Source organism: Micromonospora sp. NPDC049047 (assembly GCF_040649135.1).
Taxonomy (GTDB): Bacteria; Actinomycetota; Actinomycetes; order Mycobacteriales; family Micromonosporaceae; genus Micromonospora.
Map to the genome: position 1 here is coordinate 1 of NZ_JBEZEY010000031.1, position 56,663 is coordinate 56,663.

General features: G+C 72.1%; 53 protein-coding genes, 1 pseudogene and 1 riboswitch (1 of these 55 running past the window's edge). Of the genes and pseudogenes, 26 read left to right on the top strand and 28 right to left on the bottom strand.

Translation table 11 applies throughout. The features are described 5' to 3' along the window. The first annotated feature begins 116 nt into the window (after positions 1 to 116). Entirely contained in the window at positions 117 to 536 is a 420-nt protein-coding gene (locus AB0B86_RS31225) for a protein-tyrosine phosphatase family protein (RefSeq protein WP_357420317.1), read from the top strand. A 48-nt stretch (positions 537 to 584) separates the two neighbouring features. Here the strand turns inward: AB0B86_RS31225 and AB0B86_RS31230 are convergent, their stop codons facing one another. Further along, positions 585 to 2,867, bottom strand: coding sequence for an excinuclease ABC subunit UvrA (locus tag AB0B86_RS31230; RefSeq protein WP_357413559.1), 2,283 nt, complete (start codon positions 2,865 to 2,867; stop codon positions 585 to 587). A gap of 165 nt (positions 2,868 to 3,032) precedes the next feature. Between AB0B86_RS31230 and AB0B86_RS31235 the strand changes: the two genes are divergently transcribed. From AB0B86_RS31235 to AB0B86_RS31245, 3 genes are all read left to right on the top strand, one after another. Continuing rightward, positions 3,033 to 3,761 carry a MerR family DNA-binding transcriptional regulator gene (locus AB0B86_RS31235; protein ID WP_357413557.1) on the top strand — a complete coding sequence of 243 codons (729 nt, stop codon included), beginning with the start codon at positions 3,033 to 3,035 and terminating at the stop codon, positions 3,759 to 3,761. Positions 3,762 to 3,815: 54 nt separating this feature from the next. Continuing rightward, positions 3,816 to 5,024, top strand: coding sequence for a D-alanyl-D-alanine carboxypeptidase (locus tag AB0B86_RS31240; RefSeq protein WP_357413555.1), 1,209 nt, complete (start codon positions 3,816 to 3,818; stop codon positions 5,022 to 5,024). A gap of 70 nt (positions 5,025 to 5,094) precedes the next feature. Further along, entirely contained in the window at positions 5,095 to 5,934 is an 840-nt protein-coding gene (locus AB0B86_RS31245; protein WP_357413553.1) for a peptidylprolyl isomerase, read from the top strand. 125 nt (positions 5,935 to 6,059) lie between these two features. On the opposite strand, the gene AB0B86_RS31250 is transcribed toward AB0B86_RS31245, so the two are convergent. After that, on the bottom strand, positions 6,060 to 7,094 hold the full coding sequence (locus AB0B86_RS31250) for a LacI family DNA-binding transcriptional regulator (protein WP_357413551.1): 1,035 nt from the start codon (positions 7,092 to 7,094) through the stop codon (positions 6,060 to 6,062). Positions 7,095 to 7,277: 183 nt separating this feature from the next. On the opposite strand from AB0B86_RS31250, the gene AB0B86_RS31255 reads away from it, so the two are divergent. Further along, positions 7,278 to 8,246, top strand: a complete 969-nt coding sequence (locus tag AB0B86_RS31255; RefSeq protein ID WP_357413549.1) for an acetylxylan esterase — start codon at positions 7,278 to 7,280, stop codon at positions 8,244 to 8,246. Positions 8,247 to 8,326: 80 nt separating this feature from the next. Next, a complete protein-coding gene (locus tag AB0B86_RS31260) occupies positions 8,327 to 9,163 on the top strand; it encodes a M15 family metallopeptidase (protein WP_357420320.1) in 837 nt (278 codons plus the stop codon). An 11-nt stretch (positions 9,164 to 9,174) separates the two neighbouring features. Here the strand turns inward: AB0B86_RS31260 and AB0B86_RS31265 are convergent, their stop codons facing one another. Next, positions 9,175 to 10,362 (bottom strand): spore photoproduct lyase family protein, encoded by a 1,188-nt coding sequence (locus AB0B86_RS31265; RefSeq protein ID WP_357420322.1) that lies wholly within the window; start codon positions 10,360 to 10,362, stop codon positions 9,175 to 9,177. A 158-nt stretch (positions 10,363 to 10,520) separates the two neighbouring features. Between AB0B86_RS31265 and AB0B86_RS31270 the strand changes: the two genes are divergently transcribed. Then, a complete protein-coding gene (locus tag AB0B86_RS31270) occupies positions 10,521 to 11,831 on the top strand; it encodes an RICIN domain-containing protein (protein ID WP_357420325.1) in 1,311 nt (436 codons plus the stop codon). A gap of 195 nt (positions 11,832 to 12,026) precedes the next feature. Here the strand turns inward: AB0B86_RS31270 and AB0B86_RS31275 are convergent, their stop codons facing one another. Further along, positions 12,027 to 13,475 (bottom strand): glycosyltransferase family 39 protein, encoded by a 1,449-nt coding sequence (locus tag AB0B86_RS31275; protein WP_357406099.1) that lies wholly within the window; start codon positions 13,473 to 13,475, stop codon positions 12,027 to 12,029. A 304-nt stretch (positions 13,476 to 13,779) separates the two neighbouring features. On the opposite strand from AB0B86_RS31275, the gene AB0B86_RS31280 reads away from it, so the two are divergent. The 3 genes from AB0B86_RS31280 (at position 13,780) to AB0B86_RS31290 (ending at position 17,306) form a co-directional block, all read left to right on the top strand. After that, positions 13,780 to 15,777, top strand: a complete 1,998-nt coding sequence (locus AB0B86_RS31280) for a translation factor GTPase family protein (protein WP_357406101.1) — start codon at positions 13,780 to 13,782, stop codon at positions 15,775 to 15,777. A gap of 85 nt (positions 15,778 to 15,862) precedes the next feature. After that, entirely contained in the window at positions 15,863 to 15,988 is a 126-nt protein-coding gene (locus AB0B86_RS31285; RefSeq protein WP_357406103.1) for a hypothetical protein, read from the top strand. Between the two features lie 118 nt (positions 15,989 to 16,106). Next, positions 16,107 to 17,306, top strand: coding sequence for an RtcB family protein (locus AB0B86_RS31290; RefSeq protein ID WP_357406105.1), 1,200 nt, complete (start codon positions 16,107 to 16,109; stop codon positions 17,304 to 17,306). Positions 17,307 to 17,348: 42 nt separating this feature from the next. Here the strand turns inward: AB0B86_RS31290 and AB0B86_RS31295 are convergent, their stop codons facing one another. The 6 genes from AB0B86_RS31295 to AB0B86_RS31320 all read right to left on the bottom strand — a co-directional run bounded on the left by AB0B86_RS31295 (position 17,349) and on the right by AB0B86_RS31320 (position 23,603). Continuing rightward, complete coding sequence (locus tag AB0B86_RS31295) at positions 17,349 to 18,140, bottom strand: maleylpyruvate isomerase family mycothiol-dependent enzyme (RefSeq protein ID WP_357406107.1); 792 nt, start codon at positions 18,138 to 18,140, stop codon at positions 17,349 to 17,351. 108 nt (positions 18,141 to 18,248) lie between these two features. Continuing rightward, entirely contained in the window at positions 18,249 to 19,742 is a 1,494-nt protein-coding gene (locus AB0B86_RS31300) for a DHA2 family efflux MFS transporter permease subunit (RefSeq protein ID WP_357406109.1), read from the bottom strand. A 34-nt stretch (positions 19,743 to 19,776) separates the two neighbouring features. Next, positions 19,777 to 20,406, bottom strand: coding sequence for a TetR/AcrR family transcriptional regulator (locus AB0B86_RS31305; protein WP_357406111.1), 630 nt, complete (start codon positions 20,404 to 20,406; stop codon positions 19,777 to 19,779). A 138-nt stretch (positions 20,407 to 20,544) separates the two neighbouring features. Continuing rightward, a complete protein-coding gene (locus tag AB0B86_RS31310) occupies positions 20,545 to 21,444 on the bottom strand; it encodes a Gmad2 immunoglobulin-like domain-containing protein (protein WP_357406113.1) in 900 nt (299 codons plus the stop codon). Continuing rightward, complete coding sequence (locus AB0B86_RS31315; protein WP_357406115.1) at positions 21,441 to 22,910, bottom strand: HAMP domain-containing sensor histidine kinase; 1,470 nt, start codon at positions 22,908 to 22,910, stop codon at positions 21,441 to 21,443. The genes AB0B86_RS31310 and AB0B86_RS31315 overlap by 4 nt, the downstream gene beginning before the upstream one ends. A gap of 12 nt (positions 22,911 to 22,922) precedes the next feature. Continuing rightward, the gene (locus AB0B86_RS31320; protein WP_357406117.1) at positions 22,923 to 23,603 is read right to left on the bottom strand and encodes a response regulator transcription factor; all 681 of its coding nucleotides are present in this window, start codon (positions 23,601 to 23,603) and stop codon (positions 22,923 to 22,925) included. Positions 23,604 to 23,770: 167 nt separating this feature from the next. Between AB0B86_RS31320 and AB0B86_RS31325 the strand changes: the two genes are divergently transcribed. The 5 genes from AB0B86_RS31325 (at position 23,771) to AB0B86_RS31345 (ending at position 27,004) form a co-directional block, all read left to right on the top strand. Then, positions 23,771 to 24,085: an L-rhamnose mutarotase gene (locus AB0B86_RS31325; protein ID WP_357406119.1), complete on the top strand. Its 315-nt coding sequence runs from the start codon at positions 23,771 to 23,773 to the stop codon at positions 24,083 to 24,085. Between the two features lie 255 nt (positions 24,086 to 24,340). Beyond that, positions 24,341 to 24,730, top strand: coding sequence for a hypothetical protein (locus tag AB0B86_RS31330; RefSeq protein ID WP_357406121.1), 390 nt, complete (start codon positions 24,341 to 24,343; stop codon positions 24,728 to 24,730). A gap of 122 nt (positions 24,731 to 24,852) precedes the next feature. Beyond that, the gene (locus tag AB0B86_RS31335; protein ID WP_357406123.1) at positions 24,853 to 25,206 is read left to right on the top strand and encodes a YciI family protein; all 354 of its coding nucleotides are present in this window, start codon (positions 24,853 to 24,855) and stop codon (positions 25,204 to 25,206) included. Between the two features lie 20 nt (positions 25,207 to 25,226). Then, positions 25,227 to 26,429, top strand: coding sequence for an RNA polymerase sigma factor (locus AB0B86_RS31340; protein WP_357406125.1), 1,203 nt, complete (start codon positions 25,227 to 25,229; stop codon positions 26,427 to 26,429). Further along, on the top strand, positions 26,426 to 27,004 hold the full coding sequence (locus AB0B86_RS31345; protein ID WP_357420329.1) for a dihydrofolate reductase family protein: 579 nt from the start codon (positions 26,426 to 26,428) through the stop codon (positions 27,002 to 27,004). The genes AB0B86_RS31340 and AB0B86_RS31345 overlap by 4 nt, the downstream gene beginning before the upstream one ends. 27 nt (positions 27,005 to 27,031) lie before the next feature. On the opposite strand, the gene AB0B86_RS31350 is transcribed toward AB0B86_RS31345, so the two are convergent. Then, the gene (locus tag AB0B86_RS31350; protein ID WP_357406129.1) at positions 27,032 to 27,595 is read right to left on the bottom strand and encodes a hypothetical protein; all 564 of its coding nucleotides are present in this window, start codon (positions 27,593 to 27,595) and stop codon (positions 27,032 to 27,034) included. Between the two features lie 130 nt (positions 27,596 to 27,725). Then, on the bottom strand, positions 27,726 to 28,988 hold the full coding sequence (locus tag AB0B86_RS31355) for an MFS transporter (protein WP_357420331.1): 1,263 nt from the start codon (positions 28,986 to 28,988) through the stop codon (positions 27,726 to 27,728). A 108-nt stretch (positions 28,989 to 29,096) separates the two neighbouring features. Between AB0B86_RS31355 and AB0B86_RS31360 the strand changes: the two genes are divergently transcribed. Continuing rightward, a complete protein-coding gene (locus tag AB0B86_RS31360; RefSeq protein WP_357406133.1) occupies positions 29,097 to 30,044 on the top strand; it encodes a DUF5937 family protein in 948 nt (315 codons plus the stop codon). A 53-nt stretch (positions 30,045 to 30,097) separates the two neighbouring features. Further along, positions 30,098 to 30,355: pseudogene (locus tag AB0B86_RS31365) on the top strand (trypsin-like serine protease); the annotation flags it as partial. Between the two features lie 65 nt (positions 30,356 to 30,420). Here AB0B86_RS31365 and AB0B86_RS31370 read toward each other — a convergent pair. Both AB0B86_RS31370 and AB0B86_RS31375 read right to left on the bottom strand, forming a co-directional pair. Next, positions 30,421 to 31,047, bottom strand: coding sequence for a hypothetical protein (locus tag AB0B86_RS31370; protein ID WP_357420333.1), 627 nt, complete (start codon positions 31,045 to 31,047; stop codon positions 30,421 to 30,423). 210 nt (positions 31,048 to 31,257) lie between these two features. Then, positions 31,258 to 32,094, bottom strand: a complete 837-nt coding sequence (locus tag AB0B86_RS31375) for a DUF3152 domain-containing protein (RefSeq protein WP_357406137.1) — start codon at positions 32,092 to 32,094, stop codon at positions 31,258 to 31,260. A 140-nt stretch (positions 32,095 to 32,234) separates the two neighbouring features. On the opposite strand from AB0B86_RS31375, the gene AB0B86_RS31380 reads away from it, so the two are divergent. Both AB0B86_RS31380 and AB0B86_RS31385 read left to right on the top strand, forming a co-directional pair. Then, entirely contained in the window at positions 32,235 to 32,735 is a 501-nt protein-coding gene (locus AB0B86_RS31380; protein ID WP_357406139.1) for a SigE family RNA polymerase sigma factor, read from the top strand. Further along, positions 32,732 to 33,475 (top strand): hypothetical protein, encoded by a 744-nt coding sequence (locus AB0B86_RS31385; protein WP_357406141.1) that lies wholly within the window; start codon positions 32,732 to 32,734, stop codon positions 33,473 to 33,475. The genes AB0B86_RS31380 and AB0B86_RS31385 overlap by 4 nt, the downstream gene beginning before the upstream one ends. A 16-nt stretch (positions 33,476 to 33,491) precedes the next feature. On the opposite strand, the gene AB0B86_RS31390 is transcribed toward AB0B86_RS31385, so the two are convergent. After that, complete coding sequence (locus AB0B86_RS31390) at positions 33,492 to 36,263, bottom strand: ATP-binding protein (protein ID WP_357420336.1); 2,772 nt, start codon at positions 36,261 to 36,263, stop codon at positions 33,492 to 33,494. Between the two features lie 204 nt (positions 36,264 to 36,467). On the opposite strand from AB0B86_RS31390, the gene AB0B86_RS31395 reads away from it, so the two are divergent. Further along, positions 36,468 to 37,916, top strand: coding sequence for a M28 family peptidase (locus AB0B86_RS31395; protein ID WP_357406145.1), 1,449 nt, complete (start codon positions 36,468 to 36,470; stop codon positions 37,914 to 37,916). Positions 37,917 to 37,988: 72 nt separating this feature from the next. On the opposite strand, the gene AB0B86_RS31400 is transcribed toward AB0B86_RS31395, so the two are convergent. After that, complete coding sequence (locus AB0B86_RS31400) at positions 37,989 to 38,687, bottom strand: SDR family oxidoreductase (RefSeq protein WP_357406147.1); 699 nt, start codon at positions 38,685 to 38,687, stop codon at positions 37,989 to 37,991. Between the two features lie 162 nt (positions 38,688 to 38,849). On the opposite strand from AB0B86_RS31400, the gene htpG reads away from it, so the two are divergent. After that, positions 38,850 to 40,766 (top strand): molecular chaperone HtpG, encoded by a 1,917-nt coding sequence (gene htpG, locus AB0B86_RS31405; protein WP_357420339.1) that lies wholly within the window; start codon positions 38,850 to 38,852, stop codon positions 40,764 to 40,766. A gap of 106 nt (positions 40,767 to 40,872) precedes the next feature. On the opposite strand, the gene AB0B86_RS31410 is transcribed toward htpG, so the two are convergent. Continuing rightward, on the bottom strand, positions 40,873 to 41,526 hold the full coding sequence (locus AB0B86_RS31410) for a response regulator transcription factor (RefSeq protein ID WP_357420341.1): 654 nt from the start codon (positions 41,524 to 41,526) through the stop codon (positions 40,873 to 40,875). Further along, positions 41,526 to 42,653, bottom strand: coding sequence for a histidine kinase (locus AB0B86_RS31415; protein ID WP_357420344.1), 1,128 nt, complete (start codon positions 42,651 to 42,653; stop codon positions 41,526 to 41,528). Before AB0B86_RS31415 ends, AB0B86_RS31410 begins: the two co-directional genes overlap by 1 nt. Before the next feature lie 110 nt (positions 42,654 to 42,763). Between AB0B86_RS31415 and AB0B86_RS31420 the strand changes: the two genes are divergently transcribed. Beyond that, the gene (locus tag AB0B86_RS31420; RefSeq protein WP_357420346.1) at positions 42,764 to 44,218 is read left to right on the top strand and encodes a nitrilase-related carbon-nitrogen hydrolase; all 1,455 of its coding nucleotides are present in this window, start codon (positions 42,764 to 42,766) and stop codon (positions 44,216 to 44,218) included. Positions 44,219 to 44,317: 99 nt separating this feature from the next. Then, positions 44,318 to 44,490: riboswitch (cyclic di-AMP (ydaO/yuaA leader) on the top strand. Beyond that, positions 44,490 to 45,176 (top strand): transglycosylase family protein, encoded by a 687-nt coding sequence (locus tag AB0B86_RS31425; protein ID WP_357420348.1) that lies wholly within the window; start codon positions 44,490 to 44,492, stop codon positions 45,174 to 45,176. Its footprint overlaps the riboswitch before it by 1 nt. A gap of 127 nt (positions 45,177 to 45,303) precedes the next feature. On the opposite strand, the gene AB0B86_RS31430 is transcribed toward AB0B86_RS31425, so the two are convergent. The 3 genes from AB0B86_RS31430 to AB0B86_RS31440 all read right to left on the bottom strand — a co-directional run bounded on the left by AB0B86_RS31430 (position 45,304) and on the right by AB0B86_RS31440 (position 47,480). Beyond that, on the bottom strand, positions 45,304 to 45,672 hold the full coding sequence (locus AB0B86_RS31430) for a hypothetical protein (RefSeq protein ID WP_357406159.1): 369 nt from the start codon (positions 45,670 to 45,672) through the stop codon (positions 45,304 to 45,306). Positions 45,673 to 45,796: 124 nt separating this feature from the next. Further along, a complete protein-coding gene (dinB, locus tag AB0B86_RS31435; protein ID WP_357406161.1) occupies positions 45,797 to 46,984 on the bottom strand; it encodes a DNA polymerase IV in 1,188 nt (395 codons plus the stop codon). Positions 46,985 to 47,042: 58 nt separating this feature from the next. Continuing rightward, entirely contained in the window at positions 47,043 to 47,480 is a 438-nt protein-coding gene (locus AB0B86_RS31440) for a VOC family protein (protein ID WP_357406424.1), read from the bottom strand. A gap of 95 nt (positions 47,481 to 47,575) precedes the next feature. Here AB0B86_RS31440 and AB0B86_RS31445 point away from each other — a divergent pair, with 95 nt between their 5' ends. After that, positions 47,576 to 48,550, top strand: coding sequence for a YafY family protein (locus tag AB0B86_RS31445; protein WP_357420351.1), 975 nt, complete (start codon positions 47,576 to 47,578; stop codon positions 48,548 to 48,550). Here AB0B86_RS31445 and AB0B86_RS31450 read toward each other — a convergent pair. The 4 genes from AB0B86_RS31450 to AB0B86_RS31465 all read right to left on the bottom strand — a co-directional run bounded on the left by AB0B86_RS31450 (position 48,445) and on the right by AB0B86_RS31465 (position 52,451). Next, entirely contained in the window at positions 48,445 to 49,038 is a 594-nt protein-coding gene (locus AB0B86_RS31450; protein ID WP_357420353.1) for a GNAT family N-acetyltransferase, read from the bottom strand. The genes AB0B86_RS31445 and AB0B86_RS31450 overlap by 106 nt on opposite strands. Then, positions 49,035 to 49,574, bottom strand: coding sequence for an N-acetyltransferase (locus tag AB0B86_RS31455; protein ID WP_357420355.1), 540 nt, complete (start codon positions 49,572 to 49,574; stop codon positions 49,035 to 49,037). Before AB0B86_RS31455 ends, AB0B86_RS31450 begins: the two co-directional genes overlap by 4 nt. A gap of 81 nt (positions 49,575 to 49,655) precedes the next feature. After that, complete coding sequence (locus tag AB0B86_RS31460) at positions 49,656 to 51,230, bottom strand: FMN-binding glutamate synthase family protein (protein WP_357420357.1); 1,575 nt, start codon at positions 51,228 to 51,230, stop codon at positions 49,656 to 49,658. Between the two features lie 90 nt (positions 51,231 to 51,320). Beyond that, entirely contained in the window at positions 51,321 to 52,451 is a 1,131-nt protein-coding gene (locus AB0B86_RS31465; RefSeq protein ID WP_357406171.1) for an N-acetylmuramoyl-L-alanine amidase, read from the bottom strand. 211 nt (positions 52,452 to 52,662) lie between these two features. Between AB0B86_RS31465 and AB0B86_RS31470 the strand changes: the two genes are divergently transcribed. After that, positions 52,663 to 53,808 carry a hypothetical protein gene (locus AB0B86_RS31470; RefSeq protein WP_357406173.1) on the top strand — a complete coding sequence of 382 codons (1,146 nt, stop codon included), beginning with the start codon at positions 52,663 to 52,665 and terminating at the stop codon, positions 53,806 to 53,808. A gap of 221 nt (positions 53,809 to 54,029) precedes the next feature. Further along, positions 54,030 to 55,301, top strand: coding sequence for an MFS transporter (locus AB0B86_RS31475; RefSeq protein WP_357406175.1), 1,272 nt, complete (start codon positions 54,030 to 54,032; stop codon positions 55,299 to 55,301). A 41-nt stretch (positions 55,302 to 55,342) separates the two neighbouring features. Here the strand turns inward: AB0B86_RS31475 and AB0B86_RS31480 are convergent, their stop codons facing one another. The 3 genes from AB0B86_RS31480 to AB0B86_RS31490 form a co-directional block, all read right to left on the bottom strand. Beyond that, on the bottom strand, positions 55,343 to 55,729 hold the full coding sequence (locus AB0B86_RS31480; protein ID WP_357406177.1) for a VOC family protein: 387 nt from the start codon (positions 55,727 to 55,729) through the stop codon (positions 55,343 to 55,345). Positions 55,730 to 55,872: 143 nt separating this feature from the next. Further along, the gene (locus AB0B86_RS31485) at positions 55,873 to 56,292 is read right to left on the bottom strand and encodes a YchJ family protein (RefSeq protein ID WP_357406179.1); all 420 of its coding nucleotides are present in this window, start codon (positions 56,290 to 56,292) and stop codon (positions 55,873 to 55,875) included. Positions 56,293 to 56,336: 44 nt separating this feature from the next. Next, positions 56,337 to 56,663, bottom strand: partial view of an SGNH/GDSL hydrolase family protein gene (locus tag AB0B86_RS31490; RefSeq protein ID WP_357406426.1) — the end only. 447 nt of this gene lie beyond the right edge of the window; 327 of the gene's 774 nt are visible here — the last part of the coding sequence; its start codon lies off the right edge, out of view; the stop codon is at positions 56,337 to 56,339.

Below are 56,663 nucleotides of genomic sequence, written 5' to 3' on the forward strand. Positions count from 1 at the left end.
GCCGCGTCGTGCCACTCGCCGAGAGGCGACCTGCACACCGACACCAGCGCCGCCCCCGGCCCACGAGGCCGGGGGCGGCGCTGTCTGTACCCGCAAAGCGGCGGCACAATGTCCGGGTGACTGACGATCAGCCGTGGTCCGAGCAGTCGGGCGTCCTCGTACTCCCCAGTGGGGCCATGGTGCGTGGCCGCCGGATCGCCGCGGTGACCTCGCCCGCCGACTTCGCCGTGCTGTTGGCGCCCGGCCCGGTGCCGGCCTGGGCGCATCGGCGGATCCGGTGGCCCGACTTCTGGGTTCCGCTCGATCGCGCCGACGCCCTCGATGCCCTGCGGGAGGCGCTTCGGCTGGCGCACGACGGCGAACGCGTCGAGGTGGCCTGCCGGGGTGGGGTGGGTCGCACCGGTACGGCCCTGGCGGCGTTGGCGATCCTCGACGGTCTCCCGGTCGAGCGGGCGGTGCCGTGGGTCCGGGCGGGCTACCACCCGAAGGCGATCGAGACCCCGTGGCAGCGGCGCTGGCTACGGCACGTCACCTGAGTGACAGGCCGACGCCTCTCCCGGGCCGGCGCACCGCACGCGCCGGTGTCACCCCTTGTCGATCGTTGCCGGCTCGCTGACGTACTCGCGTAGGTGGGTGGCGGTGAGGGTGTCACCGTGGGCGACCAGGTCGGCGGGGGTGCCGGTGAAGACGATCCGGCCGCCGTCGTGCCCGGCGCCCGGGCCCAGGTCGATGAGCCAGTCCGCGTGGGCCATGACCGCCTGGTGGTGCTCGATGACGATCACCGTGTTGCCGGCGTCGACCATCCGGTCGAGCAGTGCCAACAGTTGGTCCACGTCGGCGAGGTGCAGGCCGGTGGTCGGCTCGTCGAGCACGTACGTGGTGGTCTTCTCCGCCAGGTGGATGGCGAGCTTGAGTCGTTGCCGTTCCCCGCCGGACAGGGTCGTCAACGGCTGGCCGAGGCTGAGGTAGCCCAGCCCGACGTCGACCAGCCGGTTGAGGATGGGGTGCGGGAAGAAGGCGTACGCCTCGGTGACCGACATGGCCAGCACCTCGCTGATGTTCTTGCCGCGCAGCGTGTACGTGAGCACCTCGTCGGTGAAGCGTCGCCCCTCGCATCGTTCGCAGACGCTGGCGACGCCGGCCATCATCGCCAGGTCCGTGTAGATCAGCCCGATCCCCTTGCAGGCCGGGCAGGCGCCCTCGGAGTTGGCGCTGAACAGGGCCGCCTTGACTCCGTTGGCCTTGGCGAAGGCGGTGCGGATCGGGTCGAGCAGCCCGCTGTAGGTGGCCGGGTTGCTGCGCCGGGACCCGCGAATGGGGGACTGGTCCACGATGACCACCCCGGACCGGCCGCGCAGCGACCCGTGGACCAGTGAGCTCTTGCCCGAGCCGGCCACGCCGGTGACCACGGTGAGTACGCCGAGCGGGATGTCCACGTCCACGTCGCGCAGGTTGTGCAGGTCGGCCTGGCGGATGGCGAGCTGCCCGGTCGGTGGGCGTACCTGGTCGCGCACTGTCACCCGGTGGTCCAGGTGCCGGCCGGTGAGGGTGTCGGAGCGACGCAACGCTGACACGTCGCCGGTGAAGCAGATCCGGCCGCCGTCGGTGCCGGCCCCCGGCCCGAGGTCGACAACGTGGTCGGCGATCGCGATGGTCTCCGGCTTGTGCTCGACCACGAGTACCGTGTTGCCCTTGTCGCGCAGTCGCAGCAGCAGGTCGTTCATCCGGGCGATGTCGTGCGGGTGCAGGCCGACTGTGGGTTCGTCGAAGACGTACGTGACGTCGGACAGGCTGGAGCCGAGGTGCCGGACCATCTTGACCCGTTGCGCCTCACCGCCGGAGAGGGTGGCCGACTCCCGGTCCAGGCTGAGGTAGCCCAACCCGATCTCGACGAGGGAGTCCAGCAGGTCCCGCAGGTTGGCGATCAGTGGCGCGGCTCCCGGGTCGTCGATGCCCCGGACGAACGCGGCCAGGTCGCTGATCTGCATCGCCGAGCAGTCGGCGATGGTGTGCCCGGCGATCCGCGACGACCGGGCCGCCGCGTTGAGTCGGGTGCCACCGCAGTCGCCGCAGGTCGTGAAGGTGACCGCCCGGTCGACGAAGGCGCGGATGTGCTGTTGCATCGACTCGCGGTCCTTGGACAGCAGGAGCCGCTTGACCTTGACCGCCAGCCCCTCGTACGTCCAGGTGTTGCTGCCCACCTTGATCTTCGTGGCCGGCTTGTGGAGGAAGTCGTCCCACTGCTGCGGGGTGAAGTCCTGCAGTTTGACGTCCGGGTCGAACAGCCCGGAGCCGACGATGGTCTGCCAGTACCAGGAGCCGACCGCGAAGTTCGGCGCGGTGATCGCGCCGTCGTTGAGTGAGCGCTCGACGTCGACCAACTCGCTGATGTCGAGGTCGGAGACGCGGCCCAACCCCTCACAGGTGGGGCACATGCCCTCGGGCAGGTTGAAGCTGAACGCCCCGGCGCCGCCGATGGACGGCTGGCCGAGCCGGCTGAAGAGGATTCGCAGCATCGCGTACGCGTCGGTGGCGGTGCCGACTGTGGAGCGGGAGTTGACGCCCATCCGCTCCTGGTCGACGACGATGGCCGCGCTGAGGTTGCGCAGCGAGTCGACGTCCGGTCGGCTGAGGTTCGGCATGAACGACTGGAGGAACGCGCTGTAGGTCTCGTTGATCATGCGCTGGGACTCGGCGGCGATGGTGCCGAAGACAAGTGACGACTTGCCCGAGCCGGAGACGCCGGTGAAGACGGTCAAGCGGCGCTTGGGGATGTCGACCGAGACGCTTGCGAGGTTGTTCTCCCGCGCGCCGCGTACCTCGATCATGTCGTGGCTGTCGGCGTCGGACCATGCTGGCTGCGACATGCGAACCCTTCACGGAGTCGTGGCGGGACCGCGCCCCGCCGATGCTGGCGGGTTCCATTGTCTCATTCATCACCACGTAGAGACTTTTGTCGAATATGGCCTGATAACCCGGGCGGGACCTCCCGCAAAGTCTCAAATCACGTGGTAAGCGGTACGGTGATCCCCGTGGACGTCGCCCCGAAGGATCGGCTCCGCGCCGTGGACCTGGCGGCCACCGTCGGGATCTCCGTGCAGCAGGTGCGCAACTACGTCGAGCAGGGTGTGCTTCCGCCGGCTCGGCGCACCCCGAGCGGCTACCGGATCTTCACGACCGAGCACGCCCGGGCGTTGGTCGTGGCGCGGCGGCTGGCCGAGGGGCACGGTTGGCCCCGCGCCCGGGAGATCATGGCCGCGGTGCATCGCGGTGACCTGCCCGGAGCCCTCGCGGCGCTCGACGCCGGCCACGCCGAGCTGGACCGGGAACGCGCCGAGATCCGCCGGGTGCTCGGCGCCTTCGAGACCGTGCTGGCCAGCGCACCGGCGGCTCGGCCCGCACCACGCCACGCCGCCCGCATCGGTGAGGTCGCCGCCCTGGTCGGGGTGCGAACCTCCCAGCTGCGGCTCTGGGAGCAGCGCGGACTGCTGCGGCCGGGCCGCACCCCGGGCGTCAACTACCGGGTGTACGACGAGGGGGAACGACGCGCCGCGCAGGTCATCGCGCTGCTGCGCCGGGGCGCGTACCCGTTCGAGATCATCGAGGCGGTGCTGGGGGAACTGCGGACCACAGGTAGCCCTCAGCGGGTCCGCGCCGAACTTGCCCGCCGCGAGCAGGACCTGCACCTCCGCAGCCTGCGCCGGCTGCGGGGCACCAGCGCGCTGCACGACTACCTGCGCGGTCGGGGCGAGGCGGACTGACCCGACCCGCGCATCCCGTCCCGCGGGCCGATCTTGTTGACTAGGGTCGGGCACATGAGAGCTGCGCTGCTGGCGGCCACGGCGTCCGCCATCCTGCTCGCTCCCGCGCCGGTCGCCGCCGCGGGAGCGTCCGCCGGGCCGACCGTGCGCTGCCCACGGGCGCCGGCCCCGGCGATGTCCCGTCCGCCCCGCCCTTCACCGCCTCCCGCAGTGCCCGAGCAACGGGTGGTCGGCGGCGCGGCCCTGGACACGGCCGGCCTGGTCGTGCCGGCCGACGCCACCGCGCCACCGGCGATCACCGCCACGTCGTGGCTGGTCGCCGACCTGGACAGCGGCCAGGTGCTCGGCGGTTGCGGCCCCCACGAGTACGGCACCCCGGCCAGCGTGCAGAAGCTCCTGCTGGCGGCCACCATGTTGCCCCGGTTGGACCCGAAGCAGACGGTCACCGTCACCGAGGACGACATGAACATCGAGCCCGGCTCCTCGGCCGTGGGGCTGGTCGCGGGCGGTCGCTACACCATCGAGACCATCTGGCTGGGTCTGCTGCTCAACTCCGGCAACGAGGCCGCCAACGCGCTGGCCCGACTCGGCAGCGGCACGGACAGCGCCGCCGGCGTACGCGCCATGAACGAGCACGCGCACCACCTCGGCGCACTCCAGACCCACGCGGTCACCCCGTCGGGGCTGGACGGCAAGGGGCAGTTCACCAGCGCGTACGACCTGGCGCTGATCGCCAGGGCCTGTTTCGCCGAGCCGACCTTCCGCCGGTACGCGCTCACCGAGCAGACGGAGATCCCCACCCAGGCGGCGCAGCACACGAAGGGCTTCCAGATCCAGAACGAGAACCAACTCATCTACCGGTACCCGGGGGCGCTCGGCGGCAAGACCGGCTTCACCGACCTGGCCCGGCACACCTACGTGGGTGCGGCCGAACGCGGTGGACGGCGGCTGGTGGTCACCCTGTTGGGTGCCGAATCGGCGCCGTTGCGCGGCTGGGAACAGGGGGCGGCCCTGCTCGACTGGGGCTTCACGCTGCCCCGGGACGCCGCAGTGGGCCGGCTTGTCGAAGCGGGGGAGTTGACCGCCACGCCGTCGGCGGCGCCGTCCGCGCTGGCCGCGCCGGGTGCGCCCCGGCCGGCGGCGGCCAGTGGGCCGGCGCGTACCGGCTCGGGGTGGTTGTGGTCGGTGGCCGCGGTGAGTGGCGCGGGGGTGCTGGCGCTGTTGGGCGGGCTGCTGTGGCGCCGTCGCCGTCGACTGCCCTGAAGGATCGACATCGAACGTCGACGTCCATAGACTCCGGTCTTTCTGGCACCACGAGTCCAGGAGGATCACAGTGTCGAGTGAACTCGAACCGCGCCCCGACGGGGCGGCACCCCGCCGGCCGGTGCGCGCCCTGTCCCGACTGGCGGGGGTGACCGCACTCGCCGGGGCGCTCGTCGTCGGGGCGTCCGCCAGTGCGGTCGCCGCGCCAGCCGCCCCCGGGGGCGCTTCGGCCGAGACGTCCACCGCCGCTGACGCCGCCACCCGAGCGCCGCGCACCACCCACGGCCCGTGCGCGTACACCGAGACCCCCGACGAGCCGGCGGCCCGACCGGTGCCGCTGCCGCCCGACCCGCGGCGCACCCCGGCGCGGGGCAGCGTCCGGGTGACCCTGGCGACCAACCACGGGCCGATCGGGTTGACACTGGACCGGGCCGCCGCGCCGTGCACCGTACAGAGCTTCCTGCACCTGGTCGGCAAGCGCTTCTACGACCGCACCCCGTGCCACCGGCTCACCACGTATCCGACGCTGAGCGTGCTGCAGTGCGGTGACCCGTCCGGCACCGGCGAGGGCGGCCCGGGCTACCAGTACCGCGACGAACTGCCCACCGACCTGCCGCCCGCGCCCACCGACCCGACCGGGGAACGCCGGGTGTACGCCCGGGGCGTCCTCGCGATGGCGAACGCCGGACCGGACACCAACGGCAGCCAGTTCTTCCTGGTCTACGCCAACTCCGCGCTGCGCCCCAACTACACGATCTTTGGGGAGGTCGACGCGGCCGGCCTGGCCACCCTGGACCGGATCGCCGCCGGGGGAGTGGCACCGACCGCCGAGGACCCGGCACCCGTCGACGGCCCGCCGGCGCTGCCGGTGACCATCCGCAAGGCCATCCGCTCGCCGCACCACCACTGAACGCCCGGCGCGGTGGGCGACCCTCGGCCGCTCACCGCGCCCGCCAGGGTCCGACCCCGCCGGATCCGAAACGTTTCGGAGGTGGATCGGAACTGGTCCAACCGGTTACCGACCCAGGTCCGGCCTCACGACGAGCCGGGCGAGCCGGACGGTGGGGCGGTGCTGTCGCGGACGACGAGTTCGGTGGCGAGTTCCACCCGTGGCGAGTCGATGCCTTCGCCCTGGGCCAGGCGCAGGACGGTCCGTGCCGCCAACCGTCCCATCTCGACCAACGGCTGCCGCACTGTGGTCAGCGGTGGCGATGCCCAGCGGGCCTCCGGCAGGTCGTCGAAGCCGACGACGCTCACGTCGTCCGGCACCCGCAGCCCGCGGCGCCGGATGGCCTCGTAGACGCCGAAGGCCATCTGGTCGCTCGTGGCGAAGATGCCGGTGGGCGGGTCGGCGAGGTCGAGCAGCGCTGTCGCGCCGGCGAACCCGGAGGCGTGGTAGAAGTCGCCCGGGTAGATCAACGCGTCGTCCATCGGCACCCCGGCGCCCTCCAGCCCGGCCCGGTAACCGTCGAGCCGCGCCCGGCTGCACAGCAGGTGGGTCGGCCCCGCCACCAGGCCGATGCGCCGGTGCCCGATCGCGAGCAGGTGCTCGGTCGCGGCGAGCCCGCCGGCCCAGTTGGTGGCACCGATCGTCGGGACGTCCATGGCCGGCACCCCGGACGGGTCGACGACCACCACCGGCACGTTGAGACGGCGCAGTTGCGCGTGCAGCGGCGGGCTCAGGTGCGAGGTCACGAAGATGACGCCGTCGGTGGCCCGGGTACGCAGGTTCTGCAACCACTGCCGGGCCGCGGTGGGCTGCCGGTGGATCGCGGAGACCACAGTGCCGACCCCCGCGCCGTGCCCGACATCCTCCACGCCCCTGATGATTTCCACGGCCCAGGGGCTGTCCAGGTCGTTGAAGACCAGGTCGACCAGGCCGGCGCGTCGCACGCTGCGGCTGGTGCGTCGCCGGTAGCCGTGGTGGCGCAGCAACTCCTCGACTCGCTCCCGGGTGTCCGGGGCGACATCGGAGCGACCGTTGAGCACCCGTGACACGGTCGGCACCGACACGCCGGCTTCCCGTGCGATCGCGGTGATGGTCACCCTGCGTCCGTCGTCCGCGCCCACCCGCGTCTCCTTCACCGAGCCGGAAGAACGACCACGAGACGTCGTCAACCGAGGATCCCGGAACGGTGTGCCCGTTCCACGCGTCATCTTGCCTCACCGACGGGGGTTGACGACATGCCAGGTCGGTTCTAGCGTTCGGCGAAATTACGGAACCTTTCCGGAAACTCGTCGGACCGGGGGCGCATGTACACCGATCTACCTGAGGAACAGTTGCGTGACTACCGTGGCGTTGTAGGGGAACCGGCGGACTTCGACGATTTCTGGGCCGACACCCTGGCGGAGGCCCGGCGTGCCGGCTGGCCGGTGCGGACCGAGCCGGTGGCGACCGCGCTCAACAGCATCGATGTGTTCGACGTGACCTTCGCGGGTTTCGCCGGCCAGACCGTGCGGGCCTGGCTGCGGGTGCCCCGCGGTGCGGCCACGGCGTTGCCGACGGTGGTCCAGTTCGCCGGCTACGGCGGCGGGCGCGGGCACCCGTTGGAGAACCTGCTCTGGGCCGCGGCCGGGTTCGCGCACCTGCAGATGGACACCCGGGGGCAGGGCTCGGGCTGGAGCCGGGGCGACACCCCGGACCTCGGCGCGGCCGGCCCGGAGGCACCCGGCGTCACCACCCGGGGCATCACCGATCCGAAGACGTACTACTACCGGCGGCTGATCACCGACGCGGTCCGGGCGGTGGACGCCGTCCGGACCCTGCCGCTCGTCGATCCGACCCGGGTCGCGGTGCTCGGGCACAGCCAGGGTGGCGGGCTGGCGCTCGCGGCCGGTGCGTTGGCACCCGGGGTGCGGGCGGTGGTCGCGTTCGTGCCGTTCCTCTGCGACATCCCGCGTGCGGTGGTGACCACCGCCGCCCGTCCCTACCGGGAGATCCGCGACTACCTGGCCATCCACCGTGGCGCCGAGGAGCGGGTGCTGACCACCCTGTCGTACGTCGACGGTGTCAACTTCGCCAGGCGCTGCCGCCGCCCGGCGCGGTACTCGGTGGCGTTGATGGACGAGATCGTCCCGCCGTCGACGGTCTACGCCGCTGTCAACGCGCACGCCGGGCCGACCGAGTTGTCGGTGTGGCGTTACAACGGCCACGAGGCCGGCGGGATCGACGACGACGAGGCGGCGCTTGTCTTTCTGCGCGCACACCTGATCGGGGGCTGACCGGGCCACGCACCGAGCGGGGCCGACCCGGAACGAGCGCATCCGGCCCGTGGTGCCGGCCCGGCTGATAGACAGGAGGTGTGGGTCACCGGATCGTCGTCGTGCTCGCAACCGCCGCGCTGCTCGGCGGCTGCACGCGGCCGGAGCCCCACCCCGCCCCGGACGCGTCGCAGGCGACGCCGGTGAACCCCACCCCCACCACGGTTACCTCCGCCGCGAGTCCGCTGCCCGGGTTCGTGGTGCTCACCGACCTCGACCCGCGCATCCACGCCGACATCCGCTACGCCACGGCGCACAACTTCGTGGGCCGCCCGATCAGCGGCTACCCGGAGCCGCTGTGCCTGCTCACCCGGCAGGCCGCCGAAGCGCTGCGCCGGGTGCAGGACGCCGCGCTGGCCGGCGGCCACAGCCTCAAGGTGTACGACTGCTACCGCCCGCAGCCCGCCGTGGACGACTTCGTCGCCTGGTCGAAGCGTCCCGGCGAGCAGCAGACAAAGGCGGAGTTCTACCCGGACCTGGCCAAGGACCGGCTCTTCGCCGACGGCTACATCGGGGCGCCCACGGCGCACAGTCGCGGCAGCACCATCGACCTGACGCTTGTGGACGATCCCGCCGCCAGCCAGCCCGCGTACCGGCCCGGACAGCCACTTGTCGCCTGCACCGCACCCCGAGGGCAGCGCTTCCCCGACAACAGCATCGACATGGGGACGGGCTTCGACTGTTTCGACTCCCGGGCGCACACCGCCGACCCCCGCGTCAGCGCGACGGCGCGGGACAACCGGCGGTTGTTGCGGCGGCTGATGACCGACGCCGGTTTCGTCAACTACGACCGGGAGTGGTGGCACTACAGCCTGCGCGACGAGCCGTACCCCGACACGTTCTTCGCCGCTCCGGTCGCCCGCTCGTCGGTCGGCTGATCCTCGGCGGGTCAGGTCCAGTAGAGGATCCGGCAGGTCGGTACGCGGGCGGCCAGTTCGGCGGTGAACCATTCGCGCAGCTCGGCCATGGTCTCGCGCGGGTAGACGTACTTCACCGCGCCGAACCTGCCGTGTTTACGGCTGCGGGCCTCCTCGTCCATCTCCAGCCGGGTGCGCGGGTACCAGCCCAACAGCACCTCCTTGCTGCCCGGCGTGAACCGGTGGGTGATCAGCTCGGCGGTCAGGTCCAGGTCCGGCACCCCGTCGACCGCCGCGCGGACCTGGTCGAGCAATTCGCCGTAGCGGTCCCGCCAGTCGGGCAGCGCGATGATCGGCGCGATGGTCAGCCCCACCGGGTAGCCGTCGAGCGCGAGCCGGCGCAGGGCGGCGAGCCGGTCCGGCACCCGGGCGGTGCCGCCCTCGAACCGAACGCTTACCGGGGCGCAGTTGACGCTGAATCGGACCCGGGTTCGGCCGGCGTGCGGTAGGCCGACGAAGCTGTCCACGTCCGCGTACTTGGTGGTCCAGCGCAACTGCACCGGCGCGTCCCAGGCGGCGAAGTGTTGCACCGCCCGCTGCCAACTGCCGGTGAGGTGCTCCAACGCGAGGGGGTCGGTGTAGCAGGACGCCTCGAAGGTGGTGCCCTCGTCGGCGCGTCGCGCGTTGCGGCTGGTCACCGTCCCGCGCCCGGCGTACCCGGTCAGCCCGGTCAGGATGTCGTCGAGGTCCGCGTACACCCGGGTCACCGGCGGGCCGGACAGCGAACCGGCGAGGTAGCAGTACTGGCAGTGCGCCGGGCAGCCCTCGGCCAGGTCGACCCGCCAGTCGGCGCTGGGCGCGATCGGTTGCAGGGTGCGCCGCGAGGGTGGGCTCACCACGATCGCCATTGTCGCCTTGGCCCGCGCGTACGTCTCCCGGTCGGTCTGCCCGCGTACCCCGGTGAGCCGGTTGGATCGCAGGTTTTCCACCTCGATGCCCAGCGCCTGCACCCGTTCGACGATCCGTTGTCCGTGCGGGTGCTCGAGCGCGGCCGGGGTGGCCACCACCCGGACGGGGGTCCAGCGGCGGGCGGGCCGGGCCGGCGGCGCGAGGCCGGCCAGGTCGCGGGTCGGCACCCGCTCGCCGCTGGCGTCGTGCGGCGCGGCGGGCACGTCGATGGCGAGGGGCTGGTCGACGTCGACGGCGTCCGGACTGGTCACCGGGCCGGGGTACCCCCTACCGCAGGAATCCCACCCGAAAGGTCGATCCGTGATTGACGTGATCAGGTCAGAGGAATAACCTTTCGTCTATCTGTAAACAATGTGAACAGATTTACCTCGACGCGGCGGCGCGCGTCCCCCAGCGAAGGGACGATCAGGTGATCGCAGAACTCTCCACCCGTACCAGACGGATCCTGTCGTTGTTCGTCGCCCTCGTCGTCGGGCTGACCGCCGGCGTCGCGGTCACCGCCTCGCGCTCCGCGCAGGCCGCGCCGACGTTCAAGGTGCTGGCCTTCTACAACGGCACCTGGGACGCCGCGCACATCGACTTCGTCAAGGACGCCCGGGCGTGGTTCCCGCAGGCCGCCAACCAGTACGGCTTCTCCTGGGAGGCCACAAACAACTGGGGTCTGCTGAACACCGCGAACCTGGCCCAGTACAAGGTCGTCATGTTCCTGGACGACGCGCCGCCCACCGCGCAGCGCGCCGCGTTCCAGCAGTACATGCAGAACGGCGGGGCGTGGCTGGGCTTCCACGTGAGTGCCTGGACCGACAACCCGTCCAGCTGGAGCTGGTACTACAACACCTTCCTCGGCACCGGCTCGTTCCAGACGAACACCTGGGGGCCGACCCGGGTCACCATGCGCGCCGACAACCGCACCCACCCGGCCACCCGCAACCTGCCCGCGACGTTCCCCTCGTCGATAAGCGAGTGGTACTCCTGGAGCAACGACCTGCGGCAGAACCCGAACATCGACATCCTCGCCTCGGTCGACCCGTCCAGCTTTCCGGTCGGCACCGACCCCAACCAGTCCTGGTACGGCGGCTACTACCCGCTGGTCTGGAGCAACCGGCAGTACAAGATGCTCTACGCCAACTTCGGTCACAACGCGATGAACTACAGCACCAACACCGGACTGTCGTCGACGTTCGACAGTCCGCAGCAGAACCAGCTGCTTATCGACGGGCTGCACTGGTTGGCTGGCGTCGGCACCGTCCCCCCGACCACGCCCCCGCCGTCCGACGGCACGATCTCGCCGACCGCCTGGCACACCGTTGTCAACCGGGGCAACGGCAAGTGCGTGGACGCCCGCGCCGCGGCCAGCGCGAACGGCACCGCCATCCAGCAGTACACGTGCAACAGCAGCGCGGCCCAGCAGTACCAGTTCGTGCCGACCAGCGGCGGCTACCTGCGGGTCAACAACCGCAACAACAGCGCCCAGGTGCTCGACGTGACCGACCGGTCGACCGCCGACTCGGCGCCGATCCAGCTCTGGTCCTACAGCGGCGGCACCAACCAGCAGTGGCGTGCCGAACCGGAGGGCGGCGGCTACTACCGCCTGGTCAACCGGGCCAGCGGCAAGTGCCTCGACGTGCCCGGAGCGTCCACGGCCGACAGCGTCCAACTCATCCAGTACGCCTGCAACGGCACCGCGGCGCAGTCGTTCCGGCTGGTGCCACAGGCGTAGTAGCGCCCGGCCCGGTGATCGCCCCGACCCGATCGGAGCAGCCGGTCTGCCGCCCCGCCTCATCGGCCGGCACGACCGGAGGTCGGTCCTTCGGCTCCGTCACCTCGGCACCGGCCGGTGGTGGCGGAGCCGAAGCCGACCGGTCCCGGTCCCCCGTGCGCGCGCGGCGCGGTGGTGCTGCCGACTCGCCGGCTCTCACCTCGTGCGCTCCAGGAGGGTGATGCTCAGCAGCGGGTACCGCCACCGCTGCGTCTCCCGGTAGCCGGCGCTGATCCGCTGCCGCTTGCCGGGCGTCATGTCGTCAAGGGGGTCGGCCGAGGGGTCGGCCCCGACGACCCAGATGCGCGGCGGGGTGCCCAGGCAGGTGGCGTTCGGACACTCGGTGGCCAGGAACCTGCCGTCGCTGCGCTGCGGGGCGACGCGCAGCACGTCCGGGGGGCGGGGGACGGGCAGGTAGCGCTCGTAGATGTCCCGCGGTGACCAGGGGATGCTCGGGTGGCTGTCCGGAAACACCACGACATCGCCCGGTTGGTAGCGGGGACCGATGACCGATGCGATGCGGTACGAGTCCTGGCTGTGGCCGGCGTGGGCGCGAATGGCGACCTGTGCGGGAAAGGCCAGGACGGCCGCGAGGCCGACCGCGGCGATGGCCGGCGACCGCCCGGCGCGGACCACTGCCGACGCCGCGAGGACGGCCAGCGCCGGCAGCACGACCAGCGCGTAGCGGGCCACCCAGACGTGCACCTGGGTGCCGGCGAGCAACAGCAGCGCCATCGGCACGAACGCCGCGCCGGCCAGGCAGACGTACGCCGGGTCGCGGCGCACGCCCAGAACCGCGAGGACGAGGACGAGCCCACCGACGGCCGCGGAGTGGAAGAGCCGTTCCGGGAACGCCTGGAGGGCACTCAGGTCGACGAGCGCGATCCAGGACACCTGGGCGGTCTGTCCCCGTCCCCAGATCGACAGCGCGAGCGCCGGCAGTAGGCCGATGCCGGCCGCCGCCGACCACCCGCGCAGAACCTGCCGGCCCTCGGCCCGGCGGGAAAGCTGGCACCAGCCGACCGCGACGGTGTGACCCGCGAGCATCAGGAGACCATTGAGCGGATGCAGCGACCCCACCACGCCGACGGCGGTGGCGTACCCGGCGAGGTGACCGCGCGTGGGCTCGGCCAGCAGCCGGATCAGGTACCACAGGGCGACTGCGGCACCGAGGATCACCAGCGCGTAGGACCGGGCCTCCTGGGCGTAGCGCGACGTGACAGGCAGGATTGCGAAGAGCAGCCCGGCCAGCAGACCGGTCCCGGCGCCGCCGAGTCGACGCCCGAGCGCGCTCACCACCACCGTGGCGACGGTGCAGGCGGCGACCGAGGGCAGCCGCAACGCGGCAGTGGAGGTGCCGGCCACCGTGACGTACCCCTTCATCAGGGCGTAGTAGGGGGTCAGCACCGCGTCCACCGAACCGGCGAGTTGCCACAGTTGCGACCAACTCAACCGGACCGCGCCCCAGGTGGCCAGCTCGTCGGCCCAGAGCGCCGGACCGGTCAGGCGCCACCGGCCCAGCAGCAGCGCGACAAGCGCGGGGATCACCCAACTCGCCACCGCCCAGCCGGGCCGGGTGTCGCTCGTCTCCCGATCCGCGTCCACCCGGGATGGGTTCGCTGCGGCGACGACGGTGCCGGCGTGGTGCGACGGCCAGGTGGCGGTGATCGTGGTTCTCCCTGAACAGGGGCCGGAAGTGTCCGCGCGAACCTAGCCGCGTCAGGTGAGCACACGACGTCGCGGAGTCGGACAGCAGGTGAACGGGAGTGCCGGGCAAATCGGTTGCCCGGTCCGCGCCGGCCTGTTGGACTACCGGAGACCGCCACCAAGCCCAAGGGAGCACCAATGCGCGCTGCGTCGATGTCCGACCAGAGGGGACCTGTCGCCTACCTGAAGGACCTGACGCTGCGTGAAAACCCTGAACCTCGGCATCCTGGCCCACGTCGATGCCGGTAAGACCAGCCTGACCGAACGCCTGTTGCACGCTGTCGGCGTGACCGACCAGCTCGGCAGTGTCGACGCGGGCAGCACCCGCACCGATTCCCTGGCTCTGGAGCGGCGACGCGGGATCACCATCCGCTCGGCCGTCGTCTCCTTCGTGCGTGACGACGTGACAGTCAACCTGATCGACACCCCCGGCCACCCGGACTTCATCGCCGAGGTCGAGCGGGTGCTCGGGGTGCTCGACGGCGCGGTGCTGGTGATCTCCGCGGTGGAGGGGATACAGCCGCAGACCCGGGTGCTGATGCGCACCCTGCGCCGGCTGCGCATCCCGACGCTGATCTTCGTCAACAAGGTCGACCGGGCCGGGGCGGACCCCGATCGGGTCGTACGGGCCATCGCGGAGAAGCTCACCCCGGCCGCGGTGGCGATGGGCTCGGTGGCGATGCCGGGGACTCGGGCCGCCCACTGCTCGCCGTACGGCCCCGCCGACGCGGCCTTCACCGAACGGCTGCTCGACGTGCTCGCCGGGCCGGACGACGCGCTGCTCGCCGACTGGGTGGCGGACACGTCGTCGGTGCCGTACCCGCGCCTGCGCCGGGCGTTGGCGACGTGGACCGGCGGGGCACTGGTGCAGCCCGTGTACGCCGGCTCGGCGATCACCGGCGCCGGCGTGGACGCGCTGATCGCCGGGATCACCGAACTGCTGCCGACCGTTCAGGGTGACGTCGACGCCCCGGTCTCCGGCACCGTGTTCGCCATCGAACGGGGCCCGGCGGGGGAGCGGATCGCCCTGGTCCGGCTCTTCGCCGGCACCCTCCGGGTCCGCGACCGGGTCCGCGTCGGTACGGCCGACGCCGCGCTTGTCACGGCGATACGGGTGGCCACCCTGGGGGCCGACGTGGTGGCGTCGTCGGTCGGTGCCGGCCACATCGCCCGACTGTGGGGTCTGACGCACGCGCGGATCGGCGACCCGGTCGGCGTACCCCCGGAACGTGCCGGCGCGGACCGCCACTTCCCGCCACCCACGCTGGAGACGGTGGTGGTGCCGGAGCGCCCCGTCGACCGGGTCAACCTCCACGCGGCGTTGACCCAGCTCGCCGAACAGGACCCGCTGATCAACCTGCGGCAGAACGACAGGCAGCACGAGATCAGCGTGTCGCTCTACGGCGAGGTGCAGAAGGAGGTCATCCAGGCCACCCTCGCTGACGACTTCGGCGTGCGGGTGACGTTCCGGGAAACCACAACGGTGCACGTGGAGCGGGTGTGCGGCGTCGGTGCGGCGGTCGAGGTGATCGCGGTGGCGCCCAACCCCTTCCTGGCCACCGTCGGGTTGCGGATCGCGCCAGCGCCGACCGGCGCCGGTGTGCGTTTCCGACTCGGCGTCGAGCTGGGTTCGATGCCACCCGCCTTCTTCGCCGCCGTGGAGGAGTCCGTGCGACGGACCCTGCGCCAGGGTCCGCACGGGTGGGAGGTTCCGGACTGCGAGGTGACGATGACCCACGCCGGCTACTGGGCGCGGCAGAGCCATTCGCACGGCAGCTTCGACAAGAGCATGTCCAGCACCGCAGGGGATTTCCGTAACCTGACCCCACTGGTGTTGATGGCCGCGCTCACCCGGGCCGGCACGCGGGTCCACGAGCCGGTGCACCGCTTCCGGCTGGAGGTGCCAGGTGACGTCCTCGGCACGCTGCTGCCGGCGCTCACCCGACTGGACGCGGTGCCGACCGACACCGAGGTGCGGGGAACGTCGTACCTGGTCTCGGGCGAGATTCCGGCGGCCCTGGTGCACACGTTGGAGCGTCGCCTGCCCGCGCTGACCCGGGGCGAGGGCGTGTTGGAGACCGAGTTCGACAACTACCGGCCGGTGCGCGGCCCCGCCCCGGTCCGGGCCCGGTGGGACAGCAACCCGCTGGATCGCAAGGAGTACCTGCTCGCGGTCGCCCGCCGGGTCGGCGGCCGGTAACGGCGATATCCATTGCGGACACGCCGCGGTCCTCCTACTCTCGGCGGCACAAGGTCGACCGAGCACACCCCGAAGGGAGTACGCCGTGCCACGACGCACCCGCACCGCTGCCGCGCGGTGGCTGCCCGCTGCCGGCGCGGCGCTGCTCGGCACCACCACGACCTGTGCCTATCAACCGTTGCGGTGCAACGAGCCGGGGTGGCGCGACTGACGCGGGCGCTGACGCGTCCGCCGGCCGCCCATCCCACCGGGATCGGGCGGCCGTTTCGTATCCCCGTACCGCCGCCGGACACCACCTTGCGGTCATCGCACGACAGAAGGAGACCACAGTGGGATTCACCCCGCTGGCCGGTACCCGGGCACCCGTCCGGGTCTGGACCGACCCGTACGCCATCGAGCCGCAGGCCGCCAAGCAACTGCGCAACATCGGCGCGCTGCCCTGGGTGCAGGGCGTCGCCGTCATGCCCGACGTGCACTTCGGCAAGGGCGCCACCGTCGGTTCGGTGATCGCGATGCGGCAGGCCGTCTCACCGGCGGCGGTCGGCGTCGACATCGGCTGCGGCATGTCGGCGGTTCGTACCTCGCTGACCGCCGCTGACCTGCCGGACGACCTGGCCGGGCTGCGCTCCGCGATCGAGGCCACCATCCCGGTCGGCTTCGCACAGCGGGACCGGGCCGTCGACCCGCGTCGGATCCGGGGCCTGGAGCAGCGCGGCTGGGACGACTTCTGGGGCCGGTTCGCCGGGCTGGACCGCCGGGTGGCGCAGCTGGAGACCCGGGCGCAGCGGCAGCTCGGCACCCTCGGCGGCGGCAACCACTTCATCGAGGTCTGCCTGGAGCAGGGCGGCGCCGACGAGGGCCGGGTCTGGCTGATGCTGCACTCCGGGTCCCGCAACATCGGCAAGGAGCTGGCCGAACGGCACATCGCTGTGGCCCGGCGTCTCCCGCACAACGCCGACCTGCCCGACCGGGACCTGGCCGTGTTCCTCGCGGGCACGCCGGAGATGGACGCGTACCGGCGGGACCTGTGGTGGGCGCAGGAGTACGCCCGGCGCAACCGGGCCGTCATGGTGGCCCTGCTCTGCGGTGTGGTGCGCGAGCACTTCCCGCAGGTCTCCTACGACGAGCCGATCAGCTGCCACCACAACTACGTCTCCGAGGAGAGCTACGACGGGGTGGAGGTGCTTGTCACCCGCAAGGGCGCGATCCGGGCCGGCCGGGGCGACCTGGGCATCATCCCCGGGTCGATGGGCACCGGGTCGTACATCGTGCGGGGTCGGGGTAATCCGGACGCGTACTGCTCGGCCTCGCACGGGGCCGGGCGGCGGATGTCGCGGGCGCAGGCGAAGCGGACGTTCAGCACGGCGGACCTGGCCACCCAGACCGCCGGGGTGGAATGCCGTAAGGACGCCGGGGTGGTCGACGAGATCCCCGGCGCGTACAAGGACATCACCGAGGTGATGTCCCAGCAGGAGGACCTGGTCGAGGTGGTGGCGCACCTCAAGCAGGTGGTTTGCGTGAAGGGTTGAGCAGCCGCGCGGGTCGGGTCACCGACCCGCGCGGCAGGCGTCTCAGAAGCCGACGAAGACCCGGCGCAGGTCGTCGAGGCTGACCGGGCCGGTCACCTCCACCCCTTCGGGGGTGTGTTCGCGGCCCAACCGTCCGGTGGCCAGCCGCAGCCACGCCTCGGCCGGGGCCGCCAGCTCCCCGTCGGGACGCTCCGGCGCGTCGACGACCTCGACCTTCTCGCCCAGCCGCAGCCCGAACGTCCGATCGGGCGCGTGCAGCCGGACCAGCAGGGTCGCCTCCCGCCCGCCCAGCTCCTGCGGGCGGCTGGTCCAGCCCAGCATGCCGCCGACCTGGTCGAGCAGCAGCGTCACCGCGTCCGGCGTGACCGCCGCGAACGGGTTGAACGCCACCTCGGTGTCCCACTGGTGCAGGGCGAACTCGCTGAGCCGGAACCGGGCCGCGGTGGCCACGTCGACCGGCTCCGGCAGGAAGCCGAGATCGATCCGCAGCGTGGCCCGGGTCTCGGCGTCCAGCGACTCGTACGCCTCGACCAGCCGCTGGTTGGCGGCGAGGAACCCGGCGGCGTGCTCGGCCGGGGGCATCGCGTCCCAGCGCGCCCAGACGCCGCGGTTGAAGTCCCCGTCCGGGCCGGGCTTGCCGGTGCGGGCGGCGTCCAGCGTCGCCAGGTTGATCTCGGCGCCGCTGCCGAGGTGGCTCAGCACCTGGGACACCTGCCACTCGCTGGCCCCCGACGGCCGGAGCAGGTCGTCGTCCTTGAGGTCCCGCACGAGCGCGGCGAGCTCCTCGTGGCCCGCGCGCAGAGCCGTGATGACGTGGTCAGCAGGGGTCGACATGGATCTCCTTAACCGGATTCTCGACGTTTGTCGGGACGCTACCCGACGTGTCCGCCGACCGGTCCACTCCACGCTCGGAGGGTCCGGCCGGCGGCCACGCCGGTCAGCTCAGCCCATGTGCACTGTGGTGCCGGTCGGTACGTCCTCCTTGCGCACCTTGACCAGGACCACTGTGGCCAGGCCGGCGAGCACGATCAGCGCCGCACCCCAGGCGAAGGCCACCCGGTAACCGTGCACCAGCGCCTCGACCTGGGTGACCGGGTTCGGTGCCCGGCCGACCAGGTAGGCGGCGACCGCGCTGGTGTAGAAGGTGTTCAGCAGCGCGGTGCCCAGCGAGCCACCGATCTGCTGGGTGGCGTTGAGCGTCGCGCTTGCCGCGCCGGCGTCGTGCTCCGGCACCCCGACCAGGGCGAGGCTGGACAGCGGGACGAAGGTGAAGCCCAGCCCCAGGCCCAGGATCACCTGGGCGGGCAGCAGGTGGGTGAGGAACGAGGTGTCCGCGTCGATCTGGGTGAGCACCAGCATGCCCAGGGCGGCGAGCGCGGCACCGGCGACCATCAGCGGCTTGGCACCCAGTCGCGGCATCAGCTGGCTGGCGCCACCCGCGGCGATCAGCACACCGGCGGTGACCGGCAGCGACGCGAGACCGGCTTCCAGGGGCTTGTACTGCAGTACCACCTGGAAGTAGAAGGTCAGGAACAGGAACGCCCCGAACAGGCCGGCGCCGATCAGCGTCGAGGTGAGGAACGCCCCACCCCGGTTACGGTCCAGCAGGATCCGCAGCGGCAGCAGCGGGTGGCTGGAGCGCAGCTCGATCACCACGAAGGCGGCGAGCAGCACCACGCCCGCGGCGATGAAACCGAGCGTCGCGGTGGCGTCCCAGCCGTCCTCGGCGGCCTTGGTGAAGCCGTACACCAGGGAGACCAGGCCGGCGGTCACCACGATCGCGCCGGGCACGTCGTAGCGGGTGTTGCCGTGTGCCCGGCTCTCCGGCACCAGCGGAAGCGCGAACGCGATGGCGATGGCGGCGACCGGGATGTTCACCAACAGGCACCAGCGCCAGTCGGCGTACTCGGTGAGCACCCCGCCGAGCAGCAGACCGACAGCCGAGCCGCCGCCGGCGATCGCGCCGTACACGGCGAAGGCCTTGGCCCGCTCGGTGGCCTCGGTGAACAGCACGGTGAGCAGCGCCAACGCGGCCGGGGCAAGCAGCGCACCGAAGGCGCCCTGCAACGCGCGGGCGGCGAAGAGCATCCCACCGGTGGTGGCCAGGCCGCCCAGCGCGGACGCCAGCGCGAAGCCGACCATGCCGACGATGAACGTGCGCTTGCGGCCCCAGTAGTCGGCGATCCGGCCGCCGAGCAGCAGCAACCCGCCGAAGGCCAGCGTGTAGGCGGTGATCACCCACTGTCGGTTCGCGTCCGTGATGCCCAGGTCAGCCTGTGCCTGCGGCAGTGCGATGTTCACGATTGTGGCGTCCAGGACGACCATCAGCTGTGACACCGCGATGACCGCAAGCGCGATCCAGCGCCGCGGGTGCGGCGCGCTTGTCGACGTCCCGGCGCCGGGTGCGCCAGGTGCGGTCGAGGTGGTTCCGGGCATGGTGAAGCCTTCCGTGTTGCGGATGTCGGTGGGATCAGGCCTGGGTCGGGCGGTCGGGCTGGTAGCGGAGTACCGGGATCAGCACCTGGTCGACGACCTGGATGAGGAACGCGTCGTCGGCGGGCAGGCCGTGCGCGACGAGGCGGGACATGGTGAGGGCCGGCGCGAGGTCGTGGAACAACTCCCGTTCGCCGGCCTCGGGAGGGATCTCCCCACGGGCGGCGGCGCGGACCAGGATGGCGGTGCTGGCCACCCGCCCGGCCGGCAGCACCTGGTGACGGACCAGACGTTCCAGCTCGGGGTTGGTCCGCATGGCGAAGGTCAGCGCCTGCATCAGGTCGCAGTCGGCCACGCAGATGGCGGCCGTGGCCCGCAGCAGCTCGATCAGGTCACCGCGCAGGCTGCCGGTGTCGGGCGGGTTGTGCACACCGACGTGCCGATCGCGCAGGGCGGCGACGACGAGCTCCGCCTTGCCGTCCCAGCGTCGGTAGATGGTGGCCTTGCTGACGTGGGCGCGGGCGGCGACGGCGTCGATTGTCATCCGGTCGAAGCCCATCTCGCCCAGCAGGTCGATGACCACGCCGAACAGGTCGCTGTCGGTGCAGCGGGGGACCCGGGCGGCCGGCACCCCGGCACCCGCTCCTACCTGCTGACCACCAAGCATCCTGTGCCCCCCCGCGAAACGATGTCGTACCGACAGTAGTTCTGAAATGGTGAAGGTGCAGGTTTTCGTGAGTTGCGTCGCACCGAGTCATGGAAACGATTGCGTTTCGGGCGAGGGTCCGGCGGGTGAACTCGGTGCTCAGCCGCCGGGCGCGAGGAGCACCGGCACGGCCATCGTGTTGATCCGGGTGCCGTCGTGGGCGGACACCTCGTACACCTCGACAGTGCCCCGCTGCTCCCGGGCGGTGTGCCAGCCGACCACGACCCGGTAGCCACCCCGGCAGCCGCTGCCGCAACTGGCAGTGCCGAAACCGGCGGCCAGCTCCCGGCCGGCGGCGTCAAGCACGCGCACGCTCACCGTGGCCTCGAACACGTCGGCGGTGCCGGTGACGACGAGCGGGGCGGAGACGCGCTCGCCGGGAATCGGACCTACGACCACGATCGGTGGCAGCAGGTCCGCGTAGGCCGTCCGATCGACCGGGGCCGCGCCGTCGAGGCGGACCTGACGCACGCTGGGGAACTGGGTAAGCGTCCACACCACCTGCGCCTCGCGCAGCCGCCGGGTGACCGCGTCGCCACCGGGCGGCACCCGCAGCGTCGCCACGCCGTCGGCGATGCGCGTCACCTCGACGCCGGCCGGAAGCAGGGTGCTCATCCCGGTGGCGGCCTCCGCCGCCGTCGGCCCGTCGGCCAGTTCGTTGAGCGCCAGCCGGGACGTCGCGACAGTGGCCGGCCGGGTGCGCCGGGTCGGCACGAGTAGCCCGGCGCGGACGTACCACAGCTCGATGGTCACCACCTCGGCCCGGCGCGTGCCGGTGGACGCCGCCTTCGATGGGCCCGGTGTCCGCTGGGTGGGTGGTGGTCTCGGCCCCACTGTCGGGGTCGGGGCGGGTGCCGGACGGTAGGTGGGCGCGGCGCTCGGCGGCGACGCGGTGGGCGCCGGGCCGAGGTCACCGGAGCGGGGAGTGCCGCAGCCGGCGAGCAGGAGCGTCGCGACGAGCACCGGTACGCCCAGCCGCACCGCACCGCAGCCGCTCATCCCACACCGCCCGCCGTGCCGGCGGTACGCCCGACCCGCCCCGGGTCGGCACGGTCGTCCGGGCGCGGCACCCCTGGCTGCGCGCCGACGGGACCGTCGGCGGGCAGCTCCAGCCGGAACCGGGTGCCCTCGCCCGGTTCGCTGCGCACGCCGAGCGCGCCGCCGAGCAGGTTGGTGTGCTCCCGCGCGATGGCCAGCCCGAGCCCACTGCCCGGCGCGGAGCGCGCCGGGTCGACCTGGTGAAACCTGTCGAACACGCGGGGAAGATGCTCGGCCGGGATGCCGGGGCCCTGGTCGGTGACCTCGAAGACGACAAGGTCGCCCGCGCCGGCCACCCGCGCCGTGATCTCGCCACCGCCGTGCTCCACCGCGTTGGCTACCAGGTTGGCCAGCACGCGCTCCAGCCGACGCCCGTCGGTGCGCACCGTGACCGGGTCACCGGTGACCCGCACCCGCGTCGACCAGCCGCGCGCCGCGACGATGCCGTGCAGCAGCGCCACCGCGTCGACGGGCCCGACGGTCAACTGCTCCCGCCCGGCGTCCAGCCGGGAGATCTCCATCAGGTCCTCGACCAGCCGGCGCAGCCGGACCACGTCGTCGACAAGCAGCCGCGCCGCCGGCCGGGCGTCGTCGGGCAACCGGTCGAGGTGCTCGCGCAGCAGCGACGCCGCGGCCACCAACGCGGTCACCGGGGTACGCAGCTCATGTGCGACGTCGGCGGTGAACCGCCGCTCGCGGGCCTGCGCGGCGGACAGCGCCGCGATCTTCGACTCCAGGGCCTCGGCCATCTCGTTGAACGTCGCCGCCCAGACGCTGAACTCGTCGTGCCCGCGTACCGGCAGACGGGTGGTGAGCAACCCCTCGGTGAGCGCTCGGGCGGCCCGGCTGGCCCGGCCCACCGGCTCCAACGTGCGGCGGGCCAACGCGTGACCCACCCCGGCGGCGAGCACCACCACGAGCACCCAGCCGGCCACCAGCGCGGTGCGCAGCTGACCCAGGTCGGTGGCGACGTCGTCCTCCACGGTCAGCACGTACAGCTCGGCGGTCGAGCCCGGAATGCGCCCGCCGACCACCAGCAGCCGAGGACGTTCCGTCGGCGCGGAGCGCTGGTAACCGAGCCGCCCGTCCGCGACGACGGCCCGCAACCGGGTGCCCAGCACCGGGTCGTACGCGGGGTGCGAGGCACGGGCCGGGCCGTCGACGAGCAGCACGTGCCGACCGCTGGCCTCGAAGCTGGTGAGCAGTTCGGTGCTGCGCTGCTCGGTCAGCGGCAGGAACTGACCAGCGAGCACGAGCTGGTAGCGGGCGTCGGCGGCGGCCTCGTGCAGCGAGGCGTCCAACCAGGACTGCCGCAGCAGCAGCCCGGTCCCGCCGGCGAGCAGACCGGCTGAGACGCCGGCGACCAGGACGAACGCGATCGTCAGCCGGCGCCGCAGGCGGCCGGAGAGCACCGCGCGTCCGGCCATCGCCCACCCCCGTCAGGCCGTCGACAGTTTGTAGCCGGCGCTGCGTACGGTCCGGATCAGCCGTGGCTGCGCCGGGTCGTCCTCGATCTTCGCGCGGAGCCGCTGTACCGCCACGTCGACAAGTCGGGAGTCGCCGAGGAAGTCGTGGTTCCAGACCAGGTCCAGCAGCAGCTCCCGGGTGAAGACCTGGCCGGGTCGGCGGGCCAGCTCCAGCAACAGGCGGAACTCGGTGGCGGTGAGCGTCACCTCCCGGCCGTGCCGGCGCACCACGAAACCGTCGGGGTCGATCTCCAGGCTGCCGACCTCGATGACTGTCGACGGGGGCGGCACGCTCACCCGGCGCAGCACCGAGCGGACCCGGGCCACCAGCTCGGGCAGGTCGAAGGGTTTGCGCAGGTAGTCGTCCGCGCCGCACTCCAGCCCGACCACCACGTCGATGGTGTCGGTGCGCGCGGTCAGCATCAGGATCGGCACCTGGCTGGTCCGCCGGATCTCCCGGCAGACCTCGAGACCGTCCAGGCCCGGGAGCATGATGTCGAGCACGATGAGGTCGACCGGGCGAGCGCGGAAGGTCGCCAGGGCCTGCCGCCCGTCGACGGCCGTGTCGACCCGGAAGCCGGCGCGGCGCAGTCCGAGGGCGGCGACCTCCCGGATCGAGAAGTCGTCCTCGACCACCAGGACGCGGCCCTCCATCATCCGAGGGTAGACCCGGGGCCACGGTGCGTAGTCCTGGCGGAACGGTCGACATCGGTGGCCGGCTGGCCCCCGGTGCGGCGCCGTCCAACAGCTACGGTCAGGTGCCTTCGGCACCCCTGGACCAAGCTCACACGAAAGGGCACGACGTGAAACGTCATGGCTGCGTGATCCGACTCCGCCCCGAGCAGCGGGAGACCTACCTGCGGCTGCACGCCGCCGTCTGGCCGAGCGTCGAGAAGACGCTGCGCGAGGCGAACTTCCGCAACTACACCATCTTCCTGCACGACGACCTGCTGTTCGGCTACTACGAGTACGTCGGCGACGACTACGAGGCCGACCAGAGGTTGATCGCCGCCGACCCGCAGACGCAGGAGTGGTGGAAGCTGACCGACCCGTGTCAGGAGTCGATCGCCGAGCCCGGCTCGGGGAACTGGTGGGCCCCGATGCGCGAGGTCTGGCACCTGACCGACGAGGCCTGACCCGGGATGCTCGACCGCGTCGATCATGGAGTTGTGGTGCCCGATGCCGCGGTGTTCGCCGGGTTTGTCGCCCACCACAACTCCATGATCGACGGGGCGAGGGACGCGGCTTGCTCCGGCTGCGCGCCACGCGGTCGATCTCGCTGTCCATGCTCACTGTCGGTGGTGGATGTATCGCACTACGATGCGAGTGTCGAGGTTGGATCCACGGGGTCCGGTGGAACAACGGATCACCCAGGCATCGCGGGGGCGACGGTGACCGACGGTGGTAACAGGGGCGGTGCCGACAGGCGCGAGCACGCGACGACGCCGCAGCACCGTGGCGGCGCCGGGGTAACTGTCGCACTCGTGTTGTTGGCGGTCCCGCTACTGCTGATCATGTGCATGTCGGGGCTGGCGCTCGTCACGGCCATGGCTCCGTCCGAGCCGTGCCGGCCCCCATTCGTGCAGGATCCGTCGGAGTGCGGACCCGAGCCGTTGGCGTTGCTCCCGACCGCGTTGCTGGCGGGCGGCTACGGCACGGCGGCCATCGTCCTGGCCCTCAGAGCCAGCCTGCCGCCCTGGGTGCGCATCGGCGCCCTGAGCGTGGCGCCGGTGGCCGCCGTTCCCCTTCTCTGGGCGTTGTTCGTCTACCGCCCCTACTGACCGCGAATTTCTTCGGCAGAATAGGCGCGGGCCTGTCGATCGGGATCGGTTCCATTCGTAGCCCTGGTGAGAGCCCGCCAGCGCGGCGGGCCGCAGACCCGCTGGAGGGCACGATGACCGTCATGAAGCAATACCTGCTGTCCGTGCACTTCGTCGAGGGCGCGCCGGCCCCGTCCGACGAGGAGATGCAGACCATGTTCGCGGAAACCGGCCGGATCAACGACGAGATGCAGGCCGCGGGCGCCTGGGTCTTCGGCGGAGGGCTCGTCTCGCCGGACAGCGCCACCGTCGTCCGGGTCGAGAACGGCGCCACCACCATGAGCGATGGGCCGTTCGCCGAGACGAAGGAGCACATCGCCGGGTTCTGGGTCATCAAATGCGAGGACCTGGACCAGGCGCTCGCCTGGGCCGAGAAGTGCGCGGCGGCCTGCGGCCCGGTCGAGGTACGCCCCTTCGACGACCTGTCCCAGGCCTGAACAGGAGTCGATCACCCGACATGGACCTGGCGAGCATCTACCGCGCGGAGTACGGCCGCTGCGTCGCCACCCTGGCCCGCGTCCTCGGTGACATCAACCTCGCCGAGGAGGCGGTCCAGGACGCCTTCACCACGGCGCTGCAGAAGTGGCAGACCCCGCCACCCAACCCGGGTGCCTGGATCGTGACCACCGCCCGCAACCGGGCCGTCGACCGGCTCCGCCGGGAGTCGACCCGCGAGGCCCGGCACGCCCAGGCTCTGCTGCTGCACCACCAGGACGAGCCCCGAGAGGTGGGACCGGTGAAGGACGACCAGTTGCGACTCATCTTCACCTGCTGCCACCCGGCGCTCGGCCCGGAGGCGCGGACCGCCCTCACGCTTCGCCTGCTCGGCGGTCTCGACGTACCCGAGATCGCCCGGGCCTACCTGATTCAGGAGTCGACAGTCGCGCAGCGGATCGTGCGCGCGAAGAAGAAGATCCGGGACGCCAACATCCCGTACCGGGTGCCCGCCGAACACGAGCTGCCGGACCGGCTGCCGCCGGTGCTCACCGTGCTCTACCTGATGTTCAACGAGGGCTACGCGTCCACCGCCGGGCCGTTGATCAGAACGGAACTGTGCGCCGAGGCGGTCCGGCTCGCCCGGGAGCTCGCCGCGTTGATGCCCGACGAGCCCGAAGTGCTGGGCCTGCTGGCCCTGTTGCTGCTGACCGAAGCACGTCGTCCGGCCCGGCTCGGCCCGTCCGGCGAACTGGTGCTGCTGGCCGACCAGGACCGGTCACTGTGGAACCGGGCACTCATCGCCGAGGGGCACGACCTGGTCCGGCGGTGCCTGCGGCGCAACCGGCCCGGCCCGTACCAGATCCAGGCCGCGATCGGCGCCGTGCACACCGACGGCGCCGCCACCGACTGGCCACAGGTCCTGGCACTGTACGACCAGCTCCTCGTGATCGCGCCAACGCCGGTCGTCGCGCTCAACCGTGCCGTCGCCGTCGCCGAGGTGTACGGGCCGGCGGTGGCCCTCGCCGAGTTGGAGGGTGTCGACCTCCCGGGTTACCACCGGCTGCCCGCCACCCGGGCCGAGTTGCTCGCCCGGCTCGGACGCGACGACGAGGCGCGAGCCGCCTACGACCAGGCCGTGGCGCTGGCCACCAACGAGACCGAGCGGGCCTACCTGCAGACCCGTCGTACCGCACTGAGTCCCCGTGAACGGAGCACATCATGACCGCCACCTACACCGTCGACGTCTTCTCCAGCCTCGACGGCTTCGGCACCACAAGCGGCAACTGGGGCGGGTACTGGGGCAAACAGGGTCCCGAGCTGCTCGCGCACCGCCTGGCCGTCTACGACGAGGAGCAGCGCATGGTCTTCGGGGCCCGCACGTACCGGGTGTTCGCGCAGCTGCTGGCGGCCAGCACCGAGGAATCCGAGGTGCGCGACGCCTGGGTGACCCGGATGAGGAGCCTGCCGGCGACTGTCGTGTCGAACACCCTGCGCGGCCCCCTCGACTGGCCGGACGCGACGGTCGTGCCCGGTGATGCCGTGGACGTCGTCGCCCGGCTCAAGGAGGAGTCCGACGTGCCGCTGCGATCGCACGGCAGCCTGTCGATGAACCGGGCGCTGATGGCCGCCGGTCTGGTCGATTTCATCCAGGTGACGATCTTCCCGGTGATCACCGGTCAGACCGGGACGGAGCCGATCTTCTCGGGGGCGGCCGACTTCGACCTGGAGCTGGTCGACAGCCGCATCCTCGACTCTCGCTCCCAGGAACTCGTCTACCGCCCCACCCCGCATGTCTGAGCCGTCCCGGCAACCGTCAGGGTCCGATCACCACTGGTGGGCCACGTCGAGCACGATCCGGCTGTGCGCGCCGGGACCGCTGAGGACGAACGCGCGGAACGGCAACCGCGCCCGTACGCCGACCGCGAAGGTGCTGTACCCCTCGAAACTGCCGCCGAAGACGACGTCACGCGCTGTCTGGTAGCGCAGCAGGTTCGCGACGTGCGCACCGACCGCGTACGGGACGGTGCCCTGGTGGGCGTCGTCGTACGCGGGTGCGCGCAGGGAGACCCGCAGCAGCGCGCCTCCGGCGGTGTACGGCGACAGCGCCAACCCTTCGCCCTCGGTCCACGTCTCGCCGTAGCCGATCGCGTAGCCGTCGACCGGGCCGGCGAACTCGAACACCACCCGGTCGTAGCAGTCGTGCTGGCCGGTGCGGACGTCGACCAGCGGGGCGTCGCTGAGCGCGCCCGCCGACTTCTCCCCGCTGCCCCAGGTGATGTCGCAGGACGCCGACCCGGTCGTGGTGCCGGCCGCGGTGCTGCTGCCCGCGCCGACGACCAGCCCGGCGAGGACGACCACCAGTGCTGTCAGGGCGCTTCTGATCCTCATCGTGGTTCTCCAATCGAGAGTCGGGACCACGTGGCGGCGGCGCTGCCGGTGGCCCTCTGCCGCCACCGTCGTCCTGCCTCGGCACCGGCACTTCGCCGTGGCGTAACCGCTCGGTAACAGTGGCCGGGGTTCAGTCGACAGTGGGCGGCCTTTCAAGCCTGCGCAGCGGGGAGCAGAACACCGGAAGCCAGGTCACCGCGTTCGTGACCGCGCCGACCACCAGCGCGGTGCGGACGCCCGCGTACTGTCCGAGCGTTCCGGCGAGTACCGCGCCGATGGTGAGCGCCCCGGTGAGCAGGAACCGGAAGGTGGCGTTCATCCGCCCGAGCAACGCGTCCGGGGTGGCGCCCTGGCGGAGGCTGACCCCGATCACGTTGGCTACTCCCGTCCGCCAGGCCAACGCCAGCCAACCGGTCGCCGCCACCCAGAGCAACGGCCCGGTGTCGATCAGCGGGACCAACCCGCCGAGCGGCGCAACGAGCAACCCGGGCAGCCAGAGCGCGCGACCATGACCTATCCGTTCGGCGAGCGGGCGTGCGGTCACCGCGCCGAGCAGGGCACCGATCCCGCCCACGCCGAGGAACAGGCCGAGGGTGGCGGCGCCCAGCCCCAACTCGCGCAGGAACACCACAGGCAGCAGGGTGGTGGTCAGCTGCATGGTCAGGTTGATGCTCGCGGTCGAGAGGGCTAGCGGGCGGAGCAGGGGGTTGCCGGTCACGTGCCGGACGCCCGTGCGGAGCTGCTTGACGAAGCCGCCCGGGTCCCGAGCCGGACGTCGGCGGGGTGCTTCGACACGGATTCGGCCCAGAATCACACCGGACAGCACGAAGGTCGCCGCGTCCAGCACTATCGCGACCGGCGCCGTGAGCGCCTGTACGACGATCCCGCCCAGCCCTCGACCGGCGATCTGCATTGTCGCATTGGTGCTCATCATCAGCGCGTTCGCCGCCACCAGCCGGCTCCTGCCGACCACCTCCGGCAGATAGCTCTGCGCGGCGACGTCGGCGAAGACGGTGCCGACTCCGGTCAGCAGTACCACCACGTACAGCTGACCGATGGTCAGCCACCCGGCCCACCAGGCCACCGGCACGGATGCGACAAGCGCCGCCCGGGTGAGATCGGCGCTGACCAGGACGGCACGGCGTGGCAGCCGGTCGACCCAGACTCCGGCGGGCAGGCCGATCAGCAGGAACGCGGCGGTGCTCAGTGCGCCGAGCAGCCCCACCTCGCCGGGGCTCGCCGACAGCAGGGCCACCGCCAACACCGGCACGGCCAACTGGCCGATGTGGAAGCCGACACCATCGATGAGGGCGGCGGTGTAGAGCAGTCGGAAGGGTAGCGGCCAGCGGTTGGTCTGGTCCTTCGATCCGGTCGTCGTCGAGGCGGTGGTCATGCCGCCCACGGTGCCAGCAGCGGTGCTTCGCACCGATAGATTTGACTCTCGCCGAATCCGTCGGGGGCGCGAATGATGCTTGTCGGTCTGAACGCACGGGACCTGGCGATGACCCGATTCGCTGTGTCACCGCTCTGGGAGGCTGTGGCGAGCGTGCGGATCATCAAGCGACCGCGTCAGTTTCCCGAGCATCTGGCCTGGTACGAGCGGGCCCAGCCGCGCTTGGCGGGCGTACGGTGGCAGCTCTTCGCCGACCTGGTGCAGATCCCGACGCTGATCATCCCGACCTTCGTCTGCCCGCCGCCGGCCACCTCACAGCCCACCCTCGACATCGAGTTGGCGGCCCTCGTCGCCACCCCTGCCGACGCGGTGCGGGCCAGCCTCGACGCACTGTCCGGACCCCGGTCGTCACGTCTGGCGGCGCTCTACGCCGATCCGCCGGGTCACCTGGCGCGGCTGGCCGAGGCCATCCGGGCGTACGTCGACGCGGTCATCGCACCCTACTGGCCGCGGATGCGCACCCTGCTGGAGCGGGAGGTGCTCCTCGGTGCGCAGCGCATGGCCACCGACGGGGTCCATGGTCTGCTCAACCACCTCGATCCCTTTGTCCGGCTGGAGGCCGACACGCTGTCGGTGCAGCACCTCACCCACAGTGGCACGGTGCGACTCGACGGGCGAGGCCTGCTGCTGGTGCCGTCGGTGTTCATCGGCCGCCGGGTGTGGTCGAACTTCGGCTCTCCTGGGCAACCGGTGCTGCGCTTTCCGGCGCGGGCGGTGGCGACGCTCTGGGAACGGGACCGGAAACCGCACGGGCACGCGCTCGACCGGGTGCTGGGTCGGACCCGCGCGGCGCTGCTGCACGAGTTGGCCGTACCGACCTCAACCCTGGAACTGGCCGAGCGGTGCCGGCTCAGCGCGGGCACCGTGTCCCAGCACCTCGGCGCGCTGCGTGACGCCGGCCTGGTCGGCACCCACCGGGTCGGACGCTTCGTGCTCTACGCCCGCACCACCGCAGCCGAGGCGCTTATCGCCGCCGACGGTACGACCGTCACCTGAGACCTGTCGGAACGACCTGCCACGGCGCTGGCCCGCCTCGGCGGTATGACGCGGTGGCCGACAGCCGGTGCTCCGGCATCAACGGCCCGTACGAGATCTGCACCAACAACACAAACGGCAACTCCGGCGCCTGCTACGGCGACTCGGGCGGGCCGCAGGTGCGTCGGGTCAACGGAGTGTGGAACCTGATCGGCGCCACCAGCCGGGCCGGCAACAACAACTCCACCTGCGCCACCGGCCCGTCCATCTACGTCGACCTGCCGTCCATCCGGTCCTGGATCAACTCCCAGGTCGGCGGCCTACCGGTCTGACCACCTTGGACTGACGCTGTGGGCGGAGGACGCGCGATCGGCGACCTCCGCCCGCGGCGCGTGTTCTAGAGGACCGGGCCACCTGCGGCGGCGAGTGCCTTCAGGAATTCCCGGAGACGGCGCTCGCGGCGAAACCGCCCCTCGAAGAGGCCGATCTGCCACGCGGCGGGGCTGTCGACGCTGCTGCGCCAGTGTTCGGCCAGCTTCTGCGTGTCAGAGTGCGCTGTCAGCGCCTGCGCTGCCGCGGGTGGCAGGTCGAGGATGAGGAGCGGGCCGAAGGGGCTGTCGCGCTCCACACGAACGCCGCTGAGCGCACGGGCCGGCAGCCGCAGGTCCCACCAGGCCGGGTCATCGGGGTCGGCGTCGGCCAGTTCGTCGGCCCACACTCCGCGTAGTCGGCCGCGGACCTCCCCGTCGGCGACCGACAGCATCGGGAACCCGGCGCCGCCGCCATACCAGGTGATCGCGCCGATATTCGCCATCAGCAACAGCAGGGGGGCAGCCACCACCACGGCGGGCACAGCGACGAACGGCAGCCACGCCGCCACCGTAGCCAGCGGCGCGGTCACGAGGAGGGCCAGGACCCCGGCGACCATCAGGCCGAGGACCCCGCTGACAGTCATCGGCCGCATCCGATAACCGGCCTTGATCGGTCGCAGCGTGCCGAGCACCCGCAGCAGGTTTCGACGCATGCGTAACTCCGGCGCGAAATCGACCATGCCGCCCTCTCGTTGCCCGCTGCGTTCCTGGCATCGTAGGCGAGCAGGGCGCGGCCGGCTGCCCTCCCGATGCTGGCACCGCTGCTCATCCGCCGCCGCACCCGGGCCGGCCCCCGAGGCCGGCTGCCGACCAGCCCAACGCGGTCCACGAACCGGATCGGCTCGCCCGGGAGTGCGGCCGCCTCACCGCGCCGGGTACGCGCCCTCGCGCCTCGGGATGTCGTCGTCGTACGCCCCGACCGGCCCGCTGTAGCGGACCGTGCCCTGTGGGTACGGCCAGGCGTGCGCGGTGCAACCGTGCAGGCCCAGCGTCTGTTGCTGCATCACCGGTGCCGGCCGACCCCGGCCGGGGCATCGTTCGTGACCGAACCCGAGTTTGTGCCCGACCTCGTGGTTGACCATGTACTCCCGATAGGTGGTCAGGCTCGCGCCGTACCGGGGCACCCCCTTGACCCAGCGCGCCACGTTGAGCACGACCCGGGCGCCGTTGCGGCACGACGTGTAGCCCTCCGGCTGGTCCTGGCAGAGGGTGTCGCGGGTGCCGGGGGTGGCCAGGTAGATGGTGAAGTCGGTCGGCTCGTCGGGACCCACCCGGCGCAGCCGCCACCTCCCGCCCGCCGTCCACCCGCGCGGATCGTTCAACGTCGTGGAGATGGCCGTCGCGGTGTCGCGCACCGGCAGACCGCGGATGTCGCGTTCCACGGCGACCCGGTAGCGCAGCAACCGACCGCCTGTCGCGCCCGTGGATGCCGCCTCGGCGGGTGCCGTCGTCCAGCGGTTGCCGCCGGTGGCGGGGTAGGTGACCTCGACGGCCGGCGCGGAGCCGGGCGGAACACCGGCGACTCCGGCCGGCCGACCGGAGGCGGTGAGCGGGGCCGGCCCGCTGGTGCTCGGCTCGACGGCGACGGGAGCGGTGCCCGATTGCCCGGCGGCCGGCTGTCCACAGCCGGTGGGCAGCGCCACCACCATCAGTATCGCCGCTGAGGCGGTACGCCACCGGCGGGTAACCTTCGTCGACATGTCTCTCCCCTCGCGCGCCGATCGGCGGCGGCGCGGAGGAGAAGACGGGCGATGACTGCGAAAAGTTGACGTGACTTCGGCTCAACCTTTTCCGGGCCTCACCCGTCCCTAGCGGTGTGGCACGGGGGGAGGGTTCGACGGTGGCGCGGGGTGACGCGGAGTTCGTCGAGTTCGCCAGAGCGGCGTCCGCGCGACTGGTGCATGCCGCGTTCCTCATGACCGGCGACCACCACCTGGCCGAGGACGCCGCGCAGACCGCCCTGGTCCGCACCTATGCGTCCTGGTCACGGGTACACGACGACGACGCCTACGGGTACGCCCGCCGTACCCTGGTCAACCACCTGGTCGACGGGTGGCGACGACCGATGCGGGAGTATCCGACCGACGAGGTGCCGGAGCAGCGGCGCGACGACGTGGCCGACGAGGTGGCCACCCGGCGCTGGTTGATCACCATCCTCGGCGCGCTCAGCCCTCGCGAGCGGGCCATCGTCGTGCTGCGCTACTACTTCGACCTTCCGGAGGCGCAGGTGGCTCGGGAACTCGCCGTATCCGTGGGCACTGTCAAGAGCACGAGTTCGCGGGCCCTGGAGAAGCTGCGCAGCGCCGCGCCGCGCACGGCTGACCGGGCGGCACGCCGATGAGCGAGTGGGACCGGCTCCGCGACGCCATGCGGGCCACCGAGCGCCCCGAGGCCGTGCTCGACCTGGACCTGGTCATGCGCGAGGGCCGGCGGCTACGCACCCGTCGACGGATCCTCGGAGCGGGGGCAGGCACCTTCGCGGCCGCGCTCGTCGCCGTCGTCGTGGTGGGGGTCGTCGCCCGGCCGGGTGATCCGCCCGCACCCGAGCGCCCACCGCCGGCCGCCGTCGCTGGGCCGTCGGCCGGTGTCTCACCGACGGTTCCGGACCCGCTGGAGCCGACGGTGGCCGGCGACGAGCCGCCCCCGAAGCCCCTGGGTCAGGTGATCGACACCGGGGTGCGGTACGGCACCGACCGGCGGGTCTACTACGTCGTCGGGGTGTCCGTACCCCGTGCGCCGAAGGTGACGATCGGGCTGGCCGCCGGCCGCCAGGCGCCGGGCGGCGCACTGACCACGGACCTGCTGATAAACGACGTCGAGGGAGCCGACCGTAGTCCCGGGTTCCACGAGATCGGCTACGACGAGAGTTCGTCGACCACGCCGGTGCCGACCTTCGGCTACTTCGTCGGCCCCGCCCATCGGATCACCGGCACTGTGGGTGGCCGGCAGGTCGACGCCCGACTGGCCCGCTGGAGTTTCGACAAGCAGGTGGTGATCTTCTGGTTCGAGCCGACCCGGTTGACCCCGGGGGAACGGCTCGACGGCATCATCGCCCGCGACGTCCGCGGCCAACGGCTCTGACGCGCCGCGTGGTCCCTCAGGCCGAACCTGTCAGCCGGCGCTCGATAGTCACAGTGGTGCCCTCCGCGGTGGAGATCAGCCGCACGTCGCCGTAGGCGTTCATCAGCAACGCGCCGCGTCCCCGGTCCATCGCCGGCCGACGGTCCCGCCAGGTGCCGAAGTCCCGCACCGAGATCCGGATCAGCCCGCCGCCCGCCTGCAGCCGGACCTGTACCTCCGGCCGGCTGGGCCGCTGCGCGTGCTCGACCGCGTTGTTCGTCGCCTCGGACGCGGCGAGCAGCAGATCTTCCACCAGGTCCGGGTCGACGTCGAGGTCGTCAAGTGCCAGCCGGACGTCGCGACGCATGGCAGCTGCCGAGGTGGGCGTGGACGGGTAGGTCCACCCGACGTCCAGGACGTCGCCCAACCCGATCCGGTCGGTCGGGGCCGGCGCCAGCACCGGCGGGTTCGGCCCGGGTGCTACCGACCGGGGCGGCGCGACGGCGGTGACCGGGTCGGGTCGCGTCGGCGCCACCTCGACAGCCGGTGCGTTCGCGTCGCCGCTCGGTCGGCTGCCGGCCCGCCGAATGCCGGCCCGGACCCGGGCGATCAGCTCAGCTGCGGCGAACGGCTTCACCAGGTAGTCGTCGGCGCCCAGGTTCAGGCCCTCCACGCTGGCCTGCCCGCCGGCGCGGGCGGAGAGCACCAGCACCGGCAGGGACCGGGTCGCCGGGTCCGCGCGTAGCCGCCGGACCAGGTCGAAACCGTCGAGCACCGGCATCATCACGTCGGTGAGGAGCAGGTCCGGCGGTTCGCGGCGGATCTCGTCGAGAGCCTGCCGGCCGTCGGTGACCGCCCGCACCCGCCAGCCCTGCCCGGTGAGCAGCCGGCTGAGGTACGCCCGCATGTCGGCGTTGTCGTCGGCGATGAGGATCCGCGCGCCGGCCAAGTCGTCCACGGCCGGACCGGACACGTCGCCAGGCACCGTCGGGTCGCCGCCCGGCTCGGTGAGCCAGCCCATCGCCTCCTCGACGGTGGCCCGGGCGGCGTCGCCCCGTCCGACCGACGCCGGTCCGGTCCCCGCCGGGCGACCCGCCCTCGCCCAGGGCAGCGCGACGGTGAACGTGCTGCCGACACCCACGCTGCTGGTCACCCGGACCGTGCCGCCCTCCAGTCGGGCCAGCTCGTACGCCAGGGCCAGGCCGATGCCCGTACCCTCGTGGCTGCGGGCGCGGGCGCCCCGGACCCGGTGGAAGCGTTCGAAGAGCTTCGGCAGGTCCGCGTCCCCGATGCCGATGCCGGTGTCCGCGACGGTGAGGCGGACCTCCTCGTCGTCGGCTTCCAGGGCCACCCGGATCCGGCCGATGAACGTGTACTTCAAGGCGTTCGACAGCAGGTTCGTGACGATGCGTTCCCAGTTGACCGGGTCGACCGCGACCGGCCGGGGCAGTGGCGGGCAGACCACCTCGAGGGTCAGCCCGGCCCGCTCCACGGCGGCCCGGAACACGCCGGCGAGCTCGGCCGTGAGGGCCGCGAGGTCGACCACCCGGGCGTCGCTGCGGGCGCGTCCGGCCTCCAGGCTGGAGAAGGTGAGCAGGCTGTTGACAAGTGTCAACAGCCGGGTGGCGTTGCGCCAGGAGGTCTCCACCCGCTCCCGTTGCGCCACCGGCAACGGCGCTGTGGCGTCGGTGAGGGCGTCGGTGAGCGGGCCGAGGATCAGGGTCAGGGGGGTACGGAACTCGTGGCTGACGTTGGCGAAGAAGTCGGTTTTCGCCCGGTCCAGTTCGGCAAGCGCCTCGACCCGACGCCGCTCCTGCTCGTACTTCTGGGCGTTGCGCAGCGACACGGCGATCTGCTGGGCCAGGAGCTGGTAGAAGGATCGGTACGCCTCGTCGAGCCCCCGGCTGGGGCTGACCCCGGCCAGCAGGACGCCGAGCGGCTGGTCCTCGTCGCCCGAGGGCAGTGGCAAGGCCAGCGCGCTGCGGACCGGGTCGCCCCACGGGCCGCCGGGCACCGACAGCCGGTCGGCGATGTTGGGCACCGCCGTCGGTCGGCCCCGCGCGGCATCCGCGAGCCCCCACCCGTCCGCGACCCGGCCGGTGTCGGCCAGCTCGACGGTGTCCGGTAGCGCTCCCTGGTACCCCTGGTCGCCGCCGGTGCAGGCGACGCGCCGCAGCACCGTGCCGTCGCGCAGGTAGATGGCGGTGAACGGCACGTCCAGGGGGTGGCCCTCGATCGCGTCGGTCAGCCGGACGCTTGTGGCGGGCACGTCGACGGTGCGTCCGTCGCCGAGAACTGACAGGTCCCGCAGCAGTCGCAGCCGGCGTTCGCCGACCACCTGTTCGGTGACCTCGCTGCACACGGTGAGGATGCCGACGGTGCGGCTGTCGTCGTCGCGGACCGGGGCGTGCGAGACGCTGAAGTACGCCTCCTCGCGGTAGCCGGCCCGCTCCAGCAGCAGCTGCAGGGCGGGGACCCAGGTGGCCACTCCGGTCTCGGTGGCCTGGTCGATGAGCGGGGCGAGGACGTCCCAGCCCTCGGCCAGGGTCACCCGTACGTCGTCGCCGAGCGCGGCCGGGTGTTTGTCGCCGATCAACGCGGAGTACGCGTCGTTGTAGAGCTGGGAGAAGCGCTCTCCCCAGAGCAGCAGCATGGGGTACCGGGACGAGAGCACCATCCGGACCGCGGCGCGCAGGCTCTGCGGCCAGCTGGTCACCGGGCCGAGTGGGGTACGGGCCCAGTCCAGCTCTGCCATCAACCGGCCGGTGTCACCGCCGCCGGTGAACAGGTCGGTGCCGGGTCCTGTCACGCCTGATCCGGCCCCATCGCAAGCCCCCGTTCCGGGCCCAACGACCCCTGCTGGCGTACCTACCCATCCTGGCACCTCTACTCACCTGTGCCGACGCCGGTACCTACCACCGAGGCGGCGGGGGTTCGACACGAACGACCGATGCTTGCGACATCGACATCTGTAAGTGTCTCGGGTATCTCCCCCCAACCCCGAGGAGCCCCCATGAGAGGCAGAACGCTGAGCGCGGGTGTCGCGCTCGCCGTGTTCGCCGGCATGACGGTGACGCTGGCCGCCCAGCCGGTGACCGCGTCGCCCACCACCGCGACAGTGGCCCGGCCGATCGCCGCGTCCGCCGCCGCTCTGGCCGCACCGGACGTCGCCGTCAGCAACGTCCAGGCCCACCTGACCCAGTTCAACTCCATCGCCAGCAGCAACGGCGGCAACCGCCGGGCCGGCTCGGCCGGCCACAGCGCCTCCCTCAACTACGTCAAGACCAGGTTGCAGTCGGCCGGCTACACCGTCACCGAGCAGTACTGCTCCAGCTGCACGTACCCCTCGAACAACCTGCTGGCGGAGTGGCCGGGCGGGCCGGCCGACCAGGTGGTCATGTTCGGCGCGCACCTGGACGGCGTCTCCGCCGGGCCGGGGATCAACGACAACGCCACCGGCTCGGCGACACTGCTGGAGAACGCGCTGGTGCTGGCCGCGCAGAACCCGACGATGACCAAGCGGGTCCGGTTCGCCTGGTGGACCGACGAGGAGCAGGGGCTCAACGGCTCCCGGTTCTACGTCAACTCGCTCAACTCGACCCAGCGCGGTTATCTCACGGGCTACTACAACTTCGATATGGTCGGCTCGGTCAACGGCGGCTACTTCATCAACCGGGTCACCTCGAGCACTGCCGCGCCACTGAAGGCGTACTGGGACTCGTTGGGTCTGCAACCGGAGGAGAACGTCGAGGGTCAGGGCCGCTCCGACGACTACTACTTCCAACAGGCGGGCATCCCCACCTCGGGCTACGCGGCCGGCGCCAGCGCCCGCAAGACCAGCTCGCAGGCGGCCAAGTGGGGCGGCACCGCCAACTCCGCGTACGACCCGTGCTACCACCGGGCCTGCGACACCACCGCCAACGTCAGCGCCACGGTGCTCAACCGGGCGGCCGACGGGGTCGCGTACGCGCTGTGGCAGCTCGCCGTCAGTGGTGGCACCCCGAGCTGCACCGGTGGTCAGGTGGTCGGCAACGGCGGGTTCGAGAACGGCAGCACGCCGTGGACCGCGTCCTCCGGAGTGATCACCAATTCGAGCAGCAAGCCGGCGCGGACCGGGTCGTACAAGGCGTGGCTGGGCGGCAACGGCCGCTCCGGCACCGAGAGCCTCACGCAGTCGGTGACCGTACCGGCCGGTTGTGCCAGCTACACGCTGTCGTTCTGGCTGCGCATCGACACCGCCGAGACCACCGCCTCCACCGCGTACGACAGGCTCACCGTGCAGGTGGGCTCCACCACGCTGGCGACGTACTCGAATCTCAACGCCGCCGCCGGCTACGTCCAGCGCAGCTTCAACGTGGCCGGGTTCGCCGGTCAGACGGTGACCCTCAGGTTCACCGGCACCGAGGACTCGTCACTGCAGACCAGCTTCGTGATCGACGACGTGGCGTTGCAGGCGAGCTGACCGCGTACCGCCAGGGGCGGGCCGTCGTCGGTCGAACCGGCGACGGCCCGTCGCGCCCGAGTGGCGGCGTGGTCAGGGCAGCTGCGGGTAGAGCGCGGACACGCCGCCGGGGAATCCGGCCTGCACCCGCCGGCTGACCTCGTCGGCGACGATCTCGTACGCGTCGGCCTCGATGCCGTCCACCGCGAGCCGGGCGATCACCGCCGGGTCGGACTTCGGGCCGGTGACGGTCGCGGCCATGTCGGTGTCCAGATAGCCGACGTGCAGGCCGGCGACCCGGACGCCCCGCTCGGCGAGCTGGAGGCGCAGCGCGTTGGTCATCGCCCACTCGGCGGACTTGGCGGCGCCGTAGGCCCCGTGGATCGGGAAGTTCACCCAGGACAGCACGGACAGCACGTTGAGGATCGTCCCGCCGCCGTTGCCGGCAATGAGCGGCGCGAAGGCCCGGACCATGGACAGGGTGCCGATGTAGTGGGTCTCCAGCTCCAGCCGGATGAGGTCCAGGTCACCGTCGATCAGGTCGGTGCGGGAGTCGATGCCGGCGTTGTTGATCAGAAGGTTGACGTCCCCGGCCAGTGTGGCGGCGGCGGCGACCGAGGTGGGGTCGGTGATGTCGAGGCGCACCGGCGTCACGCCGGGCAGGTCGACGGTGTCCGGGTTGCGCGCGCCGGCGTAGACGGTGGCGCCCCGGGCGAGGAGTTCGGCGGCCAGGTGCCGGCCGAAGCCGCGGTTGGCGCCGGTGACGAGGGCGGTGCTTCCTGCGATCTTCATGGCGGTGACGCTATCCCACCTGACTTCTGTATGCCAAAGTCAGCCATGTCACGGAGCTGCCCCGGTCCGATCGGGAATACGACCGGGATGCGGTCACCACGCGACCGGTGACGACTCGTATCCTTTCCGCGAACATCCGCACGAGCCGAGAAGGGAGACGGTGTGAGCAATCAGGCCGAGACGTTGGAGTTCCAAGCCGAGGCGCGTCAGCTGCTCCAGTTGGTGGTCCACTCCATCTACTCGAACAAGGACGTCTTCCTGCGGGAACTCATCTCCAACGCGTCCGACGCGCTGGACAAGCTGAGGCTGGCCACGCTCGTCGACAAGGACCTCGTCGCCGACACCGACGACCTGCACGTCGCCCTGGAGATCGACCGGGACGCCCGCACCCTCACCGTGCGGGACAACGGCATCGGCATGACCCGCGACGAGGTCGTCGCGCTGATCGGCACCATCGCCAAGTCCGGCACCGCCGAGCTGCTGCGCCAGCTGCGGGAGTCTTCCGACGCCCATGCCTCGCAGGACCTGATCGGCCAGTTCGGCGTCGGCTTCTACGCCGCGTTCATGGTCGCCGACCGGGTCACCCTGCTGACCCGCAAGGCCGGCGAGACCGGCGGCACCCGCTGGGAGTCCACCGGCGAGGGCACGTACACGATCGAGGAGGTCGACGAGGCACCGCAGGGCACCACTGTGACCCTGCACCTCAAGCCCGCCGACACCGAGGACAACCTGCACGACTACACCGCCGAGTGGACCGTCCGCGAGATCGTCAAGCGCTACTCCGACTTCATCGCGTGGCCGATCCGGATGACCGTCGAGCGGCCGGGCACCGACGACGCCCCCGCCACCAGCGAGGTGCAGACGCTCAACTCGATGAAGGCGCTCTGGGCGCGGCCCCGCGACGAGGTCGACGCCGCCGAGTACAACGAGTTCTACAAGCACGTCAGCCACGACTGGGCCGACCCGCTCGAGGTCGTGCACATGAAGGGCGAGGGCACCTTCGAGTACGAGGCGCTGCTCTTCCTGCCCAGCCACGCCCCGCTGGACCTGTTCTCCCCGCAGGGCCGCCGCGGCGTCCAGCTCTACGTCAAACGCGTGTTCATCATGGACGACTGCGAGGCGCTGGTCCCCACCTACCTGCGCTTCGTCAAGGGCGTTGTCGACGCGCACGACCTGTCGCTGAACATCTCCCGGGAGATCCTCCAGCAGGACCGGCAGATCCAGATCGTCCGCCGTCGCCTGGTCAAGAAGGTCCTCGCCGCCGTGAAGGACCTCAAGACCAACCACGCCGAGCGCTACCGCACCTTCTGGACGGAGTTCGGCGCGGTGGTCAAGGAAGGGCTGATCGACGACACCGACAACCGCGACACGCTGCTGGACATCCTGTCGGTGGCCTCCACCCACGACCCGGCCGAGCCCACCGACCTGGCCGGCTACGTGTCGCGGATGAAGGACGGCCAGAACGACATCTGGTACGCCACCGGCGAGTCGCGGGCCGCCATCGAGAACTCTCCGCACCTGGAGGCGTTCCGGGCCAAGGGTCACGAGGTGCTGCTGCTCACCGACCAGGTCGACGAGGTGTGGGTCGAGCGGGTCGGCACGTACGACGGCAAGACGCTGCGCTCGATCGCCAAGGGCGAGATCGACCTGGACACCGACGAGGAGAAGCAGCAGGCCGAGGCCGAGCGCGAGCAGCAGCGACAGGAGTTCGCCGCGCTGCTCGACTGGCTGGGCACCACCCTGACCGACAGCGTCCGGGAGGTCCGCCTGTCGTCCCGGCTGACCACCTCACCGGCCTGCGTCGTCGGCGACGCCCACGACCTCACCCCGACCCTGGAGAAGATGTACCGGGCGATGGGGCACGAGATTCCCCCGACCAAGCGGATCCTGGAGATCAATCCCGGTCACCCGCTGGTCTCCGGGCTGCGCAAGGCCCACGAGCAGGGCACCGAACCGGCGGCCCTGACCGAGACCGCCGAGCTGCTCTACGGCCTGGCGGTGCTCGCCGAGGGTGGCGAGCTGACCGACCCGGCCCGCTTCACCCGCACGCTCGCCGACCGGCTGGCGCGCACCCTGTAACCGGCTTGCCTCGTCGATCATGGAGTTGTGCTGGGCGACAAAGCGCCCGTCGTAGGGCGCAACGGGCACCACAACTCCATGATCGACGGGGCTGGACCGCCGCGGGTCACTGACCGGGAATCACCAGACCGGACTCGTAGGCGACCATCACCGCCTGGGCGCGGTCGCGCAGGTTGAGTTTGGCGAGCAGGTTGCCGACGTGCGTCTTCACCGTGTGCTCGCTGAGGTGGTGGTGGGCGGCGATCTCGGCGTTGGACAGACCCGCCGCGATCAGGCGCAGCACGTCCGTCTCGCGAGCGGTGAGCGCGGTCACCGCGGCGGCCCGCGCCGGATCCGGGTGACCGCGCCGGTGCAGTTCGCCGATCACCCGTGCGGTGACGCCGGGGGCGAGCAACGCGTCGCCGGCGGCGACCACGCGGACCGCGTTCACCAGGTCGGCCCGGGGTGCGTCCTTGAGCAGGAAGCCGCTGGCGCCGGCACGCAACGCCGCGTACAGGTAGTCGTCGGTGTCGAACATGGTCAGGGCGAGGACCCGGCTCGGCGTACGGGCGCAGACCTGGCGGGTCGCGGCGACCCCGTCGAGGACGGGCATCCGCATGTCCATCAGGACGACGTCGGGTCGGTGGTCGAGAGCGGCACGCACGGCGCCCGCGCCGTCGGCGGCCTCGGCGACCACCTCGATGTCCGGCTCGGCGCCGAGGATCGTCGTGAACCCGGCCCGGAACAGGTCCTGATCGTCGGCGAGCACGACGCGCAGCATCAGCCGACCGCCGACGCCGGCAGGGGCAGGGTGGCGGTGACAGTGAAGCCGTGCCCGTCGGACGCCGGGCCGGTGCGCAGGCTTCCCCCGCAGGCCTGGGCCCGCTCGCGCATGCCGACGATCCCGTACCCGGGCATGCCGGTGCCGGCCGCCCGGTCGCCGCTGCCGTCATCGGTGATCGACACGGTGAGCGAGTCAGGTGCGTGGTCCAGCAGGACGTGGACCGATCGCGCCCCGGCGTGCCGGACCACGTTGGTAAGGGACTCCTGCACGATCCGGTACGCGGCGACCCCGACGTCCGCGGGTGGCGCGAACGGCGACGGGGAGGCACCCCCGAACGGCGTCCCGGAGGCGACCTCGAGGACGGCGTCGAGGCCGGTGGCGCGGACACGGTCGACAAGGACGGGGAGCTGGGCCAGTCCCGGCTGGTCGAACGGTTCGTCGGCGGGTTCACGCAGGCTGCCGACCGCGCGGCGCAGCTGGGTGGCCGCGTCCCTGCCGGTGGCCGCGATGGCGGCGAACGCGGCGTCGGCGCGTTCGGGTTGGTCGCGCACCAGCAGCGGCCCCGCCTCCGCCTGCACGACCATGACGCCGACCGCGTGGGTGAGGATGTCGTGCAGGTCGCGGGCGATCCGGGCGCGTTCGCGCAGCACTGCCGCCGCGAGGTCACCGGCGACGCGGCGATCCCGTTCGGCGCGGGCCTGGGCGTGGGTACGCCGGGCCCGGGCGCTGGTCCCCAGGGCGTACGAGAAGAGGTAGGCGACCGACAGGTAGCGCAGCACCTCCACGTCCGGGTGCGGATACAGCAGCGAGAACAGCAGGCCGGCGGCGGTGAGCACGATGCCGAGCAGGCGGACCGCAAGCGAGGATCGCGCCGCGAACGTGTAGACGCAGACGAGGGGGCCGACCGGCAGCAGCGGGGGCGCGCCGAGCGAGGCCGAGACCGTCGTGGCGACCCCCACCACGACGGCGACCGGGACCAGCGCGCGGTCCCGCCACAGCACCGGGACCGAGGACGCGACCGCCAGCGGCAGCACCCACCAGGCGGGTGGCCCGTCGGCCACGGCCGGCAGCACTGTCGCGGCGACGGCGGCCACCGTGACAGCGAGATTGACGTACCGCTTCACGTCGGCAGTATCGTCCGGCCCGGTTCCTCCGCGCCTCCCTCCACAGGACCAGAACACCTCCACCGCGTACGGCGATCCGCACCGGCCAACCCTCGCCACACGATTGGCGCATGATGACGATCGTCGCCGCGCTCCTCAGTGGCCTGCTCTGGCTCGGCGGGTGCGGGCTGCACCCCGTTGCCGCGTTGACCTGGCTCGCCCCGATCCCGCTGATCCTCGCCTCGGTGCGGGTACGCCGGAGGACCGCGCTCGGCGCGACGATCCTCGCCTGGTCGATCGGGCAGCTCGACATGGTCGGGTACTACCACGGCACCCTGGGCCTTCCGGTCCCCGCGGTCGCCGCCGTGCTCGGCCTCGGCCTCGGCCTGGCGGCCGGCACGGTAGTGCTCGCCCGTGCCCTGCTGCTGCGGGGGCGAACCGTGCGCGCCGTCCTCACCGTGCCGGCACTGTGGGTGCTCGGCGAGTACGCGGCGTCGCACCTGTTCCCGCAGGGGGCGTGGTGGAGTCTCGCCTACACGCAGGCCGACGTCCGGCCGGTCATCCAGCTGACCGCGCTCACCGGCGTCTGGGGCGTCACCTACCTGCTGCTCGCCGTCCCGATCGCTGTCGCCGCCGTGCTCGGCAGCGCACTGCCAACAGGCACCGGCCGGCTCGACCGCACCGCCCTCGCCTGCCTGCTCGCCCTCCTGCTCGGCGCCGGCGGGTGGTCGGCCTGGTCACTGGGTCGTTCAGCCGACCCGGCCGAGCCGCTTACCGTCGGTCTGCTCGCCCTGCGGCAGTCCACGGACGGGCTCCCGATCGACGAACCGTCCGGCCGGGACCTGCTCGCCCGGTACGCCGCGCGGGTGGCGGACCTGACCGCCCGTGGGGCACGGATCGTGGTGCTGCCGGAGAAGGTGTTCGCCGTGACGGACACGACCCTGCCCCTGCTCGTGGACGCGCTGCGGCAGGCCGGGGCCCAGATCGTCGTCGGCACGGTGCTGTGGCGGGCCGGCACGGCCAGCAACGTCGCGCTGGTGCTGGACCCGGATGGCGGCGTCACGACGTACCAGAAACAGCATCTGGTCCCCGGCCTGGAGGAGTGGCTGACGCCGGGCGACGACGACGTCATCGTGAACGGGCGGTTCGGCGTTGCCATCTGCAAGGACCTCGACTATCCCGGCCTGGTCCGGCGGTATCGGGCGGAGGGCGCCTCGGTGCTGCTCGTCCCCGCCCTGGACTTCACCTCCGACGGTTGGCTGCACGGTCGCATCGCAATGGTCCGGGGTGTGGAGAACGGAATCACAGTGGTCCGCGCCGCCGAGTTGGGCCGGCTGACGGTAAGCGACGGCGGCGGCAGACTGCTGGGTGACGTCAGCGCCGGTGACGCGGAGTTGCTGGTAACGGCCGCTCCGACCACCGGATGGGGCACTGTCTACTCGCGTACGGGAGATTGGTTTCCGTTGTTGTCCCTGGTCTTGTTGGTCGTCGCCGTCGAGGGGTCGGCGTCTGGCTCCAGGAGGACAGCTGATCGCAAACGGTCCATGGTGGTCACTGCACAGAGTCACCAGGCCCGCAACCGCTGAGCGGACTCTCCAGCGTGCCCCGGTGAAGAAGTTCACAGGGGTTGGGCGATCGTCACCGACCGTGCCTAACGTCGGTCGGGTTCGCCAACGCGGACACCACGGCCGGCAACGCCAAATCCTGCCCCCGGTCGTCGGAACCCAGTCACCGGGCAGGAGCGGGGGACCCACACGTTCCTCGGTGCATGTCACCTCGGGGTGAAGCCGCCACCGTGCGGCCGGGCTCCTCGGCCCGAACCCGACAGCTCACCTCGCCGGCGTGGAGGAAGCTCACATGACGTCTGTCTACACCCCCCGTCATCGACGGGTCACCACCCGCCGCCTCGCCGTCGGCACCCTGGCTGTCGGTGCGGTCACCGGCGCCGTCGCCCTCTTCGGGCCGGCCGCCCCGGCGCAGGCCGCGGTCAACTGGGACGCGATCGCCAAGTGCGAGTCCGGCGGCAACTGGAAGATCAACACCGGGAACGGCTACTACGGCGGACTGCAGTTCTCCCAGAGCACCTGGGCCGGTTACGGCGGCAAGAAGTACGCCGCCCGCGCCGACCTGGCCAGCCGCGGCGAGCAGATCGCGATCGCCGAGAAGGTACTCGACGGGCAGGGCATCGGCGCCTGGCCGACCTGCGGCAAGAAGGGCGGATCGACCGGCGGCTCGGCCACGAAGTCGACCAAGCCCACCACCAAGTCGACCAAGCCCACCACCAAGTCGACCAAGCCCACCACGAAGTCGACCAAGCCCACCGAGCGGCCGTCGCGCGGCGAGCAGCCGGCGACCCGCAGCCACGAACGCACCGCGCCGACCACCGGCGGCCAGACGTACCTGGTCAAGCCGGGGGACACCCTGTCGGAGATCGCTGACGGCCACCGGGTGACCGGCGGTTGGCAGGCGCTGTACGAGCACAACCGGCAGCTGATCGGGGCCGACCCGGGCCTGATCTTCCCGGGTCAGCGGCTCAGCCTCTGATCGTTTCCCGACGCAGCGGCTCAGCCTCTGACGGATGACACGCGAACGCTCGGCCGGATCACCGGCCGAGCGTTCGTGCGTGTGATGCCAATCAGCCCCGCGCGCTCGTACCCCCGGGGGAAGGCCGTCACGCCGCGGACGCGGACGCCTTCGGCCCTCGGTGCGACGTGACCGGACCGGCGTTCCAGCCCCACCGGGGAGCCGGTGCGCTGCTCTCCCCGGACCAACCCGTGCCGCCCTCCTCGCTGTCGCCGCCGTCGGTGGTCGTCTCGACCGGGGCGGGTGTGCTGCGGGCCAGGCGTATCGACTGCTCGGCGCCGGCGCGGGCCGCACAGGGCCAGGACTGCCCGGCGCACTGGAGGTTGCGGCAGTGACCCTCGTCGTCCGGCTCGTGGGCGCTCAGCACATCGATCGCCAACTGCCAGAGCAGCGGGTCGGTCACGTCGTGCGGGCGCTCGGCGTTGCGGCTCACTCGGTTGCTGGTGTCGTCGGACATGCTGGGTCCCCCCTTGTCAGGCTGTACCCCCCAAGGGTCACCCGTCAGCCGCCGGCTAAACCGCCGACCTGCTGTGATGTGTCTCCGATCGCACCTCTTCGGATGGACACCGCACGCAGATCGGTCAATCCGGCAGCAGCGGCATCTCGACGCCCGGCTCCCGGCCGAGCAGCACCGCCCGGGTGAGCGCCGCCGATCCGAACCGGTCGCGGACCGCGTCCACAGCGGCGTCCAGCTCCGCACCCGGGTCGCTGTGGAACGGCAGCTCCGGCTGCACCGGGCTGTCGTCCAGATTGCCCACCGAGACACCGATCAGCGTGACACCACGACTGTCGATCTCGGGCTGGGCCGCCCGCAACAGCGCCCGCGCGGCGGCGAGCAACGGGGTCGTGTCGGCTGTCGCCTTGTCCACTGTGTGCGAGCGGGTCGCCCGGGTGTAGTCGCCGAAACGCAGCCGCAGCACCACTGTGCGCCCGGCCCGCCCGGCCGCGCGCATCCGCCGGGAGACCCGGTCGACAAGGCCGGCGAGGATGGCGTCCAACTCCGCCGGGGCGTGCGGGCTGCGGCTCAGTGCGTGCTGGGCACCCATCGATCCGCGTCGTCGACCGACCTGCACCGCGCGTGGGTCACGGTTGTGCGCCAGGGCGTGCAGGTGCCGCCCGGAGCCGGACCCGAGCAGAGACACCAACGCGGCCTCGCCGAGCCGCGCCACCTCGCCGACGGTACGGATCCGGTGCGCCCGCAACTTCGCCGAGGTGACCGGGCCGACGCCCCACAGCCGCTCGACCGGCAGCGGGTGCAGGAACGCCACCTCGGCGTCCGGTGCGACAACCAGCAGCCCGTCCGGCTTCGCCACCCCACTGGCCACCTTCGCCAGGAACTTCGTGCGGGCCACCCCCACCGTGATCGGTAGGTGGACCCCGGCCCAGACCTCCCGGCGCAGCCGCTCGGCGATCTCGGTCGGCGACCCGACCAGCCGCCGCAGGCCACCCACGTCCAGGAACGCCTCGTCGATGGAGAGCCCCTCGACAAGCGGGGTGGTCTGCCGGAAGATCTCGAAGACCGCGCGGCTCGCCGCCGTGTACGCCGACATCCGGGGCGGCACCACTATCGCCTCCGGGCACAGCCGGCGCGCCTGCTGGCCACCCATCGCGCTGCGTACGCCCCGGGCCTTCGCCTCGTAGCTGGCCGCGAGGACCACGCCCCCGCCGACGATGACCGGCCGCCCGCGCAGGCGCGGGTCGTCACGCTGCTCGACCGACGCGTAGAACGCGTCCAGGTCGGCGTGCAGGATGTGGGCGCCGGACGACACGTACACATGTTCGCATGACGTCCGGCGGCGACGGCGGTGAGCTGGGCGAACGCCCATGTCAGTCCAGGCAGAACTCGTTGCCCTCGGGGTCGGCCATGACGAGGTGACCGGCCCCCAGCGGGGGAGCGGGCTCGTGCCGGGTGAGCCGGGTGGCCCCGTGCGCGACGAGCCGGTCCGCCTCCGTTTCCAGGGCCGCCATCCGCTCGTCGCCGGCCAGCCCGGGAGCGGCCCGCACATCGACGTGTACCCGGTTCTTGACCTGCTTGGGCTCCGGCACTCGCTGGAAGAACAGCCGAGGACCCGAGCCGTCGGGGTCAACCACCGCCGAGGCGTCGTTGCGGCGCTCCGGGGGCACTCCCATGGCTTCCAGGGCCTGGTCCCACGACTCGAAGTCTCCGGGGGGAGGCTGCACCTGGTAGCGGAGCGCCTCGGCCCAGAACGTCGCCAGTGCGGCCGGGTCGGCGCAGTCGAACGTGATCTGGATGTCGCGGGCCATCTCAGCTCCCTGTTTCCTGGTCTGGTCGGTCATGGTCCGAAGCCTCTCGCGGATAGCGGACAGAGTCGTTCCGCTATCCGTGAAACGATCGGCGGATGAGCGTCGAGGCGACCACCGAGCGGGTCCTTCGGCTGCTGGCGCTGCTGCAACGGCGACCGTCCTGGACGGCCGGCGAGCTCGCTGCCGAGCTGGGGGTCACCAGTCGCTGCGTGCGCCGTGACGTGCAGCGTCTGCGTGCGCTCGGTTACCCCGTGTACGCGACGGCGGGCGTGGGCGGTGGCTACCAACTCGGTGCGGGCACCCAGCTGCCGCCGCTGCTCCTCGACGACGAGGAGGCGATCGCGACAGCGGTCTCCCTGCGGCTCGCCTCGGGAGGCACGGTCGCCGGGGCGGGGGAGGCGGCGCTGCGGGCGCTCGCGAAGCTCGACCAGGTGATGCCGTCGCGGCTGCGCGCCGAGGTGCGGGCCGTGCACGGCTCGACGGAGACCCTGATCGGCCCGGTGGCCGAGATCGACGCGGAGTTGCTGGTGACGCTCGCACGGGCCTGTCGCGACGCCGTGCGGGTCCGGTTCAGCTACACCGCCCGCGACGGCGGGGCGCAGGAGCGGACTGTCGAGCCGGTCCGGATGGTCACCACGGGTCGCCGCTGGTATCTGATGGGCTGGGACGTCGACCGCGACGACTGGCGCACGTTCCGCCTGGACCGGATGGCCGCGGCGGTGGCGACGACCTGGCGGTTCCGGGCCCGCGACCACCCGGATCCGGTCGCCTTCGTGCAGCGGTCGGTGACCGGGGCACCGTACCGGTATGTCGCCCGGGCGCGGGTGCGTGCCCATCCCGACCGGGTGCGCGCGGTGGTGCCACCCCAGGTGGGGCGGGTCGAGGAGGGCAGCGACGGGTGGTGTGTGCTGGTCGTCGGCGGTGAGAGCCTGGACTGGCTTGCCGCGCACCTCGCCCGCCTGGATTACCAGGTGGAGGTGTTGGAGCCGCCGGAGCTGCGGGAGGCGGCCGGGCTGCTCGCCCGCCGCCTCGCGGCGATGGCCGGGGCGGTGTCGCAGCGCAGCGTGTAGTGGCGCAGCGACACCGGACTGCCGTCGGGCGTGGTCCACGGTGCGGTGCTGACGCCGGTGCACAGCCAGCCGGTGCGCTCGTAGAGGGCGGTGGCCGCGGTGTCGCCGGAGGTCACGTCGAGCACCAGATCAATGCCGCGTGCGCTCGCCCACTGCCGTGCCCGCCCCAGTAGCCCGCTGCCCAGCGCCAACCCTCGGGCGGCCGGCGCCACGAAGAGACGACCGACCTGGGCCGTTGGTCGGGCGGGCAGCCCGCTCGCCGGGCTGGGCACCCGGTGCACCGCGACGTGCCCCACAATGGCCGCGTCGGCGTTGTCAGCCTTGTCGACCGCGACCCAGGCGCGGGTCGGGTGTGGTTCGCGCAGCCAGCCGTGGGGGTCGGCGGGCCAGTTCAGCGGATACCTGTCGACCCGGTGGACCTCGGCGAGGGCCGCGACACACCCGTCGAGGTCGGTAGCGCGCCGGCGGCGGATCCGCGGCGGGATCACAGGTCGTCGAACGGGCGGGCGTAGCGGAACTCGCCCCGGACCGACCCGCGCCACGCGGTGAGCGGCCGCGCCATGAAGTACTGCGGACCCCACGGCTGCGGCGGCGTGACCCCCACCTCGACGGCCGGCCCGAAGCCGAAGCGCGGGTAGTACTCGGGGTGCCCGAGCAGCACCACGAGGGGCTCGTCGCGGGCGTCGGCCGCACCGAGCACCGCGTGCACAAGCGCGCTGCCGACGCCGCGCCGCTGCCATTCCGGCAGCACACCGAGCGGCCCGAGGCCCAACGCCACCGGCTCACCGCCCACCCGGCCGCGGGTGGCCACCACGTGGCCCACCACCTGGCCGTCCGAATCGACAGCCACCAGGGAGTACGCGGGCAGCCAGCCCTCGTCGGCCCGCAGCGCGTCGACAAGGGTCGCCTCGACCGGTAGGGACTGGCCCCCGTCGTTCCCGTCGCCGCCGGTTCCGCCGAACGCGGCGGCGTGCACCGCCCGGATGGCGTCGACGTCAGCGGGTGTCTCGCGTCTGATCAGCACCGCGCCACGATACGGGTGTCCCCGGCGACGACTCCACGCGTTTATCCCGCCGAACGCCGTGCGGGCCGGGTCGGGCGTGGGTCAGCCGACGGCGGTGGCCGAGGGTGGGGCGCTGCCGCCCTGCGGTGCCTGCGGCGTCATCAGGCGCACGATCGTCGCCTGGTCGGCTGCCGAGGGCAGACCCCAGTGCGGCTGGTAGCCGTACACCTCGTGCAGTGGGGTGGAGCCGGTGCGGCCGTCCAGGATCTCCACGGCGTCCGTGCCGATCAGGCCGGGGTGTTCCACGCCGCAGGCCTCGGCGACCTTGGTCAGGTCGCGGCGCAGGGTCCGCAGGTAGTTGGCCGCCCGGACCGACTTCGACGCCGGGTCCAGGCCGCGGGCCAGCCAGACGTTCTGCGTCGCCACCCCGGTGGGGCAGGTGTCGGTGTGGCACTTCTGGGCCTGGACGCAGCCGATCGCCAGCATCGCCTCCCGGCCCACGTTTACCAGGTCGCAGCCGAGCGCGAACGCCACGATGGCGTTGTCCGGCAGGCCGAGTTTGCCGCCGCCGGCGAAGACCACCCGCTCGTGCAGGTCCCGCTCGGCGAAGATCTTGTAGACCCGGGAGAAGCCCTGCTGGAACGGGAGCGACACGGAGTCGCTGAAGATCAGCGGCGCGGCGCCGGTGCCACCCTCGCCGCCGTCGATCGTCACGAAGTCCACGCCCCGCCCGGTGTCGCGCATCAGGTCCGCCAACTCCCGCCAGAAGCCCAGGTCACCGACCGCCGACTTGATGCCGACCGGCAGGCCCGTCTCGGTGGCCAGCAACTCCACCCAGTCGAGCAGGCTGTCACAGTCGGAGAACTCGGCGTGCCGGGACGGGCTGACGCAGTCCTGACCAGCCGGGATGCCCCGGGTGGCGGCGATCTCGGCGGACACCTTCGCCCCGGGCAGCAGCCCGCCGAGGCTCGGCTTGGCGCCCTGGCTGAGCTTGATCTCCAATGCCCGTACGGGTGCGCCGGCGACCAGGTCCTTCAGCCGCTCCAGGCTGAACCGGCCGTGCTCGTCCCGGCAGCCGAAGTACGCGGTGCCCAGTTGGAAGACCAGTTCGCCGCCGTTGCGGTGGTACGGCGACAGGCCGCCCTCGCCGGTGTTCTGTAGACAGCCGGCGAGCGCGGCTCCCTTGTTCAACGCGGTGACGGCGTTGCCGGAGAGCGAGCCGAAGCTCATCCCGGAGATGTTGACCACCGACTCCGGGCGGAAGGCACGGGCTCGCCCCCGGGCCGCGCCGAGCACCTTCGCGCAGGGCAGCCGCACGTCGTGTCCGGCGGTCGGGGTCGACGGCGGCACCGCCCGGCCGAACGTGCGGTGCTTGATGATCGGGTAACCGCGGGTGTGCTCGATGTCGTTGTCAGTGCCGAAGCCGAAGTAGTTGTTCTCCTGCTTGGCCGACGCGTACACCCAGCGGCGCTGGTCGCGGGTGAACGGGCGTTCCTCGTCGTTGCCGGCCACGATGTACTGCCGCAGCTCCGGCCCGATCGCCTCCAGCAGGTAACGGGCGCGGCCGAGCACCGGAAAGTTGCGCAGCAACGCGTGGTCGCGCTGGATCAGATCCCGCGCGGCGAGCGCCGCGACAGCGGCGGCAGCGGCGGGTACGGCTCGACGGGCCCATCTCATACCGAGGACTCTTTCCGCCGGGCCCGTGGATCAAACCGGCGAGCTGGCTGGTGGCGGTGCGGGGCGGCCCCGCACCGCCACCGGCGAGGCTCAGCGGTGCCGGTACGACTCGCGGACCGACCCGCCGACGATGGTGCACCACGTGCTCGTGCTGAGCTTGCCGTTGCGCGGCAGCCCGTGCAGCGCCTGAAGGTCCTGCACGGCGGCCCGGGTGGCGTGGTCGTACGCCCCGGTGACGGTGACCGCGTACCCCTTGGTGGCGAGGATTTCCTGCACTGCCGTGACCGGCGCACCGGTGGCGTGCTGGTCCAGCTCCGGCGCGAGGGTCTCCCAGGTCGGCGGGGTGAGGGTCGCGTCCACGTCCACCGCAATGCCGTTGCGGGCCTGCCAGTCCTGCACGGCCGCCACTGTCGCGGCGTCGAACGTGCCGCTGACCGTCACCGTGTAGCCCCGGTGGACGAGCAGGTGCTGCACCACCCGGACGGAGGGGGAGTTGACGAAGCGCCAGAGGTCCGGCCAGCGACGCGCGGGCACGTCACCGAGCGTGGTGCCGAGGGCGGCGTGCACCCGCCGCCGCAGGTCCGGGAACTGGCGGTAGAAGGCGGCGCCCGGGCACTCGGTGGTGCGGAAGTCCCAGTGGCCGAAGATGTCGAACGCGTGCAGCCCGTACTGCCGGCAGACCGCGACGCAGAGCTTCACCAGGGAGTCGGTAAGCGCCTTCGGCGGCGTCTCGGTGACGTAGGTGCCCTCGTTCTCGATGCCGATGGCCCGGCCGTTCTCGCCCGGGCAGTGCGCCGAGATCATCTGCCGGTCGCCGGCTTCGAGGCGCTCCAGGCTGCCCCGACGGCCCTCCAGCACGTAGCCGCCGCGGCTCACCGTGAAGTGCTGGCCGGTGTCCGACCACCCGTTGCCGTCCATGTGCAGGTCCTGGCAGTCGTGGGCCAGCTTGACCGCCTGCTCGCGGGAGTAGTCGGTGACGTTCGGGAACGCCATGTGGTGCACGATGATCTTGTTGGTGGCGATGGCGCTCACCGACAGCGGGTCCTTCGGCGGGCGGGCGGCCCACTCGTCGCAGCTGATGATCCAGTCGAGGTCGGTGCCGGGGGCGGCCTGGGCCGCCCCGGGGAAGGCGAGTTCGCTTCCGACGACGGCGACCGTGGCGGCGCCGAGACCAGCGCGCAGCAGCGTCCGCCGGTCCACTTCGGAATTGTCGACGTGCATCGTGTCTCCTCCTGCGGCCGACGGCGGGGGATGAAAAGTAGCTCCAGTGGCCGCACGTATCCCGGAGGATATTGCCAGGGCTTGCCCGCGCGCTAGGGGTCCCGGTCCGTGATCCAGCTGATCGGGCCGGCAGTGGCTGGCGTTTCCCCACGTCGGCTCGGGGGTAGGTCGGGGACTGACCATCCCCGGCTGCGCGTAAAGGAATGACCAGATGAGTGACAACGTCAGCGACGCGGTGGGCGACGCCCTCCGTTCGGTGATGCTCTTCCTGCCCAAGGCCGTCGCGTTCCTGGCGATCCTGGTGGCTGGTTGGCTGATCGCCAAGGCCGTCCTGAAGATCGTGGAGAAGGTCCTGGAACGGGTGGGCTTCGACCGCGCCGTCGAACGCGGCGGCATCCGCCGCGCGTTGAGCCGATCCCGGTACGACGCCAGCGACATCGTCGCGAAGCTCGTCTACTACGCGGTGCTGCTGTTCACCCTTCAGCTCGCCTTCGGCATCTGGGGGCCGAACCCGATCTCCGACCTGCTCGCCGCGGTGATCTCGTGGTTGCCCCGGGCCTTCGTCGCGATCGTCATCGTCGTGGTCGCCGCCGCCATCGCCAACGCGGTGAAGGACATCATCAGCGGCGCGCTCGGCGGGCTGTCCTACGGCCGGGTGCTGGCCACCATCGCCTCGGTGTTCATCCTCGGCCTCGGCGTCATCGCCGCGCTGAACCAGATCGGGGTGGCCACCGCGGTCACCACGCCCGTGCTGATCGCCGTGCTGGCCACGATCGGCGGCATCCTCGTCGTCGGTGTCGGCGGCGGCCTGATCCGTCCGATGCAGAGTCGCTGGGAGTCGTGGCTGACCCGCGCCGAGCAGGAGTCGCGGCTGATCGCCGAGCACACCCACGCGTACCGGGCCGGTCGCCGCGACGCCGAGGCCGAGCTGGCCCGCCGGTCGGCCACCACCGGTGGCGCGGAGGCCACCCAGGTGGTGACCCGGCCCGCCGACGCCGACACCACCCAGGTGGTGACCCGGCCCGCCGACGCCGACACCACCCAGGTGGTGACCCGGCCCGCCGACCCGGAGGCCACCCAGGTCGTCCACTTCCCGGTCAGCTCCGACGTCACCCAGCCGGTCGGTCGCGGCGCCGGCGACACGACGCCGACGCCGGCCCGGCCCGCCGCGACCGACGACACGACCCAGGTGGTCAGGGGCTCGGCCGACTCGGACGTCACGCAGGCGGTGGGCACCGGTGTCGACCCCGACGCGACCCAGGTGGTCCGGGGCGGCACCGATCCCGCGGTGCCCGGGCAGCGGGCCAGCGACGACAGTGAGACCACCACAGTCATTCCGCCGGTGGACCGGCGCTGACGCAGCAGTACGGGGCGGGGCGGGATCGATCTGATCCCGTCCCGCCTCGCGTTGCCCGCCCCGCTCGCCCGGCACGTCGAAAGCGCTGGCCGTGGCCGCGCCGGTTGTCTAGCATCGCGGGCATGACCTGGCGACATTGATCCAGCAGCGTCGGCCGAAACCGTGGGCCGCCACGGGCACCGCACGTCCGGTGTCCGTCTCCACTCCCACGGGAAGGCCAAATGATCCCCAGCGCCACCCGCGTGCCCGACCCGGCGGTCCGCCGGCTGACGACCACCCTCTACGGGTACGCGTTCCTCAGTGACCTCGTGCTGCTCTACCCGCTGTACGTGGTGTTCTTCATCGACAGCGGACTGTCGGTGGGGCAGATCTCGTCGCTCTTCGTCATCTGGTCGGTGGCCGGCATCCTGTTCGAGGTGCCCTCCGGTGCGTGGGCCGACGTGGTGTCCCGACGGCTGCTGCTGTGCCTCGGCCCGCTGGTGGCCGCCGCCGGGTTCGCGCTCTGGGTGCTGGTGCCGTCGTACCCGGCATTCGCCGTCGGTTTCCTGCTCTGGGGCGCGGGTGGCGCACTGGTCTCCGGTGCCCAGGAGGCGTTGGTCTGGACCGAACTGGACCGGCTCGGCGCGACCGGCCGCTACGCCCGGGTGCTCGGCCGGGCGCGGACGGCGGGTGTGCTGGGCGTGGTGCTCTCCGGGGTGCTCGCCGGCCCGGTGCTCGCGGCCGGCGGGTACCCGGCGGTCGGCGCGGCCAGCGTGCTCGCCTGCCTGCTGGCCAGCATCGTCGCCACCCGGTTTCCGGAGCACCGCACGCCAGCCACCGGGTCGACCCGACAAACGTCCGAGCTGGACGACGATGACGGAAACCTGGGGTGGTGGGACACGCTGCGGGCGGCGGTGGCGCAGGTCCGCACCCGTGCGCCGGTACGGAACGCCGTGCTGCTGGTGGCCGTTGTCGCTGCCGACTGGGGTGCCCTGGACGAGTACACGCCGCTGCTGGCCCTGGACACCGGCGTCGGGGCGCAGGCGGTGCCCCTGCTGCTCCTGCTGCTCTGGGCCGGGGTGACAGTCGGCGGGCTGCTCGCCCCGGCGGGAGAGCGGCTGGGCAGTCGAGGGTACGCCGCGCTGCCGGGGCTGGTCGGCGTCGCGCTGGCCGCAGGGGCCCTGCTCCGGCACCCGGCGGGGTTCGTGCTGCTCGCGGTGGCCTTCGGCGCGGCGCAGTTGGCCACCGTGCTTGCCGACGCGCGGCTCCAGGCCCGGGTCACCGGCACCAGCCGCGCCACCGTCACCTCCCTGGCCGGGATGGCCACCGACGTGCTGGTCATCGTGACGTACGCCGGCTACGGCCTGCTCGCCACGGCGGCCGGCAACGCGGTGGCGTTCGCGCTGACCGCCGGGGCGTACCTCGTGGTGGCGGTGGTGCTGCTGACCCGCCGCCGGCGCGGCGCGGCAGTGCCCAGCGGCAGCACCGCGAGCCTGGCACGCGACCCCGGCTGACCCGGCGCCCGGCGGCGGTGTGGCCGCCGCCGGGCCCTCACTCAGCCGGCCAGGTGCAGGAACGACCACTGGTGGCCGTCAAGGTCGCGGAAGCCGCGCATGTACATCGGCCCGTTGACGATCCCCGACCCGAGCGACTCCCCGCCGGCGACCACGGCCCTGTCGACAAGCTCGTCGACCTGCTCCCTGCTCCGGGCCGACAGGCCGACGATGACCTCCCGGCTTGTTGCCGTGTCCGTGGTGGCGACCCCGGTGTACGTCTCGAAGGCCGAGCGGAGGTGCAGCATCAGCCGGGTGGTGTCGGAGACGGTGAGCGCCATGGTGTCGCCCTCCGGCCCGGTCTGGTCGCTGGTGAAGCCGAGCGCCTGGTAGAACTCGGCGGCGGTGGTCAGGTCGCGCACCGGCAGGTTGATGAACGTCATGGTCATCGGTGGTCTCCGTTCGACTCGTCCCGAGGGCTCCAGGCCCCCCTTCGCCTCCGCGCGGCCGGCGGCGTGAGCGCCGGAAGGGGTGCGGGCGTAGGACGACGCCACTGTCATCCTACGGGGCAGACTCGGCCACCGGCGCGGGATCAGGCCACGTCGCCGTCGAGGTAGACCCATCGGCCGTCCTCGCGGACGAACCTGCTGCGTTCGATGATCGTGCCGGGGCGGCCCGCGTCCCGGTAGTGGGCGTGGAACGTCACGGTGCCGGCGGTGTCGAGCAGGCCACCCCGCTCGGTGTCGATGATCTCCAGTCGGGTCCACCGCTGTGCCGGGCTCAGCTCAAGGTCCTCCGGCCGGGTCGAGGAGTGCCAGCTGCGCAGCAGGTAACCGGTGTCGCCCAGGGCGAAGGCGCTGAACCGGGAGCGCATCAACGCCTCGGCGGTCGGTGCCTGCGCGTCGCCGGCGTGCACGGGCGCGCAACAGGCGGCGTACGCCTGGCCGGAGCCGCACGGGCAGGCCGGCGGTGTCGTCGCGCCCGCCCGTCGTCGTCCCGCACGCTTGCCCACGCCGCCATCCTGCCGCACCGCCGAGCGGCCCCGGCGGCCGGCCGTCACCGGCCCAACGCCACCGGCAGGGGCACCGGCCGCTTCGCGACCCGGTCGTCCCCGGACGACCTGCCGCGCAGGTGCCGGACCAGCCAGGGCAGCAGGTGCCGGCGGGTCCAGGCCAGCTCGGCGCCGAGCACCTCCCCGCGGCGGCGCGGCGGCGCCGGCGGCAACGAGGCCTTCCAGGAGTCGTCGAACCCGGGCAGCCCGACGGTGTACGCCAGCGCGGCGGCGATCCGCTCGTGCCCGGCGCTGTTGGCGTGCAGCCGGTCGTCGCTCCACAGCCGGGGATCGGAGGCGACCGGGAGGGCACCCAGGTCGACAAGGGACGC

Coding starts and splice junctions, on each gene's coding strand:
- AB0B86_RS31230 (WP_357413559.1), bottom strand. CDS start 2,867: ATGTCGCAGCCAGCATGGTCCGACGCCGACAGCCACGACATGATCGAG.
- AB0B86_RS31240 (WP_357413555.1), top strand. CDS start 3,816: ATGAGAGCTGCGCTGCTGGCGGCCACGGCGTCCGCCATCCTGCTCGCT.
- AB0B86_RS31255 (WP_357413549.1), top strand. CDS start 7,278: ATGTACACCGATCTACCTGAGGAACAGTTGCGTGACTACCGTGGCGTT.
- AB0B86_RS31295 (WP_357406107.1), bottom strand. CDS start 18,140: ATGTCGACCCCTGCTGACCACGTCATCACGGCTCTGCGCGCGGGCCAC.
- AB0B86_RS31300 (WP_357406109.1), bottom strand. CDS start 19,742: ATGCCCGGAACCACCTCGACCGCACCTGGCGCACCCGGCGCCGGGACG.
- AB0B86_RS31305 (WP_357406111.1), bottom strand. CDS start 20,406: ATGCTTGGTGGTCAGCAGGTAGGAGCGGGTGCCGGGGTGCCGGCCGCC.
- AB0B86_RS31310 (WP_357406113.1), bottom strand. CDS start 21,444: ATGAGCGGCTGCGGTGCGGTGCGGCTGGGCGTACCGGTGCTCGTCGCG.
- AB0B86_RS31315 (WP_357406115.1), bottom strand. CDS start 22,910: ATGGCCGGACGCGCGGTGCTCTCCGGCCGCCTGCGGCGCCGGCTGACG.
- AB0B86_RS31320 (WP_357406117.1), bottom strand. CDS start 23,603: ATGGAGGGCCGCGTCCTGGTGGTCGAGGACGACTTCTCGATCCGGGAG.
- AB0B86_RS31335 (WP_357406123.1), top strand. CDS start 24,853: ATGAAGCAATACCTGCTGTCCGTGCACTTCGTCGAGGGCGCGCCGGCC.
- AB0B86_RS31340 (WP_357406125.1), top strand. CDS start 25,227: ATGGACCTGGCGAGCATCTACCGCGCGGAGTACGGCCGCTGCGTCGCC.
- AB0B86_RS31345 (WP_357420329.1), top strand. CDS start 26,426: ATGACCGCCACCTACACCGTCGACGTCTTCTCCAGCCTCGACGGCTTC.
- AB0B86_RS31350 (WP_357406129.1), bottom strand. CDS start 27,595: ATGAGGATCAGAAGCGCCCTGACAGCACTGGTGGTCGTCCTCGCCGGG.
- AB0B86_RS31355 (WP_357420331.1), bottom strand. CDS start 28,988: ATGACCACCGCCTCGACGACGACCGGATCGAAGGACCAGACCAACCGC.
- AB0B86_RS31360 (WP_357406133.1), top strand. CDS start 29,097: ATGACCCGATTCGCTGTGTCACCGCTCTGGGAGGCTGTGGCGAGCGTG.
- AB0B86_RS31370 (WP_357420333.1), bottom strand. CDS start 31,047: ATGCGTCGAAACCTGCTGCGGGTGCTCGGCACGCTGCGACCGATCAAG.
- AB0B86_RS31375 (WP_357406137.1), bottom strand. CDS start 32,094: ATGTCGACGAAGGTTACCCGCCGGTGGCGTACCGCCTCAGCGGCGATA.
- AB0B86_RS31385 (WP_357406141.1), top strand. CDS start 32,732: ATGAGCGAGTGGGACCGGCTCCGCGACGCCATGCGGGCCACCGAGCGC.
- AB0B86_RS31395 (WP_357406145.1), top strand. CDS start 36,468: ATGAGAGGCAGAACGCTGAGCGCGGGTGTCGCGCTCGCCGTGTTCGCC.
- AB0B86_RS31400 (WP_357406147.1), bottom strand. CDS start 38,687: ATGAAGATCGCAGGAAGCACCGCCCTCGTCACCGGCGCCAACCGCGGC.
- AB0B86_RS31410 (WP_357420341.1), bottom strand. CDS start 41,526: ATGCTGCGCGTCGTGCTCGCCGACGATCAGGACCTGTTCCGGGCCGGG.
- AB0B86_RS31420 (WP_357420346.1), top strand. CDS start 42,764: ATGATGACGATCGTCGCCGCGCTCCTCAGTGGCCTGCTCTGGCTCGGC.
- AB0B86_RS31425 (WP_357420348.1), top strand. CDS start 44,490: ATGACGTCTGTCTACACCCCCCGTCATCGACGGGTCACCACCCGCCGC.
- AB0B86_RS31430 (WP_357406159.1), bottom strand. CDS start 45,672: ATGTCCGACGACACCAGCAACCGAGTGAGCCGCAACGCCGAGCGCCCG.
- AB0B86_RS31440 (WP_357406424.1), bottom strand. CDS start 47,480: ATGGCCCGCGACATCCAGATCACGTTCGACTGCGCCGACCCGGCCGCA.
- AB0B86_RS31445 (WP_357420351.1), top strand. CDS start 47,576: ATGAGCGTCGAGGCGACCACCGAGCGGGTCCTTCGGCTGCTGGCGCTG.
- AB0B86_RS31460 (WP_357420357.1), bottom strand. CDS start 51,230: ATGAGATGGGCCCGTCGAGCCGTACCCGCCGCTGCCGCCGCTGTCGCG.
- AB0B86_RS31465 (WP_357406171.1), bottom strand. CDS start 52,451: ATGCACGTCGACAATTCCGAAGTGGACCGGCGGACGCTGCTGCGCGCT.
- AB0B86_RS31470 (WP_357406173.1), top strand. CDS start 52,663: ATGAGTGACAACGTCAGCGACGCGGTGGGCGACGCCCTCCGTTCGGTG.
- AB0B86_RS31475 (WP_357406175.1), top strand. CDS start 54,030: ATGATCCCCAGCGCCACCCGCGTGCCCGACCCGGCGGTCCGCCGGCTG.
- AB0B86_RS31480 (WP_357406177.1), bottom strand. CDS start 55,729: ATGACCATGACGTTCATCAACCTGCCGGTGCGCGACCTGACCACCGCC.